This window comes from Microcoleus sp. LAD1_D5 (assembly GCF_036702115.1).
Classification (GTDB): Bacteria; Cyanobacteriota; Cyanobacteriia; order Cyanobacteriales; family Microcoleaceae; genus Microcoleus.
On record NZ_JAUBSA010000042.1, the window covers coordinates 1 to 53,121 of the forward strand.

At 45.6% G+C, this 53,121-nt stretch carries 43 protein-coding genes; 20 read left to right on the forward strand and 23 right to left on the reverse strand.

The genetic code is table 11. From position 1 onward, the window contains the following. Window positions 1–313 precede the first annotated feature (313 nt). From thrB to QUA70_RS17740, 4 genes are all read right to left on the reverse strand, one after another. Window positions 314–1,276 carry a homoserine kinase gene (thrB, locus tag QUA70_RS17725; protein ID WP_333336051.1) on the reverse strand — a complete coding sequence of 321 codons (963 nt, stop codon included), beginning with the start codon at window positions 1,274–1,276 and terminating at the stop codon, window positions 314–316. A 90-nt stretch (window positions 1,277–1,366) separates the two neighbouring features. After that, window positions 1,367–1,858, reverse strand: a complete 492-nt coding sequence (locus QUA70_RS17730) for a tetratricopeptide repeat protein (RefSeq protein ID WP_333336054.1) — start codon at window positions 1,856–1,858, stop codon at window positions 1,367–1,369. A gap of 3 nt (window positions 1,859–1,861) precedes the next feature. Then, a complete protein-coding gene (locus tag QUA70_RS17735; protein WP_333348977.1) occupies window positions 1,862–2,428 on the reverse strand; it encodes a Uma2 family endonuclease in 567 nt (188 codons plus the stop codon). 222 nt (window positions 2,429–2,650) lie between these two features. After that, window positions 2,651–3,886 carry a VWA domain-containing protein gene (locus QUA70_RS17740; protein ID WP_333348934.1) on the reverse strand — a complete coding sequence of 412 codons (1,236 nt, stop codon included), beginning with the start codon at window positions 3,884–3,886 and terminating at the stop codon, window positions 2,651–2,653. 72 nt (window positions 3,887–3,958) lie between these two features. Here QUA70_RS17740 and QUA70_RS17745 point away from each other — a divergent pair, with 72 nt between their 5' ends. From QUA70_RS17745 to QUA70_RS17755, 3 genes are all read left to right on the forward strand, one after another. Continuing rightward, entirely contained in the window at window positions 3,959–4,618 is a 660-nt protein-coding gene (locus tag QUA70_RS17745) for an ATP-dependent Clp protease proteolytic subunit (protein ID WP_006632447.1), read from the forward strand. 194 nt (window positions 4,619–4,812) lie between these two features. Continuing rightward, window positions 4,813–5,406, forward strand: coding sequence for an ATP-dependent Clp protease proteolytic subunit (locus QUA70_RS17750; protein WP_333121390.1), 594 nt, complete (start codon window positions 4,813–4,815; stop codon window positions 5,404–5,406). A 130-nt stretch (window positions 5,407–5,536) separates the two neighbouring features. After that, a complete protein-coding gene (locus QUA70_RS17755) occupies window positions 5,537–6,163 on the forward strand; it encodes a DnaJ domain-containing protein (protein WP_333348936.1) in 627 nt (208 codons plus the stop codon). On the opposite strand, the gene QUA70_RS17760 is transcribed toward QUA70_RS17755, so the two are convergent. From QUA70_RS17760 to QUA70_RS17770, 3 genes are all read right to left on the reverse strand, one after another. Beyond that, window positions 6,157–7,086: a serine/threonine-protein kinase gene (locus QUA70_RS17760; protein WP_333410525.1), complete on the reverse strand. Its 930-nt coding sequence runs from the start codon at window positions 7,084–7,086 to the stop codon at window positions 6,157–6,159. The genes QUA70_RS17755 and QUA70_RS17760 overlap by 7 nt on opposite strands. A 123-nt stretch (window positions 7,087–7,209) precedes the next feature. Further along, window positions 7,210–7,395: a hypothetical protein gene (locus QUA70_RS17765; RefSeq protein WP_333410527.1), complete on the reverse strand. Its 186-nt coding sequence runs from the start codon at window positions 7,393–7,395 to the stop codon at window positions 7,210–7,212. 154 nt (window positions 7,396–7,549) lie between these two features. After that, window positions 7,550–8,161 (reverse strand): DUF7873 family protein, encoded by a 612-nt coding sequence (locus QUA70_RS17770; protein ID WP_333348941.1) that lies wholly within the window; start codon window positions 8,159–8,161, stop codon window positions 7,550–7,552. A 309-nt stretch (window positions 8,162–8,470) separates the two neighbouring features. Between QUA70_RS17770 and QUA70_RS17775 the strand changes: the two genes are divergently transcribed. Further along, the gene (locus QUA70_RS17775) at window positions 8,471–8,722 is read left to right on the forward strand and encodes a hypothetical protein (protein ID WP_333348943.1); all 252 of its coding nucleotides are present in this window, start codon (window positions 8,471–8,473) and stop codon (window positions 8,720–8,722) included. A 3-nt stretch (window positions 8,723–8,725) separates the two neighbouring features. On the opposite strand, the gene QUA70_RS17780 is transcribed toward QUA70_RS17775, so the two are convergent. After that, window positions 8,726–9,619 carry an EI24 domain-containing protein gene (locus tag QUA70_RS17780; RefSeq protein ID WP_333348945.1) on the reverse strand — a complete coding sequence of 298 codons (894 nt, stop codon included), beginning with the start codon at window positions 9,617–9,619 and terminating at the stop codon, window positions 8,726–8,728. 89 nt (window positions 9,620–9,708) lie between these two features. Between QUA70_RS17780 and QUA70_RS17785 the strand changes: the two genes are divergently transcribed. After that, a complete protein-coding gene (locus QUA70_RS17785; RefSeq protein ID WP_333348947.1) occupies window positions 9,709–10,500 on the forward strand; it encodes a 2-phosphosulfolactate phosphatase family protein in 792 nt (263 codons plus the stop codon). A gap of 135 nt (window positions 10,501–10,635) precedes the next feature. Here the strand turns inward: QUA70_RS17785 and QUA70_RS17790 are convergent, their stop codons facing one another. Continuing rightward, a complete protein-coding gene (locus QUA70_RS17790) occupies window positions 10,636–12,021 on the reverse strand; it encodes a lipid-A-disaccharide synthase-related protein (protein ID WP_333348979.1) in 1,386 nt (461 codons plus the stop codon). A 164-nt stretch (window positions 12,022–12,185) separates the two neighbouring features. Here QUA70_RS17790 and QUA70_RS17795 point away from each other — a divergent pair, with 164 nt between their 5' ends. After that, on the forward strand, window positions 12,186–12,749 hold the full coding sequence (locus QUA70_RS17795) for a Uma2 family endonuclease (protein WP_333348949.1): 564 nt from the start codon (window positions 12,186–12,188) through the stop codon (window positions 12,747–12,749). A 154-nt stretch (window positions 12,750–12,903) separates the two neighbouring features. On the opposite strand, the gene QUA70_RS17800 is transcribed toward QUA70_RS17795, so the two are convergent. The 3 genes from QUA70_RS17800 to QUA70_RS17810 all read right to left on the reverse strand — a co-directional run bounded on the left by QUA70_RS17800 (window position 12,904) and on the right by QUA70_RS17810 (window position 22,297). Next, window positions 12,904–18,099 carry a PAS domain S-box protein gene (locus QUA70_RS17800; RefSeq protein ID WP_333348950.1) on the reverse strand — a complete coding sequence of 1,732 codons (5,196 nt, stop codon included), beginning with the start codon at window positions 18,097–18,099 and terminating at the stop codon, window positions 12,904–12,906. Window positions 18,100–18,495: 396 nt separating this feature from the next. Next, complete coding sequence (locus tag QUA70_RS17805) at window positions 18,496–19,788, reverse strand: ATP-binding protein (protein ID WP_333348952.1); 1,293 nt, start codon at window positions 19,786–19,788, stop codon at window positions 18,496–18,498. Between the two features lie 190 nt (window positions 19,789–19,978). After that, window positions 19,979–22,297, reverse strand: coding sequence for a tetratricopeptide repeat protein (locus QUA70_RS17810; RefSeq protein WP_333333481.1), 2,319 nt, complete (start codon window positions 22,295–22,297; stop codon window positions 19,979–19,981). Between the two features lie 165 nt (window positions 22,298–22,462). Here QUA70_RS17810 and QUA70_RS17815 point away from each other — a divergent pair, with 165 nt between their 5' ends. From QUA70_RS17815 to QUA70_RS17825, 3 genes are all read left to right on the forward strand, one after another. Then, window positions 22,463–25,009: a glycosyltransferase gene (locus QUA70_RS17815; RefSeq protein WP_333348953.1), complete on the forward strand. Its 2,547-nt coding sequence runs from the start codon at window positions 22,463–22,465 to the stop codon at window positions 25,007–25,009. Window positions 25,010–25,136: 127 nt separating this feature from the next. Next, the gene (locus QUA70_RS17820; RefSeq protein ID WP_333348954.1) at window positions 25,137–28,643 is read left to right on the forward strand and encodes a glycosyltransferase; all 3,507 of its coding nucleotides are present in this window, start codon (window positions 25,137–25,139) and stop codon (window positions 28,641–28,643) included. Window positions 28,644–28,679: 36 nt separating this feature from the next. Next, window positions 28,680–30,044, forward strand: coding sequence for a GH39 family glycosyl hydrolase (locus tag QUA70_RS17825; protein ID WP_333348956.1), 1,365 nt, complete (start codon window positions 28,680–28,682; stop codon window positions 30,042–30,044). Between the two features lie 95 nt (window positions 30,045–30,139). Here the strand turns inward: QUA70_RS17825 and QUA70_RS17830 are convergent, their stop codons facing one another. After that, window positions 30,140–30,439, reverse strand: a complete 300-nt coding sequence (locus QUA70_RS17830; protein WP_333333473.1) for a contact-dependent growth inhibition system immunity protein — start codon at window positions 30,437–30,439, stop codon at window positions 30,140–30,142. Then, complete coding sequence (locus tag QUA70_RS17835; RefSeq protein ID WP_333348958.1) at window positions 30,436–30,975, reverse strand: RNase A-like domain-containing protein; 540 nt, start codon at window positions 30,973–30,975, stop codon at window positions 30,436–30,438. The genes QUA70_RS17830 and QUA70_RS17835 overlap by 4 nt, the downstream gene beginning before the upstream one ends. A gap of 318 nt (window positions 30,976–31,293) precedes the next feature. Between QUA70_RS17835 and rfbF the strand changes: the two genes are divergently transcribed. The 5 genes from rfbF (at window position 31,294) to QUA70_RS17860 (ending at window position 36,118) form a co-directional block, all read left to right on the forward strand. Next, on the forward strand, window positions 31,294–32,067 hold the full coding sequence (gene rfbF / locus QUA70_RS17840; protein WP_333333469.1) for a glucose-1-phosphate cytidylyltransferase: 774 nt from the start codon (window positions 31,294–31,296) through the stop codon (window positions 32,065–32,067). 181 nt (window positions 32,068–32,248) lie between these two features. Then, on the forward strand, window positions 32,249–33,313 hold the full coding sequence (locus QUA70_RS17845) for an acyl-CoA dehydrogenase family protein (protein WP_333348960.1): 1,065 nt from the start codon (window positions 32,249–32,251) through the stop codon (window positions 33,311–33,313). A 177-nt stretch (window positions 33,314–33,490) separates the two neighbouring features. After that, the gene (locus QUA70_RS17850; protein WP_333333465.1) at window positions 33,491–34,222 is read left to right on the forward strand and encodes a cyclase family protein; all 732 of its coding nucleotides are present in this window, start codon (window positions 33,491–33,493) and stop codon (window positions 34,220–34,222) included. Window positions 34,223–34,269: 47 nt separating this feature from the next. After that, window positions 34,270–35,016, forward strand: coding sequence for a DUF1995 family protein (locus QUA70_RS17855; protein WP_333348962.1), 747 nt, complete (start codon window positions 34,270–34,272; stop codon window positions 35,014–35,016). Window positions 35,017–35,347: 331 nt separating this feature from the next. Continuing rightward, window positions 35,348–36,118 (forward strand): metallophosphoesterase family protein, encoded by a 771-nt coding sequence (locus QUA70_RS17860; RefSeq protein WP_333333462.1) that lies wholly within the window; start codon window positions 35,348–35,350, stop codon window positions 36,116–36,118. Between the two features lie 201 nt (window positions 36,119–36,319). On the opposite strand, the gene QUA70_RS17865 is transcribed toward QUA70_RS17860, so the two are convergent. After that, window positions 36,320–37,171 carry a M48 family metallopeptidase gene (locus tag QUA70_RS17865; protein ID WP_333333460.1) on the reverse strand — a complete coding sequence of 284 codons (852 nt, stop codon included), beginning with the start codon at window positions 37,169–37,171 and terminating at the stop codon, window positions 36,320–36,322. A 378-nt stretch (window positions 37,172–37,549) separates the two neighbouring features. Between QUA70_RS17865 and QUA70_RS17870 the strand changes: the two genes are divergently transcribed. Beyond that, window positions 37,550–38,074, forward strand: coding sequence for a DUF4330 domain-containing protein (locus QUA70_RS17870; RefSeq protein ID WP_333042459.1), 525 nt, complete (start codon window positions 37,550–37,552; stop codon window positions 38,072–38,074). Between the two features lie 343 nt (window positions 38,075–38,417). Here QUA70_RS17870 and QUA70_RS17875 read toward each other — a convergent pair whose 3' ends face one another. Next, window positions 38,418–39,323 (reverse strand): alpha/beta hydrolase, encoded by a 906-nt coding sequence (locus QUA70_RS17875; RefSeq protein WP_333348964.1) that lies wholly within the window; start codon window positions 39,321–39,323, stop codon window positions 38,418–38,420. Window positions 39,324–39,852: 529 nt separating this feature from the next. Between QUA70_RS17875 and QUA70_RS17880 the strand changes: the two genes are divergently transcribed. Further along, window positions 39,853–40,467, forward strand: coding sequence for a hypothetical protein (locus QUA70_RS17880; protein ID WP_333333456.1), 615 nt, complete (start codon window positions 39,853–39,855; stop codon window positions 40,465–40,467). Here the strand turns inward: QUA70_RS17880 and QUA70_RS17885 are convergent. Continuing rightward, a complete protein-coding gene (locus QUA70_RS17885) occupies window positions 40,435–41,388 on the reverse strand; it encodes a hypothetical protein (protein WP_333348965.1) in 954 nt (317 codons plus the stop codon). The two genes, QUA70_RS17880 and QUA70_RS17885, sit on opposite strands and share 33 nt — an antisense overlap. Before the next feature lie 301 nt (window positions 41,389–41,689). Between QUA70_RS17885 and QUA70_RS17890 the strand changes: the two genes are divergently transcribed. After that, a complete protein-coding gene (locus QUA70_RS17890) occupies window positions 41,690–41,905 on the forward strand; it encodes a hypothetical protein (protein WP_333333452.1) in 216 nt (71 codons plus the stop codon). 184 nt (window positions 41,906–42,089) lie between these two features. Here the strand turns inward: QUA70_RS17890 and QUA70_RS17895 are convergent, their stop codons facing one another. Beyond that, complete coding sequence (locus tag QUA70_RS17895) at window positions 42,090–42,239, reverse strand: hypothetical protein (protein WP_333348967.1); 150 nt, start codon at window positions 42,237–42,239, stop codon at window positions 42,090–42,092. 264 nt (window positions 42,240–42,503) lie between these two features. Between QUA70_RS17895 and QUA70_RS17900 the strand changes: the two genes are divergently transcribed. From QUA70_RS17900 to QUA70_RS17910, 3 genes are all read left to right on the forward strand, one after another. Then, window positions 42,504–43,406, forward strand: a complete 903-nt coding sequence (locus tag QUA70_RS17900) for an MBL fold metallo-hydrolase (protein WP_333333450.1) — start codon at window positions 42,504–42,506, stop codon at window positions 43,404–43,406. A gap of 240 nt (window positions 43,407–43,646) precedes the next feature. Then, window positions 43,647–44,858, forward strand: coding sequence for a bifunctional riboflavin kinase/FAD synthetase (locus QUA70_RS17905; protein WP_333333448.1), 1,212 nt, complete (start codon window positions 43,647–43,649; stop codon window positions 44,856–44,858). 170 nt (window positions 44,859–45,028) lie between these two features. Beyond that, window positions 45,029–45,937 carry a MoxR family ATPase gene (locus tag QUA70_RS17910; protein WP_333333446.1) on the forward strand — a complete coding sequence of 303 codons (909 nt, stop codon included), beginning with the start codon at window positions 45,029–45,031 and terminating at the stop codon, window positions 45,935–45,937. A gap of 293 nt (window positions 45,938–46,230) precedes the next feature. Here QUA70_RS17910 and QUA70_RS17915 read toward each other — a convergent pair whose 3' ends face one another. The 5 genes from QUA70_RS17915 to QUA70_RS17935 all read right to left on the reverse strand — a co-directional run bounded on the left by QUA70_RS17915 (window position 46,231) and on the right by QUA70_RS17935 (window position 52,883). Further along, window positions 46,231–47,430, reverse strand: coding sequence for a glycosyltransferase (locus QUA70_RS17915; protein ID WP_333333444.1), 1,200 nt, complete (start codon window positions 47,428–47,430; stop codon window positions 46,231–46,233). 112 nt (window positions 47,431–47,542) lie between these two features. Further along, window positions 47,543–49,834 (reverse strand): TIGR03986 family type III CRISPR-associated RAMP protein, encoded by a 2,292-nt coding sequence (locus QUA70_RS17920; RefSeq protein WP_333348969.1) that lies wholly within the window; start codon window positions 49,832–49,834, stop codon window positions 47,543–47,545. Window positions 49,835–49,852: 18 nt separating this feature from the next. Then, window positions 49,853–50,419 (reverse strand): type III-D CRISPR-associated protein Csx19, encoded by a 567-nt coding sequence (csx19, locus tag QUA70_RS17925; protein ID WP_333348972.1) that lies wholly within the window; start codon window positions 50,417–50,419, stop codon window positions 49,853–49,855. Continuing rightward, a complete protein-coding gene (locus tag QUA70_RS17930; RefSeq protein WP_333348974.1) occupies window positions 50,416–51,903 on the reverse strand; it encodes an RAMP superfamily CRISPR-associated protein in 1,488 nt (495 codons plus the stop codon). Before QUA70_RS17930 ends, csx19 begins: the two co-directional genes overlap by 4 nt. Continuing rightward, complete coding sequence (locus QUA70_RS17935; protein WP_333348976.1) at window positions 51,903–52,883, reverse strand: hypothetical protein; 981 nt, start codon at window positions 52,881–52,883, stop codon at window positions 51,903–51,905. Before QUA70_RS17935 ends, QUA70_RS17930 begins: the two co-directional genes overlap by 1 nt. Between the last annotated feature and the right edge of the window lie 238 nt (window positions 52,884–53,121).

A 53,121-nucleotide genomic window follows, 5' to 3' on the forward strand; every position in this document is an offset into this window, starting at 1 on the left:
CCACTTTTATCAACGGGGGATGAGGGCTGTAACTCAGATTAGGTCTAGCTCTTAGCTCTCTTTGTCACCCCCCCAGGTTTTAGCCTGATATTATGGTGAATCCGCCCCTACAATGACTGTATTTTTTTTTAATGTAAAATTTTGTAGAGGGCATGGCAGAAGTTATCGAAGAGACTTGAGTTGATATTCAAGAGATTTGAAGGAGAGAGAAAGAGAATAGAAATATGAATAATTCTATGGAGAGGGGCAACCACGGGAGATTGCCCCTACAAAACACGGTTATGTAGATGTTGCGTGTCTAGGAGTGGAATAACTAAAGGGAGACTTGCGCGCCTTGAGTATCGAGGCCGATCGCCCTTACCTCAGCCTTTACCCCAAATTCCATCCAAGCAGCCGCCATCGCTTTCTCAACCGCAACAGCATTCGTAGCATCTGTTAAAGCCATAAGCGTTGGCCCGGCACCGCTAATTACCATTTCATAGGCCCCTGCATTCACGGCGGCTTGTTGCACCGCTTCATATCCCCGAATCAGAGATTGCCGATAAGGTTGGTGAATTTTGTCTTGGAGGGCGCAGCGCAGCCAGTTTTCATTGCCAGTTTCCAAAGCCCGCATCAGCAAACCGAGGTGTGCGGCATTAAAAATCGCGTCAGCCCGACTGTAATCTGCTGGCAAAACTTTGCGGGCTTCGGCCGTAGAGAGTTCAAAATCGGGGATGGCTACCACCGGCACAATATTTGGATGCCAGGGAATATCGCAAATTTCCCAGGAACCCCCCCCTTGCCCCCCCTTACTGGGGGGTTGGGGGGGTGGATTGCTAGCAGCAAGGCGACACCCTCCGAGTAAAGCGGGGACAACGTTGTCGGGATGTCCTTCAAGTTCGATCGCCAATTGCATCACTTCCACCTGAGTCAAAGGCTTTCCGGCTAACTCATTTGCACCGACTAACCCACCGACAATAGCTGTGGCGGAACTCCCCAAACCTCTAGCCAGCGGCACTTGCATATCTATATGTATGGCTACAGGGGGCGGCGATTGGTTGAGGCGATCGTATAACTTGACAAAGGCTAGATAAGCGAGATTGCTGTCATCTGCCTTGACTTTGGCAGCTTCTTTGCCTGTAACGGTAATTTTTAGTTTCTCCGTTGCTGAGGGTTCGAGTCGGGAGAATTGGAAGCGGTTGTAGAGGCTTAAAGCGGCGCCGATGCAGTCAAAGCCGGGGCCTAGGTTGGCGGTTGTGGCGGGTACGGTGACGGTGACGGTGGAAGTTTCGGGCATTTTTTGAATAGTTAATTTGGAGTGTTTAACCGCAGATGAATGCGGATGAACGCCGATCGCAGGATATTATACTATGTTTTCAAAAGCCATTTATTCTTGCAGCATTTCAAGGTGCTTGATGGCATCTTGATAATCGTTGGTATTGCCATCTTTTTGATAGAGCTCCGCTGCTTTTTGATAATCGGCGATCGCCCCCGGTTTGTCTTCTAAGAACTCGCGGACTCTGGCGCGGTTGTAGTAGGCGTCGCCGTAGTTGGGGTTGATTTCAATTGCGCGATCGAAATCTGCTTTAGCTGCTGGATAGTCTTTGAGATTGCGACCGTGGATGATGCCGCGTTTATTGTAGGCTTTGGCGTAGTTGGGGTTGAGGCGAATAGCTTCGGTGTAATCGGCGATCGCCCCTTGAATGTCTCCTGCTTCTGATTTAGCTAAAGCACTATTGAATAAATCTTCAGCAGGATTTTGAACAAGATTTCTTTGAACTATTAAAGCTGAAGATTCAGCAGAAACAGCAGGGGATACATTACCCAAGATCGTCAAGATTCCTATAGTAGCGATTAAATTGTAAAATGATGATTTCATAAGTTAGGCAAAAATTTGAGCGACAGAACAACTAAAACTGGGCAACAAAGGGGAAGTTAATTCATCATTGCTCAACAGCGTAGCAATGAGCCTTAAACTTGCTTGTTCCCTGCGATAAACTTCTATTTGCTGCAACCGCCAATTCACAATCCAGTATTCCTGTACTCCTCGTACCGAATAGAGTCTGAGTTTCAAATCTCTATCCCGTCTTTCATTGTCTGCACCGAGGGAGAATACTTCAACAACTAACTCAGGTGCGGCGGTTAAATGGCCGGCTTCGTCTAGCAAGATAGCCAAGCGTTCGTTGCTAATCCAAACCACATCAGGAATGACACAATCAACATCTGTAAAAATCACCCCTGGACTAATTACTGATTCTCCTAATCCTGTTTTTTGTGACCAATTATTTAACTCTCTGCAAATGTTACCACAAACTTCTTGATGATTCCAGTGTGCTGCCCATGTCACAAATAACTCTCCATCAATAATTTCGTAACGATCGCCGTTATCGGGCAATAGTTCTAAATCTGCGGTAGTCCAGCGTACTTTATCAGATATTGTCTGGTTCATACAAGCACTCTTGATAGGTGATACAAACATTCTAAACGATCGAGCTTCTTGTCGCTCCACGGCTTGAAACAATCGGGCTACACAGAGTCTCGCTTTTTGCCTGCGAGACTCAGAATATTGAAACCCGCCTGGGCGCGGGTTTCGTTTGTGTAGGATCGATTTGCGATCGCCGAATTGTCCGATCGCCCAATTTAAAATTATTTCAAATTTCAAATCGCGCGATTACTTCAAAATAGTTTTAGAAGCAATCCGAGTTTTCTTGCGATCGGCTTCACTCAATTGTTCACCAGACTGCAAACGAGTAGCAGAGGTTTGCAGCACAGTTGCGGCACTTTTATCGCCCATTTGCAGAGCAGTTTTAGCAGCAGTTTGTAGCATCGTGGCTGCACCGGCGCGATCGCCCTGTTGCAATCTAGTTTCGGCTAGTTGAGTTTGGCGGTATTTAGCCAAAGCTAAAATGTGCTGCTGCACCATCGGGTTAAGTGCCGGCTGATAAACTTTCAGGACATTAGCGGAAAGTGCAACAGGATCGGAAAGCAAACCTTGGCCGACACTCGGATCGTCGTAGCGAATTTGCAATTGCCCGATCGCCTGTGTACCTTCGGGCAACTGTCCAATATAAATATTAGCCAAAACTACTCGCTCTATATCCTTCATTAAATCTCCCAAGCGCACCATAAAACGATCGCCCTCTTGCTGTACTGGCAATTCGATCGTATCCGGGGCAACTTGGGCGATCGGTTTGAGTTCGGCTAACCGCACTTTTGGCATCAGTGAAAATAGCAAATAAGCATTAGTCAAACCTACACCTTGGATGCGAGTAAATAGTTTGCCAAACTCGTCAACCGCATCTTCGGGACGCTGAATGTGAGCCAGAGCACCGCCGCCGGCATCAGCAATCTTTTCCAAAATATCCTGGTTCCAGTTATCGCCAAATCCCAGAGAATTTAAAGTCATGTTGTAGTCGGCCGCCAATTTAGCCAACTTCAAACAGCGGCTGTCGTCGCCGTGTTCGTTTTCGCCGTCAGTCAGCAGAAACGCCTGAGATATAGCTTCTTTTTTGCCTTTGCCCAACTCTTCAATACCTAACTTAATGCCCTCATCAATTGCTGTGCCACCGGCCGATCGCAATTGCTCAATTTGCCGTTTAATACTGCTGGGATCTCCCACAATTTGATTGGGGACGAGGACTTTGGCTTTATGATCGAAAGCCACCGCGCAAAAGCGATCCCCAGGCTTCAACCGGTCTAGCAACCGTCCGGCGGCTTGTTTGACGGTTTCCAAGGGGCGTCCGCCCATCGAGCCGCTGTGGTCGAGAATCAGGCACAGGTTTAAGGGTACGCTGGAGTCGATCGAGCTTGCCGTCGCAGACACCGAAATCGCTAGCTGGCGCTGCGTTGAGGGCGCGGCAGCGTCAAGATTAGGGTCGTTTAACACCGGGAGCAAACTAACTTTCATGCGGGATACCTAAAGATTGCGTTACTATTTCTTTAAGAATAACTCCATCAGTTCAGGCAACATTTCGGTTATATGAACACACCCATTAAAGCTGTGCAATCGCCATACTACGGGGAAGGGAACTCTCGGACGCCACCTCCCGATTTGCCATCCCTGTTGCTGAAGGAGCGGATCGTTTATCTGGGGATGCCTCTGGTGCCTGCGGTAACAGAACTGATTATCGCTGAACTGTTGTTCTTGCAGTACGAAGACCCGGATAAGCCGATCAAAATCTACATCAACTCGACCGGCACTTCTGGTTACAGTGGCGAACCAGTCGGCTTTGAAACGGAAGCCTTCGCTATCTGCGACACGATCAGATACATTAAGCCGCCCGTACACACTATTTGCCTCGGTTCGGCAATGGGGATGTCTGCGATGCTGTTAGCGGCTGGTACAAAAGGCTTTCGGGCGAGTTTGCCCCACGCTTCGATTGTGTTGCACCAACCCAAGGCGTACACGCGGGGTCAAGCAAGCGACATTCAAATTCGGGCTAAGGAAGTGCTGGCAAATAAAGCAACAATGCTTGAGATTTTTGCAAGCTGTACAGGCCAACCGATCGAAAAGATTACTAAAGATATGGATCGGTTGCTGTACCTGACGCCCCAGGAAGCTAAAGAATACGGTTTGATCGATCGAGTTCTTGAAAGTTCCGAAGAATTGCCGAAACCGCTGCCGGCTGGAGTCATCTAACTGGGAATGGGGAATAGGGAATGGGGAATGAGTAAGAATTAAGGGTTAATGGCTAGTAGTTTCTACCCTGATTAGTTATTCAATAGTCTTTTTATGACTAACAATGCCCGATGCCCAATGCCCGATGCCCAATGCCCGATGCCCGATGCTCAATTGCCCGATCACCAATTACCAACTAAACGGAGTTCCGAATTATGCCTATCGGTGTGCCAAAAGTTCCCTACAAGATGCCGGGGGGTTATGATACTCAGTGGATTAATATCTACGATCGCCTCTACCGGGAACGGATTATTTTCTTGGGCAGGGACGTTGACGATGAAATTGCCAATCAAATCATCGCTGTGATGCTCTATCTCGATTCGGAAGATTCAGGTAAGGATATCATTTTGTACATCAATTCCCCAGGCGGGATGGTGTCGGCAGGCATGGCTATTTTTGATACCATGCAGCACATTAAATCGGACGTGGTGACGATTTGTGTGGGCTTGGCTGCTTCGATGGGTTCTTTCCTGTTAGCTGCCGGTGCGAAGGGGAAACGGTTAGCTTTGCCTCACTCGCGAATCATGATTCACCAGCCTTCTGGGGGCGCCCGGGGACAAGCAACGGATATTCAGATTGAGGCGAAAGAGATTTTGCGGCTGCGCCACCAACTGAATAATATCTATGCTAAGAATACTGGCAAGCCGATCGAGAAAATCGAGAAGGACATGGATCGCGACTATTTCATGTCCGCTGAGGAAGCCAAGGAATACGGCTTGATTGACAGAGTGATCGAAGATCGTCCGTAAGTTATTTTTTCGCTTCAGTAGCGCGGGCCACCCTCGCACTACAACCTAGTTCCCAGTAAATTTTGGCAGAATCTTTACATTTAAGGATTCTGCCATATTTAATGGAATTATCAACGCTCATTCATGCTAAATGGATATTGCAGATTATTACCGACAGTTAGGACTGAGGTCTGGCGCGAGTTTATCGCAAGTTAAGACCTCTTATCGGCAGTTAGCCAGACAGTATCACCCCGATGTGAATCCGGGAAACGAACAGGCTAAGAATAAGTTTATTGCTATTACTGAGGCTTATAAGTTCCTGGTGAATGTTGCCCCCCACTATGTTGCGGAGTCGAAAGTTGCCAATTCAACTGTGCCGCCTACTTCTACACCGCCGGATCAGGGGGTGAAAGCTCAACCGCAGGAAGTTAAGGTGACTCGAAAAGAGGCCGCGGTTCAATCTAATGCGGATCTGTCGGCGGTAGAACAAAAGTTAAAGCAAGATGCTTATGTTGAACTGCAGCAGTTGCTGAAATATCACAGGTTCCCGCGGGCGATCGCCTTGATTGAGGGTTTGGCACAGCGGGTTCCCGAAGATTTGGAGGTGCGTCAGTGGCAGGCGATCGCCTATCAGCGCTGGGGACGGCATTTGATCGGAGAAAAGCAGGTTGATAAGGCGAGAATTTATTTGAAAAAAGCTGTAAAAACTGACCCTCACAATCGGGCTTTGTGGGCGGAAGTTGAGCGGGATTTTCGCCGATTGGAAGAGATTTATTGAAGCGATGTTGCGTCCCCCTTTTGCAGGGGGTCTGCGTCGTGAATTTTTAATTTTTCTAAAATAACTTGGGTATTTTCAGGTCTGTTTTCCGGTAGCGGTTCCATTAATTCGTCGATCGAGTCTAGGAGTAACGGGTCAATATCTACAGCCTGGTTCCTCCAATTAATTTTACCAGTTTTTTCATTAAGGGGAAAGTAGATCGGCTCTATGCCTGTTAATAAATGTACAAAAGTACGCCCTAGGGCAAAAAAGTCCGATCGCACGCCTGCTTTACCTAGAATTTGTTCCGGTGCGGCGTATCCAGCAGAACCTATGGGTGCGGTCTCTATCTCTGCTTCTGTGGCGGCGCCGAAGTCAATTAATCTCAATTTTCCATTGGCTTCAACCATCAGGTTGGATGGTTTAATATCCCGATGCACTACATGATATTTGTGGATTTCCTGCAAAATATTGGTCATTTGTTGCAGCCAATCAAGAGCTAGTTTTTGAGAAACGTACTGTTTTTTAGTTAATAATTCTGCCAAGTTTTCTCCGCTAATTTTTTCCATCACCAAACAAGACAGTTTCTGGAAATTATGAGGGAGTTTAATTTGGAAATAACCGTCAGGTTCGACTTGGGGAACGGAGCCCTTTCCAGCCAGCCAAATCAAAACTCGCGCCTCTTGCTTGAACAAGCGAACTAAATCGGGATTGTGGGTGTGTTTCAAGACTTTTAAAATTTTGACAGTGCCCCATTCGTTTTCCCCGGTTCCCAAATCTTCAATTTCAAAGATGTCTGTGGGGCGTGCGGGATTGGGCGATCGCACTGGTTTAAGGATACGATAGCGATCGCCAATTAACAAATCCGTGCCACAAGCCTGACAATTTTGAGCAGCAGCAGGATTTTCGCGTTGTTCGCATTGAGGATTGATGCAGTAAATCATCGGCCTTGATACGTCCACGACAGACGGATTTAACAAATTGATTCAATTATTAGCATAAAACCCAGCAGTTCTGACCTTACTACTGGGTTTATATTTACCGCCCATTTACGCACGCTATCACATTTAAGTCAAGGATTTAAGATTAATAGCATCGCGCTCTACCGATTGAGCTACCCCCCTGCGTTTGGTAGAGGGGGCTGGATAGGAGCCAGCAACCTCGATGATGTTATTTTTTCCTGACATTCGTTTTGGCGATCGGCGGTGAATGCTGAGTTTAGAGTAATAACTTGCTATTGAATTTGTACGCAATGCTGCCTCTGCCAATTGGGCTACCCCCCTATTGTGGATAGAAGGGACAGGAGTCGAACCTGCACTATCACATTTGTACGGTTTAAGTTGAAGTTTTAGATTGAAATTGTACTCTGTTTATATCTTAAACTATAACTATCAAAAAAGCAAGCAATTAGCGGAAAATAAACTGAAAAATTCGTTCTCCCACTCTCTGTTCCTCAACTTCAGAATTGTTAGCTTCTTCGCGGGCGAACATAACAGCTTGCTGCAAGATTTCCACCCTTTGCAGCAACTCATTGATCCGACGTACCGGCAAAGCTCCAGAAAACTTGACAGTCCGCCAAGAGCCGAGCGTAATATCTTCGTAATAAACATCGACTTGAGCCGGATGGTGTTCCGTAGCTTCAGCTTTAACGTGATTGCGCGGAGTTTTAAAAGTCTTGAGAGTTTGCACCGGTTCTGTAGCCCAACAGTCTGCAGAAGCATCAAAGTTCCAAGTCTCGGAAGCATCTAAGACTGGAAGTTTTTTGATGAATGCTTGCAAATCTGCCAACTGCTTTTCAATGAATAGCAAATAGCTGACGGGAACTTGGCTGAAAAGCACGTTTCCGTCTACAGTTACGTCAGCACGAGCCCTACAATTTGTCCAATCTTTGGTTGCGGTTACGTCGAAGAGTTTCGTCAAAACTTCAGTCGTTTTGCGGATAATCTCTCCCTCCTCAGTACAAACCTCACGATCGTTCTTGAACCAAACTTGAACATCATGTAGTATTACATAATTCAATATAAATTACAAGCTTTTTTGTAGGCGCGGTGCCAAGAGAGCGCGCCGCTACCCGTGCTCAGCAATTTATCTCGCAAAAAATCGGCAAAATCTCTAGCGTGGCTACCAAAGTGTAGCAAATATCACTCTTTGTTAGCGCTGCGACTACCTCTTAAGATAGATGCGGAAATCCCTCCCAGGGCGCGTTGTCATATCGGAAAACATTTCTTAACATATAGATAACAAAGGGAATCCGAGGAGACACCAAAAATCCTTAAGCCCTTGGGGTGCCCCCGTTAATCAGATTCTTCGCAAACAAGGGCTAAATTAATGAACAAGCAAAACTCCGAAGTTTCAGCATTTTTGCCCATGCTCCAAAAAGGCATTTGGCTGTTTGGGATTCTCTCTTGGATATTCGGGCTGACAGATAGAACTATTGCACTATTATCTGACGGATATTTGTCGGCGGTTGATATTGTCCAGCTATTTACAGCTTCATTTTTCTTCATTAGCTGGCTGTTTTTAAGCCCGTTTTTGGGTCTTAACTCCCAGAGTCAGCCGAAGGGAGAAGCATCTCCCTAGTTTTTAATTGGTAATGTTAGTTTCTCGATCGCTATGAGTTTCTTCTGGGGCAAAGCGGGCCGGCCAAATGCGATCGCAAAAAAACAAAGTTCCCGCCGTCACGCACAGCGGAATCGCCAAAAGATTCAACAGCGGAATGCTCACCAAACCCAAACAAACCAAACCAAAACTCCCGCTGGCCGGCAAACTAGCCCAAATTATCTCCAACTTCTCCTGAAAAGGTCGCCTCCGCCTCTCCAAAGGTGCATCTAAAAAGTCCAAACAGACAATAGTCGCGCCCAAAGCTACGCCACCCAAACTGCTAAGAATAGAGCCGACACCAGGGATAAAATTTAGCAGCAGCAGGGGTATACCGACGCTCAACAAAATTTGTAGTTTTCGCAGTTCAAAGGCGATCGCCCTTTGAATATCCCCAAAACTACTCGCCAAATTCATTGGTGCTTCTGCGGGCAATTGGCCGTTCCGCAGAAGTTCCAATTGTTCGGAAAGTTTGCCGTACCAGGGCGAACCTAAAATCACGCCAAACTGCACTAACAAAAATCCAATTATCAGCAAAAGTCCTGACACTAGGAGTACGCGCAGCAGCCAGCCGAAAGCAACTGTTAACACGCCGAGAAAGCTCAGCCAAGCGGGAAAACTCGCAATTAGAGCATTAAATCGGACGGACAAATCGGCAACTAAAACGTCTATCCCTGCCAAACTGGGAAATAGCAAGCTTAAATAAAGACCAATACCAATTATAAAATTTAGCACCACAGGAACTAATACATAAGTCCACAGCTTGGGAGTTTGCAAAATCAGCGTGAAAGCTCGCAAAGGATAGGTGAAACCTGCCAGGAGTCCAATTGGTGCGGTAATGGCGGCGTGGGCGGGGTTTGAATTTAGCTGTTTTGACATATTTTCTGCTTTTGAGGACTCGACTCTATTTTCTATTATCCACTTTCCATTATTATTGCTGATGAGGATTTATCGCAGGTAGCCCAAAAGTGAAGCTTTTTATTTACCATACCCCGGAACTTACGCCAGCCGACAAAATGCCGGCTTGCGCGATCGCAGTTGATGTGCTGCGGGCGACTACGACAATGGCAACGGCCCTGAATAATGGGGCGGAAGCTGTCCAAGTTTTCAGCGACTTAGATAAGCTAATGGCCGAGAGCGAAAACTGGCCTGAAGACAAGCGGATTCGCGCTGGAGAGCGCGGCGGCGGCAAAGTTGACGGATTTGACATGGGGAATTCTCCGCTGGACTGCACGCCAGAAAAGGTGACTGGGAAGCGCATTTTTATCAGCACAACTAACGGTACTCGGGCTCTGGAACGAGTGCAAGCTGCTGCAACTGTGTTAACGGCGGCTTTGATTAACCGCAAATCTGTGGTGCAGTTTTTGTTAAATAAACAGCCGGAAACTATTTGGATTGTGGGTTCTGGTTGGGAAGGGAGTTATTCGTTGGAAGATACGGTTTGTGCTGGTGCGATCGCCCAAAGTCTGCTAGCAGAAAGCGGTATTCCTGCGAGCGATTTTGCTGGTAACGATGAAGTATTTGGGGCTATTGCTCTTTATCTCCAGTGGCAAGATCGGTTACATGAATTGTTGGAACGTGCCAGTCACGGCCAGCGCCTCCTCGGTTTAGGGGTTATTGAAGATTTAAAATATTGCGCCCAAACGGATACTTTAGATGTGCTGCCGGTGCAGCGAGAACCGGGAGTTTTGGTTAAGTCTGATTTTAAAATTCCTCAAGCTAATTTCTGGGATCAATCTTCGGAAAAAACGGCGAATTAAATTTTTCTGCGAGTGCAGTATTAGTAAGGTGCGCCTAGGCGCACCTTACGGAAATTAGTAGGTAGTTAGTGAACAATATTTTTTTTAGTAAGTAGAATTAAACATACTCGGTAGGGACTAAACATTGTTTTGTCCCTAGTCTATTGCAGGCAATTGAGAATTGCTGGATTCACCGCCGAAGCGCTGAATTAAACACTCGGCAATTCTGGCTGCCGCACCGGGTTCTCCCATGCGCCGCAAGCCATTTTCAGCAATTAGCTGCAACCTGTCGGGGTCGCGGAGCAAAGACTGCACGGCAGCGGCAACTTCGGCGGGATGTTTGACTAAAATTAATGACGGGCCTAACAGGCGACTTTGAGCTTCTGCAAAAGCGGGAGTAAATTGGGGGCCGTTTCCGGGAATGGCGATCGCGGGTTTTCCTAAACCTACAAATTGTTCTGTAGCTGTTCCTGCCATTGCTATGGCTAAATCCGCTTCGTACAAACAATCGTTAAAACTTTGCTGAGTCAAAATCATCGTGGCGTTTCTCTGCACAAATGTCAGCGGTAATAGCAAATTAGGAGATTCTTTCTGAATTTCTTGAGCGCTAGAAACAGGAGGTCGCAAAATACTTCCTTCTCGCCGCTGCGTTCTAGTTTCGCCTTCTTGTCGCCAGCCGAAAAATTCTAAACTAGGTCGCAAAGCTTCTAAATTTAACTCAGGAGAAATGGCTCCAAAAAATAACAATTTGCGATCGGCAAACAGCGACAAAATTCCGGCTACAGCCTCTACTATTAGCAGCCAATTAGCATAAGCTTCCGGCGCTCTAGAACCGGGGAGTAAGGTGATGACGAGCGATCGCGACCTTTCCCGAAACTCTGCGTCAGGGCCGTAAAAACCGGCTGGGTTTTCCGGTTGGAGTCCGTCCATCATCGGGTTTCCGAGATTGTAAGCGGGAATTCCCAGCTTTTGTAAAGTCTCGGCGGTTAGCGCGTCCCTGGCAAAAACGGCGCGACAGCGCGATCGAGTCATCAACCAGCGCTCCCAAGGCAAATAAACCGATCGCGGGCAACCCCACCAACCAAAGACCCTGGATTTGCGAGCCAGAGGCCCGTCCTCGTCCCGCAAATAATATTCGGACTTTGCCGTACCCACAAAGGCGTAGGTCGCGCCGCTGAGCCAAGCAAACAGCAGCGGTACAATATCCCCGCAGGCTAAAATAACGCCCTCTTGATTCCCCGACTGTTGTTGCGATCGCACCCAAGCGCGGATGGCTTTAAACTGAGCTATGGTCAACTGAATCAGACCGCCTTTGACATCGCGCAAAAATTCCCTTCCGTCCATGTAAATAAAGCCACCCGAAGGCATCCGCTGCACCGGGCCTATGATGCGGGCGTTTTCTAGTTGAGCGAAAGCTTGCCCTTCGCCCACTAGCGGAAACACGGCTACTTCTGGCGGGTGCGGGTGCTGTTGTAGTTCCTGCAAGATGCGAAGGGCGATCGCGTCTTCTCCGTGGCCGTTACTGAGGCAAAGTATTTTCAATCCCAAATCTCTCAAAAACTGTCTCTGAATATATAGAAGCAAGATTAGCCGCAGGATGCAAGGTGGTATAGCCGGATGTTGAAGTAAGTGGAGCCACGATCGCACGAGGCCGGGACTTTTTGGTAAAATAGCAGATGAAACTCCTATTTTAGAGGTTAAATCGGATGGTACAAATCCTGCCAAAATCTTTGACACTCCAAGAGTTTCTTAAGTTGCCAGAAACCAAACCAGCCAGCGAGTACATTGACGGTGCAATCATTCAAAAACCGATGCCTCAAGGAGAACATAGTGTCATTCAAGGCGAGTTGACAAGTGCTGCTAATGCTACTCTCAAACCTCAAAAGGTAGCGCGAGCATTTCCAGAACTACGGTGCATTTTTGGCGGTCGAGCGATCGTTCCAGACGTGACTGTATTCACTTGGGAGCGCATTCCCCGTAAAGAAAATGGTGGTGTGGCAAATGTGTTTGCGATCGCCCCGGATTGGACAATTGAAATCCTCTCCCCCGACCAAAACCAAACTAAAGTTACTAAAAATATTTTACATTTTCTCAAACACGGAACTCAAATGGGTTGGTTAATCGATCCAGAGGAGCAGTCGGTTTTGGTATATCGGCCGACTCAATCAACGGAGGTGTTTGACGAACCGGAACAGTTATTGCCCATGCCATTTTTTGTCAGGGAATTGCAACTGAAATTAGGAGATTTATTTGGTTGGCTCTTAGAGTGAAACAACAGAATATTAGAATAGAAGAGCATAGCCTTTCTCAGAAAAATGAGGTACCCGACTTGTATAGGGCATAGGGCCTAGGGCCTAGGGCCTAGGGCCTAGGGCTTAGGGCATGGGAACCAATAACTAATGACTACTGACTGCTGACTAATGACTACTGACCATCGATATATTGCTTTAAAGTATTCCGAATTTGTTTGAGCTGAAATCCCTTAGCAAGTTGGCGCAGCTTCGAGACAAACGGCACTAAATTAGGCTCTAAACTCTCCAGCTTAGCACTCTCCTCAAAAATTTCTTCAATGTCGCCCATAGCTGCGAGTTTCAAAAGTTTTGCTACCGACTCAGAAGCCGCAGGTAACAGAGAAGAATAAGCAGGAAAATCACATTCTGGTGACAAACTGGGAGTTTTGCGCTTTTTGTTTTCCGAAGATTCCCCGTAAATCCATTCTAGTCCCAAGTGCACGCGTAACTGTTCCAAAAAGTGATTTGCTTCGATCGGCTTGGGAAGAAAAGCATCGCACCCTGCGAGGATGCTATCTTGCTGCGTAGCCTTGAAAACGCTAGCTGACATAGCGATTAAGACGACATCTTTTAATTCCGGCAACTGCCGCAGTTTTCTTGCAGTTTCTAAGCCATCCATTACAGGCATCCGCAAGTCGATTAAAACCACATCCGGTTGAAATTCAACTGTTTTGCAGAGGCATTCTTGACCGTTTTGGACTGCTGCCACTTCAAATCCCAAACGCCCCAGCAGCCTGCACAACAAATCGCGATTCTGTTGATTGTTATCCACGATCAGCACTTTCCGCTTGTTGCCGACAAAACCTACAAGCCAGCGTTTTTCCTGCAAAGGAGACACCTCCAAGTACCGTTTAGCTGCTGGCACTTCTAAATCCACCCAAAAAGTGCTGCCTTTTCCCAAAGTGCTGTGGACGCGAATTTCGGTACCCATTAGTTTCGCTAATTTCTGGCTAATCGAGAGTCCGAGACCTGTACCTTCAACAAATGTATTGCCTCCTACTTGGTGGAATGGCAAAAATATTTCTTCTAACTTGCTTCCTTCTATTCCAGTGCCGGTATCCTCGACTTGAAAGCGGATTTTTAAAGCGTGTTTGGCTGCGATCGCATTGTGAGCGAAGCGCATATAATTTTCTTTCAGTTCCGAACTCAAAGTCGAGAGCTCATAATTTTCTCCTTGCCCTCGACTCCAGGCCCCTGTGCCGACATAGCCGACTTTGAAAGTCACACCCCCGCTGTTAGTAAATTTAACGGCATTGCTGAGTAAATTTATGAGAATTTGGCGCAATCTTTTTGGATCGACACGAACGCAGCTAGGCAGGGGAGATACTTGTTCGTAATTGAAGAAAATTTCTTTTTGAGAGGCCCGCATCTGAAAGAGATCGGCAATGTTTTTCGTGAAATTTAGAAAATTTAACTCTTCCGGGTAGAGTTCCATTTTTCTAGCTTCGATTTTGGAAAGGTCTAAAACATCGTCGATTAACATCAGTAGGTGTTGACCGCACTGTTGAATATTGCTGAGACTTTCTTGGTGATCTGAGCTTAAGTCTTTGTCGGTTTTAAGGATTTGAGTGTAACCTAAAACGCCGTTTAAAGGCGTGCGTAGTTCGTGGCTCATGTTGGCGAGAAATTCGCTTTTGGCGCGGTTGGCGCTTTCTGCGGCTTCTTTGGCTTGTTGGAGGGCGGATTCTGCAAGTTTGCGCTCGACAATTTCCGTTTGTGCTTGTTGAAATAGCGTCGATTGCTGGATTGCGATCGCCAATTGCACGCACAATTGCCGGAGGGATTCTATTTCTGAGGAATCCCAGGGACGGGGGCCGCTGCAATCCTGGGCGATCAGCAGTCCCCAGAGTTGATTTTCGGCGGTCTGTTCGGTCTGGGAAATGCTTTCTCGTGCTTTTAAAATCGGCACTATTAAGTTAGCTTTTACTTCAAATCCTTCGAGAAATTTCATGTGGCATTCCGTCAAATTTTCCCGGTAAATATCTTCCATAGATCTAATAAAGCCTTGCTGATAAATATCAACAAATTTTTCTCTAAAACAGCCATCAATGTTGTTAAAATTTCGCAGCGAAATTCTATCTTTTGCCACGGATTCCACAACGACAAAGCCGCTCCAGTCGGGATTAAAACGGTAAATAACTGTGCGGTCTGTTTGCAAAAAATGCCGTACTTCTTCGACAGCAGTTGTCAGGACTTCTTCTAAATTTAGGGAGGAGCGAATGCGATCGAGCATGGCAACTACTAGCCGTTCTCGCCTTAATTGCTGCTGCAGGGCCATCTCCGCTTGTTTGCGTTCGGTGATGTCGGTAATTACTCCCACTAACCCGATTAAATGACCAGTTTCATCTTTAATGCCGTCGGCGCGAAATAAAGTTGTTACCAGTTCGTTGCTTCTAGTGTTAATTTTGAGTTCGCCTTGCCAAGATTTGCCTTTACGGATCGTTTTAAACATTTCTCGCAGCACTTTAGTTTGGGGGTAAATTGCTGTTAATCCGCCTGCTGTGTTTAGTTCTTCTGCGGTGTAGCCGTACTGTTGAACAAAGGCTTGATTGTGGTATATCGATCGCCCTGTCAAGTCAGCAATGCCGATCGCATCACTGGTGCTTTCAACCGCTTGAGTAACTCGCAGCAAATCTAATTCTGCTTGTTTGCGATCGCTAATATCAGTAAGAGTGCCGATATAGCCTTTAATTTCCTGCTTGTCTCCGATTTCGGCAATTGCCTGACCTATTACCCAAATTACCCGACCGTCTGGACGCTGAAAGCGGTATTCTGATTTAAAAGGAATTTTCTCAATAATTGCTTGATGCCATTCATTTTTTACCCGCTCCGCATCATCGGGATGTAGGGCATTCATCCAGCCATTTTGGGCGGCTAATTCTGCGTTTAATCCCGTGATTTCGCTCCACCGCTGATTCACATAAAGGCACTTTCCCAACGTGTCGGTGTGGAATATACAAACTGGCGATGCTTCTGCTAAAGTTTGGTAGCGACGCTGGCTCGCTCGCAGTGCTGATTCTACCTGTTTTCTATTAGTGATATCGCGGACTATAGAAATGATTTCGCCACCGACAAGCCTTGTCAGCGACAATTCTTGAGGGAACTTAGTACCGTCGCGGTGCTGACCGCTCACTTCTATATTGCAGTACCCTTTTTGCAGGAGCATCGGCATTATTTGTAGTTCCAAAAAAACACTTTCTGCTTTGCTGTAGAGCATTTCCCATTTCTTCCCATACAGTTGGCTAGTGCTAGCCAATCCGTACATTTTGAGGTAAGCGTCGTTTGAATAAATACATTCTTTATTTTTATTGAAAATGGCTATACCGTCATAAGCAGCGGCCATTGCTACTGCTTGTCGCTGAAGTTTGGACTCTGCTTGTTTACGAGATGTAATATCGTGACCGACTGAGTAGATTAAACCTTCTTCGCTAAATGGCGATGCCGTCCACAGCAGGTATTTGTAAGAACCGTCTTTGCAGATATAGCGGTTTTCAAAGGAGATACTGGAGGTACCGGCTATTAGTTTTGCCCCTTCGGCTGCGGTGGATTTTCGATCGTCTGGATGAACAAATTCGATCATCGGCTTGGCAAAAAGTTCAGCACTACTGTAGCCCAGGGCATTAGACCAAGCCGGGTTTAATCGTCTAAAATAGCCGTCAAAACCGACAATACAAAGCAAGTCTAAGGAAATCGTAAAAAAGCGATCGCGCTCTGTTTGTGCCTGCTTTAATTCAGTGATATCCATCACTAAACCGTCCCAGAGAATATCGCCTTCGCTCCCAGGTTTGGTCTCATTATTGAGCCTTTCTGGCCTCGCAGCTCCTTGCAGCCACTTAACTTTTCCAGATGGCAAAGTCTGTCGCCACTGCTGCTGCCAAGGTTCCAGCGTAGTGGCTGAAATTGCGATGGATGCTTTTAAATCTAAGAGGTCGTCTGAATGAATTCCGCTGAAAATCAGGTCCGCATTTTGCTCGATTGCTTCTGCCTCTAATTCGTAGAGTTGCCTGCTGCCTGAAGAGATGTAGGGGAAAGACATTTTTCCAGTTGCTGACATTCGTAATTGATAAATTGTTCCCGGCAGGTTAGCTACCAATTTTTGAAAGCGAGCTTCGCTTTGTTCCAGGGCTTTTTGTTGCTGTCTGTATTCTGTAAAATCTCTAATTGTACCCACTATTACTTTACTGCCGTCTGCTATTTTGAAGACGCTTTTTTTTGTAGAAATTATGTGTTCTTTGCCGGCAGAGTCTGTAAAATTTTCTTCGGTTTCCAAGCAGACACCCGTTGTCAATACTTCTTCATCTTTTGTCCAAAAAACAGCAGCTTCTGATTGGGGAAAAAAGTCATAATCTGATTTGCCGATCAGTTCTTGCCGCGATTTGCCGACCAACTGACAAAAAGCATCATTTAATATCATCCAGCGGTGTTGCTCGTCTTTGACAAAAATTGGGTCTGGCGTAGCATTTATGGTGTGGTTTAAAAATTCTTCTGACGCTTTCAGTTTGGCTTCGTAGCGGTAGCGATCGCTCACGTCCAACACTACTTCGATGATCCGGTCGATAGACCCGTCCCGGCGGCGGATGCAGCGCAGGGAAACTCGCGTGTAAACTATTTCGCCGTCTTTTCTGAGCCACCTTTTGTCTAAGATGTAACCGTCGATCCTACCTGCTAACATCTGAGAAATTTTTTCAAAATTGGCATCCACATCCTCTGGATGAGTCAACTCTAGCCAATTCTTTTGCACGAGTTCGTAGCGCTCATAGCCAAGCAAATTGCACAGCGCATCGTTAACTTCTATCCAATTGCAATTTTGAGGAATTTCGCTGTCAATAATTGGAGCGATGATGGCAATGCCAATCAAGGAATTTTCCACCACCGAGCGATATTTTTCTTCACTTTTTCGCAAAGCATCTTGACTGTTCTGGCGTTCTATGGCGTAACGGAGCGATCGAATTAACAGTTCGCTGTCGATTTTTCTCTTTACCAAATAATCCTGTACGCCGACCGAAATCAACCGCAGGGCAAGTTCTTCGTCGTTTTGGGCGGTCAGAACTACGATCGGCACATTTACCCCGTACTCTTGTACCCGAGCCACCGTCTCGATTCCCAGACTATCTGGCAGTGAAAGGTCTAATAAAATTATGTCAAAAGTTTCTTGATTCAATCGCTGCTGCGCTTCGCTAAGGCGCTCTACTTTCGTCAGCACTATACGCTGCGCGCCGCCAATTTCTGACAGCAAATCTTCAATAAGCTCAGCTTCCTGAGGGTTGTCTTCTACTAACAGAACTTTAAAGCAGATAGGAGGCAAAGCTAAGTTAAAAACTGCTTTCATAATATTTATCAATCAAAAAAATGTTAAACTAACTTAACTTTCACCTTTGATTTCCGGGACCGTTATTCACCACCTACACATACATTGGGGGTCAGATTGCGGTGTGAGCGAGCGCTACAAAAATTGTCTTTAAGACTTATAATTATATCACGCACTAACTAGAGTGTCAACGCGAAACAATTTTGATTCTAACCTGCAAATTATACCCTTTTAAAAAAAGAATGCAACTGTAGGCTCGTGTTCCCAACCCCAATAGTCACAGTTCTTCCCAATTATTCAATTCTGTAATCTCAAATCTAAAATAGTATTAACTTCTACCTTCTGTCTTTAAATATAAGATTTAATATAGCTTTCGCTGCCTTCTAGCTTCTACCTTCTGTCGAAAGGATGCCTCAATTAAGCCAGAGTAAAGTAAAAAGTTGAACCCTGCTCCGGTTCTGATTCCACCCAGATACATCCGCCGTGAAGTTCCACAATCTTTTGACAAATTGCTAAACCAATACCTGTCCCCGAATATTCTCTTTGAGTATGCAAGCGCTGAAAAATTTGAAAGATACGTTTTTGATGCTGGGGAGCAATCCCAATTCCATTATCTGAGACAGAAATGAACCAGTTTTTCTCCTGTTTGCAAGCGGTAATATGAACCACAGGCGGTGCATCGTGGCGATATTTAATCGCATTGCTGACTAAATTTTGAAATAGCTGTACGAGTTGAGAAATATCCCCCATTACCGCTGGTAATTCGCTGTAGGTGACAATGGCCTGAGTCTCGCCGATCGCCCCTTGCAGGTTCGCGAGTGCTTGCTCGACTGCGTGATTGCAATCTGTCAGTGTAAAAGGTTTCCGACTCCGGCCAACTCGTGAATATTCGAGTAAATCGTCAATTAAATTTTGCATTCTCGTGCAGCCCTGAACGATATTGCCGATAAACTTACTACCTTGGCTGTCGAGTTGGTCTTTGTAGCGTTTTTCTAAAAGTTGAGCGTAACTGGCAATGGTTGCTAAAGGCGCTTGCAAGTCATGAGAAGCCACATAAGCAAATTGTTCTAGTTCTGCATTTGAACGTGCTAATTCTTGGTTAGATTTTAATAAAGCCGATTCGGCGCGCTGGCGGTGCGATATCTCTTGTTGGAGTACCAAATTTTGCTCTTGCAGAGCTTTTTCCACCGCGCGACGGGTGCGGATTTCTTGTTGCAGGATGTGGTTTTTTTCCTGAAGTGTTTTTTCTACAGCTAAGCGGCTGGTGATTTCTTCTTGCAGCAGCACATTTTGTTCTTTTAGCTGCTTTTGTAAATTCCGAAGGCTGAGGTGACTTTCGATGCGGGCGAGCACTTCTTCAAACTGAAATGGCTTGCTGATATAGTCAACACCTCCCACAGCAAATGCGTTTACTTTGTCGAAAACTTCATCTTTGGCGCTGATAAAAATTACTGGTATTTCGCGAGTTTTAGGTTCTAATTTCAAGTGCTGACAAACTTCGTAGCCGTTCATTTCCGGCATCATTATATCGAGCAAAATCAAATCTGGTGGATTAGAATTGCAGGCTCTCAGAGCCATTTTTCCGTTAATCACGCAGCGGGGGGTGTACCCCCTCTGAGTCAACATCGTAGACAACAGACGCAGGTTTTCTGGTGTATCGTCTACTACTAAAATGTTTCCTAACGGCGTTCCAGGTTGGTGATTGTTCATTGATTATTACCCAGTTCCTGTTTTATTCACAAAAGATGTTTGCAGCTATCTATTCTATTTTATTTAGGATTTACGAAAAACACGCGGTTTTGAGTAGGAATATGAGAAAAAAAACGAGAAATCTGCTCATAAACCGGGTGTTTAGCAGTTTGTGCACAAGCAAGTCCTGTTATTGTTCGTTTACAAACCCTCAAATCCCCAGCAGCAGAGTCAGAACATTATTGTCCCAAGCCAATCCTTTGTCTAAAACTTTAAATCCCGCGACTTTGCACATAGCTTCTAAAGCAGTAGCTGTAGGCAGCCACCAGCACGCAGCAAAATTGTTCATGTCAAAAACTGCTTTTTCAGTTATCCCTATAAGTGGGTTATTGTTGATGTATAGCTGCCAATAAGCTGTTAAAATAGCTCGTTCTGCGTCATCCAAAGCGGGAATAAACATTACTCCCGAAGCTGGAATTTGATAGCGTCCCAACTCATTTTCTATCACTTCTTGGGTAATAGCGGAAGTGAAAACTAAATGCTCGCGAGTTATCTGACGCAAAGCCACTAAAATCTGCAACGGATGGGGGTGATGGTACAAAACTCCTGCACAGTGAACTACATCGTAAGGCTCGCCAATATCTGCAAGCTGAATCTGAGTGATATCTTGATTGATACAGTGATAATTAGCAATATTTAAACTTGTCATGCGATCGCGAAAATCTTGCCACCAGTGCATGGATGCCGGCATGGCATCAATCATTGTCAGAGAAACTGCACCGTATTTGCTAGCTACAGATACTTTTTCGCTGACAGTTCCCCACCAGCCACCGACATCTGCAAAAGTCTTGCCTTTGGCAACTCGGGCAATGTAGCGATCGCGAATATCCTTAGCTTCTAACTCTAATAATATACTCGATTCCTCTGTTTGACGCTGTTTTTCTAAAATCTCCTCTAATTTTTGGGATGTTTCGGGATCTTTTGGTCTAATCTCTAATACCATCAAGTACAACATGATCGCTTCGTTAAGCCGATCGCTCTCAGCAAACTTTTGGGCGATTTCGCAGTAAAATTCAGGAGCGTGCAGCGGCTGCATTTCGTGGTGATAGTAGCTAGTTGCTACATCTGAATCTACCGGAGTTCTTTTAATGAGAGCCTTACCTAACTTCATGTAAATTTCCGGTAGAGACGGCTCGATTTTAAGCGCACCAAGGTAGGCGGAAACAGCCTCATTCCATTCGTGACTTTCAATCAAAGCATCGCCTAAATTGTAATAAGACCAAGAAATACGGGGATTAAGTTCAATAGCACGTTGATAAGCTGTAGCGGCAGCTTTCCACTGTTGAGTTTTTAACAGCACTTCTCCTAAATTGTGGTAAGTCCAAGAGAATTCTGGATTGAGTGCGATAGCCCGCCGATAAGCGAATGTTGCTGGAGAAAATTTCTGAAGCTTAACTAAAGTCAAAGCTAAGTTATAATGAGACCAAAATAAATCTGAATGGAGTGCGATCGCCCGTTCGTATGCAGCCTCAGCTTCCGACCATTTTTCTAGTTTAACAAGAGCATCCCCTAACTGGTGAAAAGCTGAGGAAAAATTCGGATCTAATTCAGTAGCGCGCTGGTAAGCTGCGGCGGATTCTGACCATTGTTCTAATCGATCGCAAGCTGCACCAATGCTGTAGTAAGCTCCAGAAAAATTCGGATTTATTTCAACACTTGTGCGATAACATCTCGCGGCTTCTTGCCATTTTTCTAACTTGAGCATAACGCTGCCTAAGTTGTAGTATGACCAAAAAGAATTGGGATTTAACTCAATACTTTCCCGGTAGGCTGCCTCCGCTTCGCGCCAGAGTTCCTTGGCTTGCAAAACATTGCCTAATTGGTAATGAAACTCCGAAATATCCGGCTGGAGTTGAATAGCTTTGCGGTAGTGAACAATAGCTTCGTCCCACTGTTTCAGCTCGCTAGCAGCTTCGGCTATCTTACAATAAGCTTCGCAAAAGCTCGGGTTTAAAAAAATGGTGCGGTGGTAACAAACTAGCGCTTTTTTGAGCTTATTTTGGGCAAGCAATGTATTACCCAAATCAAGATATTCTTCCGCTCTTTCTATTGGTTCCACGATGAGTGCTTGATACCAACAGTCTGTCGCTTCCTCAGCTTGACCAACTTGGGTAAATATCCGGCTCAAATTACGGTAAAATCCTGCAAAGTCCGGTTGGATAGAGATAGCTTTTTGATAACAGCCGATCGCCTCTTGCCACTGTTCCAATGTAGCGCAAAGAGTGCCGAGGTTAGCAAAAGCTTCGGCAAAATCGGGTTGCAGGGCGATCGCAACTTTATACCAATACCTTGCGTCTTCTAGTTTACCCTGAGCTTGCAGCGCTTTCCCCAATGTCTTGCAAGTCTCTGCAGAATTGGGTTCAGATGCCAAAACTTGTTGGCAAAGTGCGATCGCCCGATCGAAGTTCCCTGTAGCCAAATAAATTTCTGCTTGCTGCTGGAAATTTACTTGCACTGTTTCTGAATTCATTTTTTATTTTCCTTTTGAGTAATCATTCCCTGTAAGATTATATGCTACAAATTGCCAAATTTCAAGTTTCTGTAAGTAGAGCTAGCGAGCTGAGAATAGTGCTGAATGTTCGCGACATTAATATAAACTAGACAAGAATAGGTTAACAGCGAGCTAAATAATATAATGTCAACAGTCAATCGAACACCGCTAATCAGCGTAATTATACCAGCATATAATGGCGATCGCTACATCGTACAAGCGGTGGAGAGCGCGCTGTGCCAAACTTTTACTGATTTAGAGATTATTGTTGTAGATGACGGTTCGACAGATAGCACGCAGCAAGTATTGCAGTCTTATTTTGACAGAATTCGCTACATATATCAGGAAAATCAAGGAGTAGGAGTTGCCCGAAATCTCGCTTGTCAGCTAGCGCAAGGCGAGTTTTTGGCATTTCTAGATGCCGATGACTATTTCCTACCATCCAAGCTAGAAAAACAACTAGCTTGTTTTGACGCTGACCCCACCTTAGATATGGTGCAAACAGGTTGGCTGATCGTCGATGAAACCGGGCGAGAGATTTCTGCTGTCAAGCCTTGGCAGCAAGCGTCTAAATTAGATTTAGAAAGCTTTATTCTCTATAAATGCGTGCGACCTAGTGCGATGATGCTGCGCCGAAAGTGGTGGAAAAAATTGGGCGGTTTCGATTCTCAGTTTCCACTAGCAGAAGACTTAGACTTTGCCTTGCGTTTAGCTTTAAAGGGGTGCAAAGCAGTTTGGTTAGAAGAGACACTTACCTGTTATCGCCAGCACAATTCTAATCTCATGTCAAGCGGTTTTAGGCTAATGAGGAATATAGAAATTGTGATGAAACAATTCTTCGATAGACCCGATTTGCCTCAGTCAATCCGGCAGTTAAAAAATCCAGAACGCTATCAATGCTTAAAGTGGCTGGCCTGGCGGATGTATCGCGACGGTCATCTAGCAGAGATGGCACAGTGTTTAGAAGAGTCATTACAATGTACGCCTTTTTCGCCCACAAAAACAGTCTTGAATTGGCTGGAAAGTTTTCAGATGGCTTCTGAAGAATATGGTGAAAATTTTGACGCTTATTCGCTGAGTAAGTTAGCGGAATGGCAAGAGATAATTTTGATGGTGATGACTAATCCACCCCAATCTCAACAGAGTTCTATTCCCACACCTTCAAAAGCGCAAGCCCACATTCTACTCTACAACACGGACGATCCGGGCGTGGGAGGATTAGCGCAGTACAATCATGCCATTCTTTGTCAGTTAGCCCTATTAGGCTATCGAGTCACTTGCGTGCAAACCAAACATTCTAGCCCCTTGCTTAAGCGAGAACGAGAGTTAGGCATAGAGCATTTGTGGCTAGATTTTAGCGGCCATAAAGATTTACAGCGGGTGTTAAGAAATACTCAGGATGCACGAGAGCTTTTTGCTAGTAATCAACCGGATATGATTATTTTTAGCGATGGTTGGCCCTTTTCCAATTTTGCTGCTAAACAGGTAGTTATTGAAATGGGAATACCATACATGATGGTGATTGGGTTAGTTATGCCAGAACACGCAACTTTTGCCTGCGGGGATGTAGTTCCTTATGTAGAAGGAGCGCTCTACCACTGCCTGCAAGCTAGAGCCTTGATTGTTGGCGCTTACGAACATTTGAATTTATTGTACCAACATTTCAAGTTGCCAAAGGAGCGAGGACAAGTGATTTACTTGGGGCGTTCTTCCAAATATTTTGCACATCCTAATGCTGCGGCTCGTCAACGCCTGCGACAAGAAATAGAAATTCCTGAAGATGCGATTGTCTGTTTCACATCTGCTCGATTGGCCTCGATTAAAGGGCATCGATATCAGATCGAAGCAATCAAGCAGTTGCAGCATTCTCCTGTGTGGTCTAAACTGTATTTTGTGTGGGCAGGAACTGGTGAGGGAAGCGCTGACAATGTAGAAATAGAATTGAGGGAAACTATTAAAGAGTTAGGGGTGAGCGATCGCGTGAAGGCGATCGGACAGCGCTGGGATATCCTAGATTGGCTGGATGCTAGCGACATATTCATTTTGACTTCTCTGGCAGATGCAGCGCCTTCTCTGGCAGTCATGGAAGCGATGGCTAAGGGATTGCCGGTAGTTGCAACGGCTGTGGGCGGCATTCCTGAAGGGCTTGGCGATACTGGGAAATTGTTGCCCGATCCGAATACCGATCCAGAGGGAACCGCGAGGGAATTGGCGAAAACTGTAGAAGCTTGGGCGATGAATCCAGAATTACGGCATCACATCGGTCAAGCTTGCAAGCAGCGGGCGGAGCAAGTGTTTAAAGAGGAACGGATGTTGGCAGAGTCGATTGAGGCGATCGAAAAAGCTTTAGTTTGCGATGATCGCCAAACAGATCCATTTGTTACTCAAAACAAGGTGCAGAGGTCAATGGCGAAAATAGAAAGCCTGGTCAACTACAGCTCTTTAGTATGGAATGCTTGGCAGGCTTACTGTCAAGAAGATCTAAGCGGAATGCAGAAGTCGCTTCAAGAATCTTTGAAGTACACACCTTTTTTGACTACAGAAACGCTATTAAACTGGGTAGAATATTTTGGCACTTTTTCGTCAGCTAAAGGGCATAATTTAGATACATATTCTCTAATTAATTCAGTAGAATGGCAACAATTAGTCGAGGAAGTACAGGGGATTGAATCTGTATTTTCTGCACGCTAAAATACCAGATTTTTATTTTAAATTCGGATGGCTGTCAGCAGTAGAATTGCATCGGCCTTCTGCCTGACCTCCGTTACCTCCGTTTCAGAATCCGTTCCCGAACCCTTCCTTATCACCGATAAAATTCATGTCAATAGCAAATCCGACACCGCGAGTAAGTGTAATTATTCCAGCATATAATGGCGATCGCTACATCGTGCAAGCGGTAGAAAGCGTCATCAGCCAAACCTATAAAAACTGGGAAATTATCGTCGTAGACGACGGCTCAACCGACGACACCCGCCAAGCATTGCAGCCTTATTTTGACAAAATTCGCTATGTTTATCAGGAAAACCAAGGAGTAGCTGCCGCTAGAAACCGAGGAATTCAGGAATCCCAATGTGAATTAATTGCTTTTTTAGATCAAGATGACTTTTTCTTGTCCGATAAGTTAGCTGGACAAGTTGCGTTATTTAACGCTCAGCCATCACTAGGAATTGTTAATAGTGGCTGGCGAATGGTTAAAGAGCAAGGCGAAAGTATTTTCGATGTCACACCCTGGGAATACTTGCCTCAGCTAGACTTAAAAACCTGGATTGTTTATATGCCCCTACTTCCCAGCGCGATGATGTTTTCGCGGCAGTGGCTGGAACGAGTCGGTGGCTTTGATTCTCAGTATGATTCAGTAGATGATGCCGACTTAATCTTGCGTTTAGCACTATCTGGTTGCGAAGCTGCTTGGTTGCCTCAAGTGACAGTATGCTACCGCCAGCACGGGCAAAATGTCTCCATCCAGAGAGCGCTAAAACAGGCCAACCTTTGTATTAAATTAAAGCAAAATTTCTTCAGTAGAGCCGACTTGCCAGAGGACATCCGCCAATTAGAAAAGCAGGCTTTTTATGAAGCTCTGACATGGATGGCGTGGCAACTTTACTACAGCGGCTATCCGGCAGAAATGACGGAGTATTTGCAAAAATCTTTAGATTATACCCCCTCCTCGCTGACAGCAACTATAATAGATTGGGTAAAGCGCCTTATGGGAATTTCTAACACCTACGGCTGCCCAATTGATGGCATGTCTCTCAGAAAAATACCCGAATGGAAACAGTTAATGGCTAGTATCATTCCTCCCAAAAAAGTGCGCGTCAGTGTCATCATCCCGGTTTACAACAGCGATAGCTACATTGTCAAATCCGTAGAGAGTGTTCTGGGCCAGACTTATCAAAACTGGGAAATTATCGTCGTAGACGACGGTTCTACTGACAACACTCGCCAAGTTTTATCACCTTACCTCGATTTAATTCAATACATCTATCAAGATAACCAAGGAGCAGCAATTGCTCGAAATAGTGCTTGCAAGTTAGCAAAAGGGGAATTTTTAGCTTTTCTAGATGCTGACGACTTCTTCTTACCAGAAAAACTAGAAAAACAAGTAGCTTGCTTTGACGCTGACCCCACCTTGGATTTGGTGCAAACAGGTTGGGTTATTGTTGACAAAAATGACGAAGGCATATATGGAGTAAAGCCTTGGGAAGAAGCACCAAAATTAGATTTAGAAGCCTTTGTTTTGTACAAATCAGTGCGTCCCAGCGCCATGATGCTGCGGCGAGAGTGGTGGGAACGCTTGGGCGGTTTCGATCATCGCTTGCCGCCAACCGAAGATTTAGATTTTGTGCTACGTTTAGCTTTAAAAGGCTGCAAGTCAGTTTGGTTAAAAGAGATATTAACCTGCTATCGTCAGCACGACAGCAATATCATGTCTAACGGCTCCAAATTAATGAAAAATACGGAAATTTTGATGGAGCAATTTTTCGCCCGGCCAGATTTGCCTCAGCACATCCGCGACTTGAAACGTGTGGAACGCTACAAGTGTTTAGTATGGATAGCATGGCGGATGTACCGCGACGGATATTTGCCAGAAATGGTCGAAAGTCTAGAAAAATCTCTGTATTACACTCGTTTGACAGGCACTGAAACTGTTTTTAATTGGCTGGAAACTTTTAAGGGGGTTTCGGAACAGTACGGCTACAACTTTGATGCCTATGCCTTAACCAATTTACAGGAATGGCAAGACATAGTGGCGATCGCAGCGAACAATCCTTATCAGTTTCAATCGGCTCCCAGTTCGACTTCTCGGCAGCCAACAAAGCACGTACTCCTGTACACAGAAGACTCAGGAGTCGGCGGATTGGCTCAGTTTAACCACTCGCTGATGTGTAAATTAGCTGCCGATGGCTACCGAGTTACCAGCGTTCAAAGTCAAGCTTCTAATCCTTTAATTACCGAACAAAAACAGCTAGGTATCGAACATATTTGGCTAGAGTTCGACACAATGAAAGAATTTTTGCGAATAGCTTACAATTTGGATGATGCTCAAAAGATTTACGCCCAGGCTCGACCGGATTTAATTATATTTAGTGACGGCTGGCCGATGGCTAACTTTGCCGCCAAACAAGTTGCGATCGAGCAAAATATACCGTACATAATCAGTCTGGGTTATATCAATCGCAATTATGAAACCTTCGATCGCGGGGATCAAATTCCCTATTTCGATGCAGTTGCCTACCAGTACATGGTAGCGAAAGCCGCCGTAGCAGTTTCCCACGAGAATTTAAACTTGTTCCAAAGTCTATTTAAAGCACGTCTAGAACGGGGGAAAGTAATCTATTACGGCAGGCCAAATAGTTATTTTGAGCCACCGAATCTTTCCACTCGCCAACGCCTGCGTCAAGAACAAGGAATCCCCGAAAATGCTGTCGTTTGTTTTACGGCGGCGAGATTGACTCCAATTAAAGGATATCAGTATCAATTGCAGGCGATCGCCCAATTGAAAAATCGTCCAATTTGGCCCCAAATTTACTTTGTTTGGGCAGGGCCGGGGTCTACTACTCACGACAATATGGAACCTGAATTAAGAGCAACTGTGAGCAAATTGGGAGTAGAAGAACAGGTTAAATTCTTAGGACAGCGCTGGGATATTGCCGATTGGCTCGACGCCAGCGATATCTTTATTTTATCTTCCCAAGCTGAGGGAATGCCGCTAGCAATTATGGAAGCAATGGCAAAAGGATTGCCCGTAATTGCCACAGCAGTCAGCGGGATTCCTGAAGAATTGGGAGATACGGGAAAATTGCTCCCCGATCCTACAATCGACCCAGAAGGAACAGTAAAAGAGTTGGTACAAACGGTGGAAATATGGGCAGAAAATCCCGAATCGCGCAGACTTGCAGGACAAGCGTGCAAAGCGCGAGCCCAAGAACTATTCAAAGAAGAACGGATGCTTCGGGAGTATGGAGAAATAATTGAACAGGCATTTGTAAGTGACGATGAGAGCGACAGTTTATCTATTAGTCCGAAACTCCAAAAGCAGGTACAGCAAGTGGATAGCTTGGTGAAATACTATTATTTAGTGTGGAAAGCTTGGGATGCTTACAATCGGGGAGATATGTCCGAGATGGCGAGTAATTTGCAATCTGCTTGGGCCTGCACGCCTTATTTTACCACAGAAACTATCTTTGATTGGGTGAAAAATTTTGGTATTTTTGCAGCAGAAAAAGGAGTTCCGTTCGATACCAACGAGCTGATCAACTCCCGCTCGTGGCAACAAGTGCTAGAATCAATACAGGGTTTTGAAGTGTTTTCATCTGTCCGTTAAAACAGAGCTCTTGCAGCATTCTTAGGAACGGGCAAAATGCCCATTCCACCAAACATCAACCAAACAAAAGATATGCAATTTACATTCAAGTTCCCACGTATTAATAAACTGCTGCCAATTTGTTTAGCTATTGTCACTGTTCTGTTAATAGCCTATTTGGGACAGCCAAGAGCGATCGCCCAAATGCGATCGAACGTTACAGTAGATTTTGGACAGCCAGCCACGGGTACAATTTCCATGAGCGGCATCCTGCACGGAATCGACACTGCAAAACCGCCGGATAGCTCGATCAAACCCTTGCAGCCCAAGCTTTGGCGGGCGGGGAGACTCGATATTTACGATCGAGTAATCGCCACCGGAGCCGAGTTTCAGTTAGTAGTTAGCGACTTGTGGGGCTACGGTAGCAATCCCAATGGCTGGCCCTATCAAAACTACCCCGCATGGGAAGCCTTCATCCGACAGTTAGCCCAGCAAAATAAAGGCAAAAAAATTATTTGGGATGTATGGAATGAGCCCGATTTAAAAAATCCGTTTTGGAATGGAAGCAGAGAACAATTCTTTGAAACCTACAAAAGGGCTTACAAAATTTTGCGAGAAGAATTGGGGCCGTCAGCAATGATTGGCGGGCCGAGCATTACCAAGTACAACAAAGGATATCTCGCCGCTTTTTTGGATTACTGCAAAGCGAACAAAGTTGAAGTAAACTTCCTCTCATGGCACGAACTCAACGATACCATGATCTTATTTGTTGACGACCATGTAATTGATGCTAAACGTAATTTTCAGCAAAGTCCCTCTTACAAGGAACTGAAATTGCAAAAAATTTACGTCAACGAAATTGTCGGGAACTTAGCGCAGTACCAGCCGGGGGAAATCTTAGGTTATTTGTATAACTTAGAGTATGCAAAAGCTGACGGTGCTTGCAGAGCTTGTTGGGAGAGTAAAGGGCCAAATAAAGTTAGCAATTGCTTCAACAATACGCTGAGTGGGATGGTCACGCCTAATACTTTTGAGCCAAGAGCAGCTTGGTGGACTTACAAAGCTTATGCTGAGGGAGTTAATTCGCGGGTGCGGAGTTGGTCAAATAACAATCGCCTTGTCGCTTTAGCCAGCAAATCAAATTCTGAAGGTAAAGCACAGATACTTTTAGGTTATTTCGATCCCAATTTTTCCTCAGCAACAACGGTAACATTAAACCTCGGAAATTTGGAGCAGCTAGGTATTCAAAGAGGTCAGAAAATAACTCTAAAATTAGAAAAAATTCCCAACAATCAAGAAGGAGTAGTGCAAAAGCTTGTCACCGTTAAAGAAGAAAGTTTGTCGGTGGGTAGCGGCAGCTTGGCTTATGTTATCCCTAATTTCAACGTTCACGAAGGCTACTTAGTGACGGTTAGCAAGTGAGCTAGCCATCCTATTGAATGGTGAACAACTTGTAGGGACACGACCGTGCCGTGTCCTTACAAATATATAGCCGTTTTCTTACAAATATATAGATTTTAGCTGGGATTATTCAAAGATTTTTGCACCGATTCCAACCACTCTCGGACTGTTTGATTTTCGGATTGTGGGTCGTAGTAACACCCTAATTCATCAAGGATGAATGCTTCTAAATCGGCTGGGGCGATCGGCATTTCTAGCAGTTGGCTGATCTCTTGCGATGCAGCTTCAACACTTGCGGGCGGTTCGCTGCTGCGGTAGTTGTTCACTACATCGCTGGGAGTGTCAGCTTCTAACGGCCAGTCTTGGTGAAAGTAGGAACTGAAAAATTGGGTTAAATGAGGAAATTGATTGATCATTGGGGATAGGCTGTGAGAATAAAGTATCCGGGAGGTAATTTGGCGCTGCGCTGGAGAACGATTTTCACGCCAGATGCTGAAGTTGCTTTCGATGCGCGGCGACGCAGAGTAATGCCAATTATTCTGTTGGCGTTGTAGTCGATCGTATAACGATTGCCTCGACTTTTCACCCAGGAGTCGATCGCACTTTGATTTCTGTTCATTGCTTCTGCAATAGCGGCTTCGGCGACGGAACGGTCAGTAAAGGAAGATGCTGCAGAAATTCTCGTTTCGCTGGCGAGTCGCTGGGCTAGTTGTGCTTCTGTTTTACCAACGTGTCTCTCTAAAGTGTGTCCTCCTGCTGATTCGTGAAAATCTAATCCACCGCCCGGTATGTTCGGAACAAAAGCTAGGGTGGTTGGTGGTATAGTTGAGCCTTCCGGTGCAACAACCGTGGCATAAACACCACATATTGGCGATTGGAATAATATAATTATTGAGGCGATCGCACACAGGATACCTAAAAACTTTTTTAGGTGATCGAGTTTATTTTTCATTGCTGTTGACTCTATTTCTTATATTTAGTATAGGTATTTGCTGTTCTTTTGTCTATTTCTTAATCTACTCTTAGTAAGTTAGAAATTGCGCTGTATTCAAATATACTGTCCGCAGTACCCACCCTACTGTTAGTTAGAAATTGCGCGCAGCATTCAAATACACGGTGCGGTCGCGCGCACCCTACAATTATTTATAATAGTTCGTGATTTCTGTGGTTTACAAAGCTTCACTCAGTATGAGAAAAAGTTAATAATTCTTTGAAGAAATCACTGATGATTGATGATAAATTAATTGATCATCTTTAAAAAATGAAAAAAATGCAAGTAGTTATCCTAGCAGGTGGTCTCGGTACTCGTCTCAGAGAAGAAACAGAGTTTCGTCCCAAACCCTTAGTTGAGGTGGGGGGACATCCGATTATTTGGCACATCATGAAGATCTATGCCCACTTCGGTTTCCAAAACTTTATTGTGTGCTTGGGCTATCGCGGCAACATGATCAAAGAATATTTCCTAAATTATGAAGCCATGAACAATGACTTTACTATCTGTCTGGGACGCCAAAATACCATCACTTATCACGAGGAACATCTCGAACAAGATTTTAATGTTACCCTGGCTGAAACTGGCGCGGCAAGCATGACAGGAGGGCGGGTAAAACGGATCGAAAAATATATCGATCGCGAGAATTTCATGGTGACATACGGCGATGGAGTAGCTGATGTCAATATTGACGCCTTGCTCGAATTTCACAAGTCTCACGGGAAGCTGGCAACTGTCACTACATTTCGCCCGATTTCTCGCTTTGGAATTTTGGATGTAGACAGCGATAGCCGCGTAGTTCAATTTTCGGAAAAACCTCAAGTTGACGGCTGGATCAGTGTTGGATATATGATATTCAACCGCCGGGTATTTGAGTATTTGGGGGGAGATGATTGTATTTTAGAACAAGAGCCGATGCAGCGTTTGGCCGCAGACGGACAGTTGATGGCTTACCGTCATGAGGGCTTCTTCTTTGCGATGGATACTTTTCGAGAGTACAAGTATTTAAACGAACTTTGGGATGAAGGAAAGGCTCCTTGGAAAGTGTGGTAATGAGTTAGTTGTTGCATTCTCAACAAGCCTTTTTTGAACGGGCAAAATGCCCGTTCCACAATAAAGTTACTCTTTGTGGAACAGGCATCTTGCCTGTTATTGAGAAGGGTACACAATGTGAGAAAATAAGTAGCGACACAGCGCTGCCGTCCCTACCTCTGCTATAAAATAATTATAAAGAATGAATTTTCAAGATATTCTTAGCAGCACAGAAACTTACCTACAAAAGTGCGTTGCACCCCACGCAGAAATTATCGACAGCGACTCGGAAGCGCTGAAAACAGCAGTTGCTGGATTAGAAAATCGATCGCTCTTAGCGTTGCGAGTTCCCCAAAAATGGGGCGGCGCTGAAATTGCACCGGAGATTTTTTACCAATATCAGGAATTGACGGCTCGATATTCCGGCGCTTTGTCTTTCCTACAAACTCAGCACCACAGCGCAACTGCTATGCTTGCCAACAGCGACAATGAAATGCTAAAAAGCAGATACTTGCCCGCGATCGCCCAAAAAGAGTTACGCTTGGGTATTGGGTTTTCGCATTTGAGGCGATCGGGCGATCCGGCCGTCACCGCAACTCCCACAAAAGCGGGGTATTTATTGTCAGGCAAAGTTCCTTGGGTAACAGGTTTTCGCTTGTTTCAAAAGTTTATTGTAGCGGCGGTACTTCCTGACGAACGCGCTGTTTTCGGTTTAGTGCCTTGTGCCAATATTGAACGAGAATCGGGTAAAATAGCTTTTAGCGAAATCATGCAGTTAATCGCGATGAACTCGACTAATACTGTGACAGCCACTCTCGATAAGTGGTTGCTGCATGAATCGGAAATAATTTCAGTTAAACCTGTCGGCTGGATTTCGGAAAACGACAGCAAAAATATACTGAATTTTGTTCCGGCTACTTTTGGCTGTATTCGAGCCGGATTGGATGTAATTGCAGCAGCGGCGGCTGCTAAGAATTCACTTTTTATAGCAGCAGCTTGCCAAAAACTAGAGCAAAAGCTCGATCGGCTAAAACAGAATTTCCCACAATCTCAACATAGCTCGAAAGCAGAACAATTAGCGCTGCGAGCTCAAGCCATTGATTTAGCGGTGCGTTGCGGGCACGCTGCGGTTGCAGTTTCTAGCGGTGCTGCTAACGGTGCGCTACACCCAGCCGGGAGAATTTATCGAGAAGCTTTGGTGTATACTGTTTCCGGGCAAACAAAAGATGTGATGGAAGCAACCCTCGATCGACTACTCGAATTTTAGATTTTAGATTTTAGATTTTAGATTGAGAGCGCAGATGGTCAAAAAATCAACCATGTTTAATAAAAAATAAATCTAGTTTACCTAATGATATCAAATCGCTTCGGCTCCGAATCATCCCTCTCTTCTCTAACTCTGCGCCCTCTGCGGTTAAATACTTCAAAAACAATCGCCAACGATATGACAAACCAATTAAACTTAAATAATCTCAAAACGATCGCCTACAGCCAAATTGTTGACTTAACCCATTCAATCCACCCAAATATTCCCATCTGGCCCGGAGATCCAGCCACAGAAATTGCAACAGTAGCTCAAATAGAAACAGACGGGTATTTCCTGCGAAAATTCTCAATGGGAGAACACAGCGGCACTCACATCAACGCACCCAACAGCTTTTATGCAGCAGGCGCCAGCATTGATAGTTATGGCCCGCAGTCGCTAGTTTCCCCTGCAATTGCGATCGACATCCGAGAGCAAAGTCTTGCCAATCCCGACTACACTTTAACCATTGATGATATATTGACTTGGGAAGGACAGCACAAACTTATAGAACCGGGAAATCTAGTTTTATTGTATACTGGCTGGCAAGAAAAATGGGATGACGAGGAAGCATTTTTTAACCGAGATGATCGCGGAATTTGCCACTTTCCCGGATTTGGCAAAGCAGCAACTCAATTTTTGCTAGAAGAACGCTCTATCGCCGGAATTGGAACCGACACCCACGGAGTAGATACCGGGCGAGATGAAAGTTTTGCGGTTAACAAATTGGTATTAGAAAAGCAGCGAATAGTCCTGGAAAATCTAGCAAATCTCGACTTGTTACCTGCGATTAACATCACTTTAGTGATCGGAATATTGCATCTTTTGGGAGGTTCCGGCTCGCCTGTGTCAGTGTTAGCTTTTGTTGCTTGATGCGGTAAAATTAGATTGAAAAAAGTCAAGTAAAAACCATCAGATTAATGACACAACTGCCCAAAGATCTCAACCAGGCGATCGCCCAATCCCGCATTGCAACCGCCGCCGCCCTCTCGGACGGCCAAACTCTACTGCAAGTCGAATTAGTATTTCCAGAAATCGCCCTGCAAGCACAGTCTATCACCGAACAATTTCTCCCAGAATTTGAGGAAATCTACCCCGGAGTAAAAGTCTTTTTTCCAGACACCGGTGCGGCCGCCCTCGCGCGCCGTGACTGGGGAGAAACACCGTTTAAAGTCACTGATTTGGGCAGCAGTCGCACGGCTGTTGAAGAGAAAATAGCACCGGAAGACGAACTGTTCCTGCTAGTGAACCCGGCGGCTGTAGAAGTGGCCCAAGTCGAAAAACTTTACATAGCTGCGGCCGGTCGCCCAGTAATTTTACTCAATCCGCGCCTCGAAGATGTTGCCACCATAGGTATAGGCTATGCGGGCCGCCAATTGCGCGATCGATTCCTCAGCAAAATCGAATCCTGCTACTACGTCAGACCCCTAGACTCTGCGGCTTTATTCCGCTGCTACCCCCAATCCTGGCAAGTCTGGCTGGAAACAAACAACGAATACCAACTAATTTCTGAAACCGCCCAAAAACCAGTCGGAGACGATTTAGAGCGGATTTTAGCCGCTTCTCTCCCAAGCCCAGATCCTGACTCCACCGCACCTGCAAAACCCGTAAAAAAGAAAGGTTTTTTGGCAGAGCTCCAGACATTCCTCAAAGCTTTGACTCAGTGACAATAGTTAAGGCTCGATCGTATTTTAGGGTGCGTCAGCTAGGATGATTTTCGACTTAATCCATCCGCTAATCCCTGACGCACCCGGCTCACCGTGAAATAACTCAAAACTTTGCCTCAGTAACAGCAGTTGCAGAAGCACAATTAACAGCTTGCCTGTGTTTGTATCAGTAGCTACGCAAACAGATATTGGCGAGCTTTACACGACATTTATACAAAGCAGTATAATGGGTGACACCCCTCCACCGTAAAAGAGGGGAGGCAAATAGCAGCAAAATCAAATGCTATAAGCTAGAGATGGGGGTTTTGAGTCAGGGAAGCGGATAAACACAATGGAGCACCGGCGCATTGTTATCGGGGACGTACACGGGCATTACGACGGGTTAATGACCCTGCTAGAGGCACTTGCCCCCGGCTTGGACGATCGCGTCTATTTTTTGGGAGACTTAATCGATCGTGGTCCCAAAAGCGCTCAGGTATTAGATTTTGTCCAGCAAAGCCCCTACCAAACTCTGCTGGGCAACCACGAACAACTCATGCTGGAGGCTTTGTCGGCGGTGCCGATGGATATGCGAGCGTGGCAATGTTGGCTTTACAGCGGCGGCGATGCGACAGTAGCGAGCTACAGAGATACAGGGATGATGCCGTACAAACACTTAGAGTGGCTGCAATCGCTCCCCACGTACCGGGACTTAGGGGACATCTGGCTGGTTCACGCCGGCGTACACCCCCATATGCCAATTGACAAGCAGTCGAGGGAACAACTCTGTTGGATTCGCAAGGAATTTCACACCATATCTAAACCCTATTTTCCCAATAAATTAATTATCACCGGTCACACGATCACCTTTACCTTTCATGGGGTCAGGCCCGGCGAATTAGTCAGGGGCGAAGGGTGGTTGGATATTGACACGGGTGCTTATCATCCCAAAAGCGGCTGGCTGACAGGACTTGACCTCAGCTACCGCAGAGTTTATCAAGTAAATGTATTTAACAATCAAGTCCGAATTTTGCCGTTTGACGAAGTTGTCAGGCAATTGAAGCCGCAGCCGATTGCACCCTCGGAATTTGCGATCGACCCTGTTGTTCCACAGCAGTGTTAAATCAATTTGTAGTTGTAGGGTGCGTCAGTTTAAGTTTGAGCGATTAAATCCAAATTGACCCGATCGCTGACGCACCCTACGAACTAGATTGATTTTTTAAGGAACCGCGAAGACGCGTTAGCGAAGTGGCGCGTTAGCGCTAGATCGCGAAGTAAGAAAAGAGAAGATAGCACAAGAGAGCGCCTGACGGATTTAAAATTGCTATGATCCCAAAAGCCTGCGGATTTCTAGCCTGTAATCCTCATTATCCAAACCTTCACCACTAGCAAGATCCGGATCTATAGCCTGCGAGATAGCAGCAATGCGATCGCCAGTAGCCGGGTGAGTGCTCAAAATGCTCGGAGGAGAAGGCTTGTTGAGCAACTTTTTCATAAAATCAACCATCCCAGATTGAGCGTAGCCCGCTCGCCCCATAGTTTGCAATCCCAACTGATCCGCTTCATACTCAGCTTGGCGGCTGTGAGGGCGACGCAAAGCCAGTTCCACCCCAATCTGAACCGCCTGAGATCGATCGAGACCAGTCGCCGAAGCTACACCTGAAGCTATGGCCATTTGACGCATTTGTTGAATCGCGTGGCGAGCATTAATGTGAGCGATTTCGTGGGCGATCACACTTGCCAATTCTGCCTCATTGTCCGCCGCTGCCATCAAACCTTTATTCACATAAACAAAACCGCCCATAGTTGCAAAAGCATTAATCGCGTCGTCGTCAATCACTTGAAAAGTATAAGGAATATTAGGGCGAGTGCTTTCTTGAGCGAGTCGTTGACCGATACGGTTGATATATTCTGTAGTGTCCCGATCGCGGTCAATCTTAAACTGGCTGTTCGTTAACTGCTGATTAATTTGTCGGCCAATAGTCACCTCTTGCCGATCGGACATATTCGACAATTGAATAACTTGAATGCCTCGAAAAATCAGTTCAGGCAAAGAAAATGCTTGAGTCGGTTCCGGGGAAACCACCCAGATACCCGCAGCCACAATCAGGGACAGAAACAGATAAATCCCCCGGCCACAAGTACGCCGGCAAGTCAACCAAAAACTTTTTAACATGAGTGATAGGTGCCAGAAGTTAGATAAAATTGTAGGAAAAACTCGAAAAGTCACTAAATAGGCAGACGTAATTTGAGGCTGCTTAGTTGCTATTCTAGCTTTTTGTCAATTTTTAACCGCCCCACCAGCTTCTGGGCGATCGGCAACTGGGCAACCAACCGCCCTCAACTGCCTTCTGCCTTATGCTTTAAGTGCCCAAGTCATGCGGATTTTGGGCGATCGTTGTGGTAATATCTTTTAGCTTCAGGACTTACACATCAATAAAGTATGTCATTGCCAGCGGTAGCTCAGCAATAGCAGCATCTGTTTTTCATCGATGTCTGCGTAAGTCCTGAGCTTGTAAACATACTCCTGTCGCTATCAGTATAATAGGCGATTATGAAAATTTTGGATTCTCAAGGCCGACTGTTCGGCAAACTCAGCATTCTAGACGTAGCTGCCGCTCTGATCGTACTGCTAGTTGCAGTCGGAATCTTCTTCTTTCCCGGCACTTCTGGCGGTTCCGTCGCCCAAGTCGGCACCAGTGTCAAACCTGTAGAGATTGATGCAATTGCGATCGGTCTCAAAGGAACAAACGTTCAAGATTTGTTCAAACCAGGTGATAAAATCAATGTGGTGATCCGCAATCAACCCTCCGGTCAGATTACCATCAAATCTGTCAAAACTCTCACCAGAACCCTAGCAGTTCCTCAGCCCAACGGCACTCTGAAAGCTCTCCCCGATCCCAGAGAAGAAGAAGCCTTCAGCAAAAATATGATGTTTACCTTAGAGGGAAAAGGTCAACTTACTGAAAATGGGCCGGTTTTAGGTAATACGAAAGTCAAAATTGGCACTACGTTAGAGCTTGAAGGCAACAAGTACATTTTCAACGCCAGCGTTATCGACGTGCGAGTCAAAGAATAATTAGTAGTCAGTTGTCAGTTGACAGTTGACAGTTGTCAGTGGTCATTGGTGTCAAATTCAGACTAAAATTCATGATAAATCTCGCTTCTAGCAGAGTCTAGATACCCCCTAGCCCCTTAAGAAAGGGGGGGACAAGAGTATTGTCAAAGTCAACCCCTACTCCCCTTATTAAGGGGGATTTAGGGGGATCTAGACTTGGATATAAACGAGAGATACAGAGGTCTTTAGGATTAAGTTGACATCTATGGGTAGTGGGGAATTAATCTTCCTTCTTCCCTCGAACCTGGAACCTCTATCCGTGACATCCGTTGGCATCCGTTAAAAAATTCGTTGCCGAACTTCTTCACCCTTCCGAAAGCAATTTTAAGTATTGCCGAATTAAGCCAATCGTGACAGCGGGAATTTCTAACTGCGGAGTCAAACCTACGTTTTCCAGAGGTTGAAAAACTTTGATTGCTTCGGGGTTGAGGTTGGCCAACCGCTGGCCGATATCGGGTCCGGTAAACTGCGATTTTTCTCCCCAAATAATCGCTGTCGGTGTTGTTAGCTGAGTGATGTACAGCGACAAATCAAAGCACAAATCTCCCCGCACAAAAGACAGGGCGGCATATTCTGCATTTGGTTCCAAAGCAGATGCGAGGTAAGCATCAACAATTTCTTGGTAAACGCGGCGGGAATCGGCAAATTGGCGCTGTTCTAGGAAGCTACGGATGCCGCCGTCTGTGGCGATTCCGGTACTGTATAGCAAGCGATCTAAAATCGGCGTACCCACTAGCTTAGCGAAGAAACTGGTGCCGTAATCTTGTCCGAAGTCCGACAAACCGCTGGGTATGGTCAAAATCAGGGATTTGAAGAGATCCGGCCGCGCGATCGCAGCTCGAATCGCGATCGCCCCTGTTAGCGAAGAAGCAATCACCTCTGTCGGACTGACGCAAGTTTTTTCGAGAAATTCGATCAACGTTGTGATATAATCTTCGACCTGATAATTTCTTGCCGGATGTTCCGATCGCCCCCAACCGATTAAATCAGGTGCTAAAATTCGATATTCTGCCGCAAAAGCCGGATAAACTTTCGACCATTCGTAGGCACTCGACCCGCCGCCAAAACCGTGAAAAAATACTAAGTTTGGTTTACTTTCCGAAGTTGAGGTCGGCAACCCCATCCAAGGCATTTTTTCAGCAGTGTAGTAGACCATTCTGCCGAGAGAAGTAACTATTGATCGCTGACCGAAGCCGAGGGGTACAAGCATAAACTAACCTCAATCGCTGTTATATTTTAGATTCTTTTCCGTCGCCCCGTCTTTGTTTAAAAAAATTGCAAAGCTGGTGGCGTTTTTGTAAAGATTGAGTAATGATTTAAATCTATTTTAGTACAGGTTAAGCGTGAAACTACAGACAGCAAGTAAGTTTTGCGATTTGGGCAATTCGGCTGTGTAGTTATTCTTACCCTTGCAAACTACCGCCGATCGGAGATAATAGCAAAATGATGGGTAAGACCCCTCACCAAAATAGAGTCTGTTCGCCAACCCCGAAAGCAGGCGCTCGGAAAGCAGGATTATTAGAACTCGCTTTCAGGCAGGCGGCAGGTTGGCCGACGCTCGCCAATCACGAATCATTAATCACGATATTTTGCGGAGCAGTGGCTTTTGAGGTCGAAAGTCTTTGTTGGAGGGCGGGCGATGGGGTTTCGATTCCTAATTGCAGGTTTGGCAATCACGAGCACCGCCGTTATCAATTCCCAAACACAAGAAACAACTAATCTCAGGGAGGTCTACTAAAATGCAACTGCTCAGGAAACGGGATCGCGAGGGTTTTATGGTTGATGCGAAAAGTCTTCAATCTGACGGGTTTGCAGAATTTGATACAGCCTGTCGAAGCATGGATTTAAACGGCAAAAAGTCTTTTGTTGCCATTCCAGAACGCTCAGGCGCAGCGTCTGAGGTGCGATCGCGCGCCACGGTACCGGCGATCGTCCGCGTAGCTTTAGAAGACTTGAAATGCTTTGAAGTAGTAGAACACCAGTTTGCACATTGGGGGGTGACTTTTAGCAATGCCGTCGCCATCCAACCTTCAAACCCAGCATTTTTCACGGGTTCTGGGGCAACAGTGTTAATGGGGGCCCCCAAAAGCGGACTGATAGAAGTAACTTTTAAGTATCCAGTTCGCTGGGTGTCAGGACTTGTCACCAGTTCGCGACGAACTGTTTTATCTGCTTGTGACATTGACGGCAACCCAATTGTTCAGGATGAAATGCCGGCGCCCAATCTGGTCGGGTCTAATTCTCCCATCGCCCCTAAGGCTCCCCTGCGCGTAAAAGCTCCGAATATTCATAAAATTACTTTTTACGCTTTTGACGGTCAGCTAATAGTCGATGACTTGATGTTGGGATTTTAAAGCCATACCATAAGTAGCATCCCAAGTCTGCAAACCTTCGAGAAGGGCATTGCGGACTAAAGCTTCTGGTTCCCGACTCAGCATCAGGCGAAAGCACTCGGCAGCGCGGGAACGGGCGATCCTCTTCGAGGGCTCCGCTAACGAACTTTTGACAGAGCTCACAGGGCCAAACCCACCCCGATTCACCAAATCGGTCATTTGCCGCACAGCAATCAAACGCTTCACGGGGTCAGCATCAGTCAAATCCGCCAGAATGCGCTCGATCGCCACTTCATCTTTTGCGGCCCTCCGACTCAACCCTTGCCGCAGCAACAGCCCTGCAATCGCGATCATGCCCAAATTCTGCAAAATCACGCTCAAAGCCATCCAGTGGCTTTCGGAGTCCGCCCAAATCGCCAAACTCATGTAAGCGCCCAAGGTAGCAATGCCACCCGTACCCACCGCTAAAACAAATCGGCGGTTCGGGCCCTGCCAAAATTGCTCGCCTTTCGATCGCAGCAATTGCCAGTCCCACGACTGCCCTCGGTAAACCAGCATCATCGCTGCTATCCCCAGGCCTGTGGAAAACAGTAACTCACTGTTCCACAACCCCCAAACTCCTGCCAGGGTGACAACTGCCAGCCAACCTTTTGCTCTAGTCAAACGCTCTAGCAGCCACTTGAGAAGAGCAGTAGAATACACAGGCGATCGGGCCCCCTCGCTCTTGCCATCTACCCTCCGGCGTCTTGTTTTGCCAGTTCGGCTTGTGGCTGCTGGGGTTCCCGGCGGGCGATCGTCCGAACTAAATTCCCTCAAAGCTTGGCCCTGAGTCATTTCTAAGGACAATTCGCTCAAGGGGAGCGATTCGAGTTGCAAAGTGCGATCGGGTACTTTCACAGGCGATCGATTCAGCTTGGTGGTAGTTTTTCTAACTTGATTCATACTGACTTTTTTGAAAAATAACTTAAAGTTATCCAGGCGTTTTTAGCACTGATTTAGATTCTCGGTAAACAAGAGTCGTAGACTCTATGATACCGGAAATTTAAACCCCTGGCGAGTACCGCAACGGCGCCGAATTCCGAGAAATCATTACCAAAAATATGGCTATTGAAGATTTTTGAGAAAAGCACCACAGGTTAACAACAAATATTTTTGCATCACTCTTGAGACAGAAGGTCGATCGAAGTTAAGCTGATGGCAAAAAATCGAAATTTTTTAATTTCAGAAAATAGGGGAATTTTAAGTGATTCAATTCATCCGCCAAGAAATGCACGACGAAAATTTAGCCTTTTGCCGGCTGGCTGGGAATGTCGCTGCTACCCCGGTGTCAGATGAGGCTGGGTTCAGCTTGACCGCTAGCTGGACGAACCGCAGCCTCTTGGCTGGCCCAGAATCCAGACAGTCTTGGCGGATGATTAATAGCAGGAGCATTCCTAAACTGCTAAGATTTTTGAATTAATGGGAGTTGAGTTAATTAAACCGGGTTCTGCTAAAAAGGAGTCCCGGATGCTCATGGGCAGGGGTTCGATGGCGGGAGCATCTCAAGTCGGGTAAATTAACCGTCATTCTTGTAGAGGCGCGTTCACGCCCGATCGGCAATATCAGCCAGATATCGGCGTCAAACTGCCCCGCCACCTAGCATATTATGGTTGATCGACCGGACTAGATAGCAGGAAAGCCATCATCCGCGTTTCAACCCGTAAAGCAGCAAGGCAAACAACCGATCGCGCGATCGTGTTCGGCAAGTGCGGAGGCTGGAAAAACAGCGGCTTTTGACCAAACTCAGACAGCACTGCTGCCCCAAAGTGTGTCTGCGGAGGTTAGGCTAGTGAAGAGAAGAAAAGAATAGTTACGATCGAGACTTGATGAGTCTACCTTGTAATTTATTGCTCAGTTGTCAAGCCCAAAAGTTTTGCATTCTCGCGATGAGCGAGACTCTTGGTACTTCCAACAAGTGGGGAACTCGACCGTCAAAGAACTTGGGTTTGATGGTAAAGCCCTTAGTAATTGTAAACACCTTACCCATAACTCGCCGGAACAATCTTGCAAGAAAACCCATGTCTAGTATGCAAAACCAATTCACGGTTCACTTCTGGGGCGTTAGAGGTAGCATAGCGTCTCCCGGGGCAGAAACAGTACGTTACGGGGGCAACACGCCCTGTGTAGAAATGCGAGTGGGTGACAGTCGCCTAATTTTCGATGGCGGTACTGGATTGCGGGTTTTGGGACAAACTCTCCTGTCCCAGATGCCCGTAAAAGCTCATATGTTTTTTACTCACTCTCACTGGGATCACATTCAAGGATTCCCATTTTTTGTCCCAGCTTTTATTCCTGGGAACTGCTTTCACATCTATGGGGCTATTGCTCCTAATAAGGCTACTATCCAGCAGCGCCTCCACGACCAGATGTTGCACCCCAATTTTCCGGTGCCCCTGCAAGTTATGGGGGCAGACCTGAAATTTAACGATATAGAAGTGGGCCAACCGCTGGAACTCGGAGAGATTAAGGTGGAAACTGCTTTGTTGAACCATCCGGGGGAAGCTATAGGCTACCGCGTCAACTGGCGGGGGTATTCGGCTGCTTACGTGACTGATACCGAACATTTTCCTGATCGTTTAGACGAAAATGTGCTGCATTTGGCTCAGGATGCTGAGGTGCTGATCTACGACGCTACTTATACCGATGAGGAGTATTATGCCGAGAAGAGTAGCAAGGTCGGCTGGGGACATTCGACTTGGCAGGAAGCGGTGAAGGTGGCAAAGGCTGCTAATGTCAAAAAGTTGGTGATTTTTCACCACGACCCCCTGCACAATGACGAGTTTTTAGACAAGGTGGGAGAACAAGTGGCTCAAAGGTTCCCGAATAGTTTGATGGCGCGGGAAGGTTTGTCGTTACAGTTGCTGCCTCCTGATAACGATTTGTCTGAAGCGTCGGTGCAAGCGCCTCAAGTTCATGTCTGATGGATTCGAGATTGCCAGATGGTTCTGAAATCTTGATCAGTGAAATCTGACATTTAAGCGAGGGCTCACCTCACTCAAAGACGGATACCGTGCCACGTACTTCAGTCGGGGAAAACCAAAAAGTTTAGACCAAAGTTCAAGCTTCCAGATTTATCTGTGGAGTCAATTCTAAAATCTAACATCTAAAATCTAACATCGACTGGCGATCGCAATCTGGCTAAGTATGTCAAAATCTTAAGCGTGTGGGTAACTTCTTCTTGTACCGCTGCTCTGACTCCAACTTCTGTTGCCTTGGGAAACTTTGATGGTTTGCACCTAGGGCATCGACAAGTCGTGCAGCCAATTTTAAATCGATCGCCTGGGCAAAATTCTGCGACGGTTTTTGCGTCGGGGCAAAACTTGCGCTCAAACGCTGACACAGATGAAAATTTGGAAAGCGAACCTCGGGCGACCTGCTACAACGACTCAGCAGCACCGCCGGATAGAGCCGACAGCCATAATTTCGAGGGTTTGATAGGCCCTAGGGCCGACGGCAACAGCCTCTCTGGGATCGATTCTGATGGGGTCGATAAATTTTACGGCACTGTGGTGACATTCGATCCGCACCCGCAAGAATTTTTTACGGGTCAACCGAAAAAACTGCTGACACCTCTGGCAGAAAAGGTAGAATTGCTTGCAGCAATGGGCGTCGAGCAACTTGTGCTGCTGCCGTTTGATCGAGAATTGGCGGCTTTGACTGCTTCTGAGTTTGTCGAGGAAATTCTGGTGCGGCAACTAAAAGCGAGTCGAATTAGTGTGGGAGTTGATTTTCGGTTTGGACGGGGACGCGCTGGAACGGCGGTGGATTTGCAGTCGATCGCCTCGGGTTACGGTATTGATGTTGCTCTTGTACCCCTGCACAATTGCGGTGAGGGCGATCGGATCAGCAGTTCTGCCATCCGCGAAGGTCTGGCATCCGGCGACCTCACAAGAGCGAATCAGTTGCTGGGGCGACCTTACAGTTTAGTCGGGACTGTGGTTGGGGGACAGCGGCTGGGCAGGACGATCGGATTTCCTACTGCCAATATCGAACTGCCGCCGGAAAAATTTTTGCCCTGTTTTGGCGTGTATGCGGTGCGAGTCTCGGTAAAGCATGGATGGGAAAAGATGAAAGATGGAAGTTCTTCCTATCAGCAGGAAAATCCCAAATCTCTAATTCCCGGCGCAGCATCAAATTTATCTTTTGTCAATGGGGTGATGAATGTTGGCTGTCGCCCGACGGTAGACGGTCAACAACCCACTGTGGAAGTTCACCTGTTAGATTGGTCTGGGGATTTGTACGGTCAAACCTTGAGCGCGAGTTTGGTAGAGTTTTTGCGGCCCGAACAAAAATTCGCTTCTCTGGATGCTCTCAAAACTCAAATTCAGGCAGATTGCGATATTGCTAGAAGCCTCTTAACTGCTAAAGTCTAATAATTATGTGATCTAGAACCGGCGATCGGTTTTAAAAATGGTGCAAGATGAGTCAGACTAAATTCTAGTTGTACAAATCCGAAGTCCACAAGGCAAAGACTCAAGATTTGGGCAATTTGATGTTTGATCAACAATTAGCAACTAGCAATTAACAATTAGAAATCAGGGATATGAGACAACATATTGAACGGCTCAAACAAAATTTAGGCAAGACTATTGTTGGCAAAGCCGATGCTATTCGCTTGGTATTGGTAGCGGTGCTTTCGGGCGGACACGCGCTGCTTGAAGATGTGCCGGGTGTGGGAAAAACGCTGCTGGCGAAGTCTTTGGCGCGATCGATCGATGGCAAGTTTCAGCGGATTCAGTGCACTCCCGATTTGTTACCGACGGATGTCACCGGTACTAATATTTGGAATCCGCGCAGCGGAGAGTTTGAGTTTTTGCCAGGGCCAGTTTTTGCTAATGTTTTGCTTGCTGATGAAATCAATCGGGCGACGCCGCGAACTCAGTCAGCTTTGCTGGAAGTGATGGAAGAAAAGCAAGTGACAGTAGATGGAGTTTCTCGAAATGTGCCGACGCCGTTTTTTGTGATTGCGACTCAGAACCCGATCGAATATCAAGGAACTTTTCCGCTACCGGAAGCGCAAATGGATCGGTTTACTTTGTCTTTGACATTAGGCTATCCCGCTGCGTTGGAAGAGTTGCAAATGTTGGAACGGCTTTCTGATAGTTTTGCAGTGGAAGATTTGCAGCCTTGTATTTCTTTGGAAGAAGTGCAGGAATTGCGCCGTTTGTGCGCTGGTGTGAAGGTAGAAGCGTCTTTGAAACAGTATATTGTAGATTTGGTGCGATCGACGCGGGAGGATGAGGAGATTACTCTGGGGGTGAGTCCCCGGGGTGCGGTGGCTTTGCACCGGGCGTCCCAGGCTTTGGCATTTATGGAGGGCCGGGATTTTGCTACTGATGATGATGTTAAGTATGTGGCGCCGCACGTACTGTCTCACCGTTTGATTCCGGCGGGCGGAAGGAGGGCTAAGGCAATTGTCGATCGATTATTGCGATCGGTTCCTATTCCTTAAAAAGTTTGTAAGTAGGTTACTTTAATTAAAGGAACAGGCAAGATGCCTGTTCCACAAATAATTACAGCTTAATTAAAGGAACAATTAATTTTCTTGTGGGGTGGGCATCCTGCCCGCCCTTGAAAGACTTATTAATAATGCAATACGGTTCAGTTAGCGCTTTCAGACGAATTTCATTTCACGCATTTATGAGAGTTCCAGACTTGTGAAAGGAAATCAGATTATTCTTATCTGAACCGTATTGATTAATAATGGTGCAATATGTCAGTTAATCCATAGGTTTTGCACCATTCTCAAGCGCTCTCAAACAGCCCCACTAATTTTTTTGCCTCTAAATCAACATTGTGTTGTTGAGCAACCCGCTCTGCTCCTGTTTTCCCCATTTGTTCTAGCTTTTCTAAAGGTGCTTCCAATACCGCGCGCATCGCCACGGCTAATGCTTCTGCGGAACCGGGAGGAACTAACCAACCGCAAACACCGGGTTCTACGAGCTCCGGGATGCCAGCAACATAAGTGCTAATTACGGGCCGATTAAGAGCGAGGGCTTCCATAATTACGACGGGCAAACCTTCAGCAAAACTCGGCAATACCATTGCCCGTGAAGCTAAAATCTCTTGCTGAACTCGATCGCCACTGGCCCAGCCGGTAATTTCTATATGGTTTTGCAGGCCGAGTTGCAGAATCTGCTTTTCAATATCCGATCGCAGCGGCCCGTCTCCTACCAGTACCAACTTAAACTCTAATCCTTGAACTGCTAGCAATTTAGCAGCTTCTAGCAATAACAAATGACCTTTTTGTTCGCTGAGCCGCCCAACACAAGCTAAGCGGGGCGCTGCGGGTACAGGGACGTAAGGTGCAGCTAAAAATGCAGCATCTACGCCGCAGTGTATGACGTGAATTTTTGACCAAAAAGTGCGATCGCACCACCGAAAAAGCTGACTTTTACCGAAGGAACTAACCGCTGCTACAAAGGTCGATCGTTTAATTTTTTCGTCTAAGGAAAGAAGTGTGGCTTTATCAAATTCTTCAGGGCCGTGAACCGTGAAACTGTAAGTCGGGCCGCCAAGCACGCGGCACAGCATTGCAACTGTTGTCGAATTTGTCCCGAAATGAGCGTGAACGTGTGCTGTACCGGATTCTGCAAACCAATTTAAAAGAATGCAAGCTTCTGCTAAATAAGCTAGATGCAGCAAAATCCCCCGTTCCGAGTGCCAGCCAACTTTGAACATTAACCGCACAGCTTCGAGGAATCGAAGGGGCCTAGTTGCGGCAACGCGGAGCAAACCCCACGCTAGGCCTTGTGCCCCAACTCCGAGGATGACTTTGGTCAGTTCTTGTTCTTGTTTGTCTGCGCCGTCTACGAGTTCGGACTCGCACGATCGGATGGAGTAACGCCCGACTTTGAGGCCGCAGGTTTCGACTGCTAGGAGTTCTCTGCGGACGAAGCTGTGGCTGACTTTGGGGTATTGGTTGACTAGATAGGCGATGTTCATTAATCGGGGAGAATTTTTTAGGGGAAAGCTGAGATTAGTTTAGCCTTATGGGGAAGTGAAGGGCGATCGCTTTTGGTGGGATGGGTGCGGTAGGGGCGATCGGCGGGGATCGTTACTCGCGATCGTGCTGTTCCAGACGCTCATATTTTTTGATAACGTCATTTCTTACCTCTGTAATTCTGAGTTTTACAACATCACCAAGAGCGAACGGAACCGACTTTTTATAAATTTCTTCTGTCTTCCCAAGCTTGGAGCCATTTACCTCATAGGCTATCGTAGTTTTAGTTTTTTTACTGTCTATAACTTTGGTCACCATTTCTAAAACTTTAGCTTCTACAATTTGACCTTTACAGAATGTATTGGCTTGCTCAGATTGAGGAAGTTTGACAGGAGGTGAAGTAGTGATACGGGCTGCTTCCTGGTTTGGGGGAGGTGTTGAAGCTCGTCGCACAGGGCGCGAGCCTCCGGGCTTCTCTATTACCTCCAATGGTGTAGGTAGTACGCGCCGAGTTTTATACTCGTTCGGATCGCCGTCCAATGGTTGTTGTTGGCGTTCAATTTCCATGTAACGTGTTTTATTTGCTGAAGGACTATCTTGCCAACTCAGCATCGCCAAGAGCATTTGAATCCGTTCAATATCTCTGAAATTACCAGTTTGCCTAATATTTACCTGCACGTAATTTTCAAAATCTCTTTGATAATCAGGGTTCTCTTCAAAGTCTTCGCCAAGTGCCCACTTAAGACCGTCGAATAAGCCGCTGTATCGTATGTTACGCTTGCTGAGATACAATTTAGACTCAATCTTCACCGCTCCCATTCCCAAGGGTTTACCCATGCCTAATGACAGGCGATATTTTTCATTTTTAGCAATATCAAGCACCCATAATAACGCCCCAAGTTCTACATCAGTCAAATTTTCAAAATAAATAGTAAATTGAAAATCAACTCCTGGCTTTATTGGCTGAATTTGTGTTTTTTGCGTATCAGAGACATCATCAGGATTGTCATGTTGAATTGCCGGAGATGAGCCTTGATGCCAGTAAAGTTTATGTCCCCGGAGCGCAGTATCTTCTTCGGGCTTACTAGCATAGTGTTTCAAAGCATTTTTAGCATGACTGCTTTGAACTAAGTAGTGTTGAAAAGTAGTTGGTTTAGGACTGGCGAGAATTTTGGGTGTGATTGTGTTTTTACTTAACCATATATCAGAGGTAGCGTTGTCACAAATCCCATCACTGATGAATACTCTCCCAGAACGAGTTTTTGCTGGTTTTTCTCCAGGTTGCTTATCTTTGATAAATCCAAAGATAGCATCAGCTAAGTCTATTTTATCCGACTTGCCTAAACCGTCAGGAATAAAATCTACTGCTGAAGCAGCTTTTCCATCATTTTTAGGAGAATATGGAATGCGAAAATTAGGACTTTGACCAAATAAAGTCACAATTTTCCCATTTTGTGGCTGACAGTAAAAGATAGGTCTGCTATCTTGTAAAACACCTAAATTACTATCAAACGGATTCAACTTTTGAAAGTCAGTTAGCGCATCGCAGTAATGCTGAATAGCAATCGGGTCAATTTCTAATCTCTTCAGACTTGGACTCTGCTGAAATACTATACAATGATTGCGGCGGGTCGTTTTCTTAGATGAGTCATCACTTTGTTTCATATTACCGCTGGTGACTAACATCCCGTTATTCATTGGATGAGTATGAGGCGGGCTAACATCCTCTGCAAAAAAACGGTTAGTCTTATTTTTATTGATATCCCTAAAGCGAACTGGGATGTACTGAGGTAAATATCCAAGCTCATCCATGCTGATTAGTCTAGGAAAATCAGCAGTTGATAAATCTTCCTCTTTAACCAAAGCAAATGTAACACCTTTGAGAGATTTTGCAGGACAAACAAACCAGCGATCGCCTTCTTTTTTGAGATAACCCGCTTTGACATTTTGAGGATTTATATGTTGCTTGTATGCTTGAGCTAAAGAATCATCATTTTCAGTAGTGGCAACTGCCCGAAAGAAAAAATGTTGCCGATCCGATACTCGCTCTATCTTGCTAAAGCTAATAATTTCAACAAGCGTTCTTAGCATTCCGCGCAAGCTACTACCAGGAATTACAGGCTTTTGGACTTTCGCAGTAGGATTGGTATAGAAAAAGTCGGGCAAATCTTTAGCTTCCGTTTCCTGTTTAAATTCTTCTGTCGTTAATCCGCAGCGAATGTATAGAGGTGATGAAGTAGTTAAAGTACAGTATATTTTGCCCGTGTGACGTTTTGGTTCGTAACAGTTACTGTTGGGCAGATAATCTTCAGTCACTTCTACAACTCGATCTGGTAGTTCGATAAAATTGTATGGGGCGATCGCCTGCCGATTTTCTGGGATTTGTCTCAAATGTTTCGGAGCCATACTAAATCCTCAATATTCCTAGTTTTTGTGAGTCTTTAAATCAACAAGACGGCTGAGATATATCCGAGCTACACCTGTATCATCGTGAGTAATATAATGATGTACTACAAGACGCACTGGACGGTTTTTTCCATCAAAAGTAATACTTGTTAAGGGCACAGCGTGTCTGAGTCCTTGAGAACCATCAGAAAGTAAGGTAAAGCCTTCTCTCTCTTTTCCCTGCGTTCCATAAAGAATTTGGCTTTCTATAATTTTATCCTGTTCTGACTGAGCGATGAAACGCCCTTTCCACTTCCCTCCACTCTGCCAAAGAAAGACTTCACCATTTTCACCAAATACACGACATTGTTGCAATGTCAATAACCCCAGCTTGGGAAAATCAACATTAAAATCCGGTTTGTGAAATACCTTTTCAGCCGTTATCAACATTCCATTATCAAAACTGCCCCAAATTACCCCATCCTCAGCATGAGCTAACAAATAAGGTAGCTGATAAGACTTGGCTTGCTCCTCTAGCCAAATATGCAAAGCATCGTCATCCGCAAATTCTTTAACTTCTCCCGAACAATCGATCGCATTCTTCATACCTCTACCTCCTTTTCTAAATGTGCCCACAATTCTTTAACAAATCCTTCGAGTTTATCTCTAACTGACTTTTCCGACTGAGTTGGGTTGATTGAATCGATAATTTTTAACTCATCATTTGCTTCATAAATTGTCCATTGTTGCGGATTGTCTGGATGATGCCAGATTAAGTCTGCCTTAATTCCTTTTAAACGTCCTCTGCCAATACTGCTTTCACCTCCTACAGGTAAATCGCTTGTCCACAAATCTTTCAACAATAGTAACAGCAATCCTATTTCATACTTTTCGGGCTTGCGTAACTCTAGCTCAACAGTGACAAGGGTTTTATCGCCACCAAATATAGGTTGTTCCTCAAATAGTGCGCCGTGATATGCACCTCCGGTAAAGCGATCGATCGCAATTCTAGTTTGTACTAATTCAGTGGCATTTTTAATGACTTTCTCGCGAACAACTAATCGGCTTGATTGTGCTTCCTTCCCCTCAACAAAACCAAATAACTCCTTCACAAGTGTGGAACTACCGCCCAGCGTGTTAACAATTCGCTCGGCTCGATGGCGCAATACTCCTGCTAAACTCGTACCGGATAATACTGGTTCTGGATTAGGTGAATCTGGTTGATGAGATTTCAAGTGTACGACATCGGGAGCTCGTCCCGTAGAATCTTGACCGGAACGGATGAGGAGAGAACCGACTAATTGGAATTGAGCGTGGATGACGAAGCGATCGCGCCGATCGCTCTCATTCTCTAATGATACTCCCAGCGCTGTCGCAATTGACGGATAAGTTGTGCGATCGGGCAATAAATCTGTGCGCCAATGTTCAAAATTTAACCAGGCAGTGCGATCGCCCGGATCTTCGAGGTTAAAGTTCCAAACTTGCCACTCTTTGACATGACAGCGACCAAAACCGCGCCGCTTTTTCATGCCAATGCCGATTTCAGCCTTTTCTAAGCCTTGTAAGGCTAATGCTAAACAATTAATTAATGCTTGCTGTTCTACAGACTTTTTATCCTTCTCTACCAGTAATTCAAAGGAAAGTGGAAATTTGGTTCCTGCCGCTAACAGTTCCAAATCGTATTTATGACCTGGTTTTGCCGTGCCAGTTATGGCTTCAATTTCTACACCATCTCTTAATTCCACAGTGGGAATAGTGCTGCTGATAGCATCATTGATAATTAATGGACTTTGTTCGCCATCAGGATCGCGACGAGTACCACCAAATAAGCGAGTAGCCCGATCGCCATTTTGTTCCTCTACACCATATCCGTCTTGGTACTCCCGCAAGTAGTTACGCAGAGCACCTGCAATGGATGAACCAATTAACAGCCCGCAGTCACTCACAGTATCTCTCAGCAATGCGATATCCGTTGGACTATCAGCGTCACCGCTTCCCAAGCAAGTCGGCGTATCTAAGATTAACGTACCCCGTACAATGATACGTTTGGCGATCGGATGCTGATTGCGGTTTAGGCGTTCTTGACTCATTATTTTTTCTCCTTAGTTGCCTTCTTTGCCACTGCCATAATCAGCCGCAGCGTGTACTTTTGGGCTAGCTTATCTTCTTTGGCGCGATCGTCATTAAAATTGCGCTCAACATCAGCAATTTTTACTTCTGTTATGCCCTCAATCCAATCTGTCGGATTCTCTAACCACTCGTCAAGCTGTTTTCTGAACGATTTATTACCAATTTTTGTGCGTTCAAATTGATTTCTGGCATTCGATGGTAAGTTATTTAGCAGCGAAATAACTAAACTACAATCCCCGTTAGGAAGTGCTTGTCGTGCAACAGACTGTAATCGTGACAGTTGGCTGTTACTGATGCCCTCATCCAAGCTTAAACGTCCCACCCTTGTTTGAAGATATTGTTCAAGCTTTTGTTCTAACAATCTTTGTGCCATCTGTTCAGCTAAAAGATGCGAACCTTCTTTTTTTAAGCAAGGTAAGCTAGAGCTACTAGATGACTTAGGTAAACTGACTAAAAACTTTTCTTTTTTTAAGCAGTTGACAGCAACTCGTCCAAAACCGTCTTCTGTTCTCTCTCCAATTCCCCGATATTCTAGTTGTTGAATTTGTGCTTCATCAATCTCAAAACCTTCAAAAACGATCGCAGTTCCCGCCGCTAATGCTGGTACTTGAGGTAAAGGCAATCCCCATTTACGGTTAAATCCACCAATCAAAGTGCTACTAGCAAAAATATTGCTAGGTTCAGGTAATGAGATATTTAATACTTCCTCTACAGCGTGTTTAATTAATATTGGGTCGGCTACAGGCTGACCAGATTCATTTCTTAAAAGCGTGTCGCTGAAAAGTGTAATGCTTAAAATTTCCTCATTTTCACGGTCTTCTGCTGGAATTCCTACTTCATCCCAACGATCGAGAATTTTTAAGTCTATAATTTTGGTATATCCGTAGCCGGCGCTTTGAGAACCGCCTAACCAGAGGTTTGGTTCGGTGACTAATAACATCTGAAGTGCGATCGCGTCTCCATCTTCGCAGAGGATGACTGATTGAAATGTTTGTCCTGCATCTAGGGCATCGTAACGAAAGAGTTCACCTTGATTGTCCGTAGAACGTCCTTTTTGGCGATCGCGAAAATTATGAATATTAATCCGCCGCTTTTCTTTGTATCAATACTCCGGACAGTTTTTAAAGAGGGATGCGACGCCTACGGCAAGCAACGCTTACGCAATAAATCACAGAAGC

Coding starts and splice junctions, on each gene's coding strand:
- thrB (WP_333336051.1), bottom strand. CDS start 1,276: ATGCCCGAAACTTCCACCGTCACCGTCACCGTACCCGCCACAACCGCC.
- QUA70_RS17730 (WP_333336054.1), bottom strand. CDS start 1,858: ATGAAATCATCATTTTACAATTTAATCGCTACTATAGGAATCTTGACG.
- QUA70_RS17735 (WP_333348977.1), bottom strand. CDS start 2,428: ATGAACCAGACAATATCTGATAAAGTACGCTGGACTACCGCAGATTTA.
- QUA70_RS17740 (WP_333348934.1), bottom strand. CDS start 3,886: ATGAAAGTTAGTTTGCTCCCGGTGTTAAACGACCCTAATCTTGACGCT.
- QUA70_RS17745 (WP_006632447.1), top strand. CDS start 3,959: ATGAACACACCCATTAAAGCTGTGCAATCGCCATACTACGGGGAAGGG.
- QUA70_RS17750 (WP_333121390.1), top strand. CDS start 4,813: ATGCCTATCGGTGTGCCAAAAGTTCCCTACAAGATGCCGGGGGGTTAT.
- QUA70_RS17755 (WP_333348936.1), top strand. CDS start 5,537: ATGGATATTGCAGATTATTACCGACAGTTAGGACTGAGGTCTGGCGCG.
- QUA70_RS17760 (WP_333410525.1), bottom strand. CDS start 7,086: ATGATTTACTGCATCAATCCTCAATGCGAACAACGCGAAAATCCTGCT.
- QUA70_RS17775 (WP_333348943.1), top strand. CDS start 8,471: ATGAACAAGCAAAACTCCGAAGTTTCAGCATTTTTGCCCATGCTCCAA.
- QUA70_RS17780 (WP_333348945.1), bottom strand. CDS start 9,619: ATGTCAAAACAGCTAAATTCAAACCCCGCCCACGCCGCCATTACCGCA.
- QUA70_RS17795 (WP_333348949.1), top strand. CDS start 12,186: ATGGTACAAATCCTGCCAAAATCTTTGACACTCCAAGAGTTTCTTAAG.
- QUA70_RS17800 (WP_333348950.1), bottom strand. CDS start 18,099: ATGAAAGCAGTTTTTAACTTAGCTTTGCCTCCTATCTGCTTTAAAGTT.
- QUA70_RS17805 (WP_333348952.1), bottom strand. CDS start 19,788: ATGAACAATCACCAACCTGGAACGCCGTTAGGAAACATTTTAGTAGTA.
- QUA70_RS17810 (WP_333333481.1), bottom strand. CDS start 22,297: ATGAATTCAGAAACAGTGCAAGTAAATTTCCAGCAGCAAGCAGAAATT.
- QUA70_RS17815 (WP_333348953.1), top strand. CDS start 22,463: ATGTCAACAGTCAATCGAACACCGCTAATCAGCGTAATTATACCAGCA.
- QUA70_RS17820 (WP_333348954.1), top strand. CDS start 25,137: ATGTCAATAGCAAATCCGACACCGCGAGTAAGTGTAATTATTCCAGCA.
- QUA70_RS17825 (WP_333348956.1), top strand. CDS start 28,680: ATGCCCATTCCACCAAACATCAACCAAACAAAAGATATGCAATTTACA.
- QUA70_RS17830 (WP_333333473.1), bottom strand. CDS start 30,439: ATGATCAATCAATTTCCTCATTTAACCCAATTTTTCAGTTCCTACTTT.
- QUA70_RS17835 (WP_333348958.1), bottom strand. CDS start 30,975: ATGAAAAATAAACTCGATCACCTAAAAAAGTTTTTAGGTATCCTGTGT.
- rfbF (WP_333333469.1), top strand. CDS start 31,294: ATGCAAGTAGTTATCCTAGCAGGTGGTCTCGGTACTCGTCTCAGAGAA.
- QUA70_RS17845 (WP_333348960.1), top strand. CDS start 32,249: ATGAATTTTCAAGATATTCTTAGCAGCACAGAAACTTACCTACAAAAG.
- QUA70_RS17850 (WP_333333465.1), top strand. CDS start 33,491: ATGACAAACCAATTAAACTTAAATAATCTCAAAACGATCGCCTACAGC.
- QUA70_RS17855 (WP_333348962.1), top strand. CDS start 34,270: ATGACACAACTGCCCAAAGATCTCAACCAGGCGATCGCCCAATCCCGC.
- QUA70_RS17860 (WP_333333462.1), top strand. CDS start 35,348: ATGGAGCACCGGCGCATTGTTATCGGGGACGTACACGGGCATTACGAC.
- QUA70_RS17865 (WP_333333460.1), bottom strand. CDS start 37,171: ATGTTAAAAAGTTTTTGGTTGACTTGCCGGCGTACTTGTGGCCGGGGG.
- QUA70_RS17870 (WP_333042459.1), top strand. CDS start 37,550: ATGAAAATTTTGGATTCTCAAGGCCGACTGTTCGGCAAACTCAGCATT.
- QUA70_RS17875 (WP_333348964.1), bottom strand. CDS start 39,323: ATGCTTGTACCCCTCGGCTTCGGTCAGCGATCAATAGTTACTTCTCTC.
- QUA70_RS17880 (WP_333333456.1), top strand. CDS start 39,853: ATGCAACTGCTCAGGAAACGGGATCGCGAGGGTTTTATGGTTGATGCG.
- QUA70_RS17885 (WP_333348965.1), bottom strand. CDS start 41,388: ATGAATCAAGTTAGAAAAACTACCACCAAGCTGAATCGATCGCCTGTG.
- QUA70_RS17900 (WP_333333450.1), top strand. CDS start 42,504: ATGTCTAGTATGCAAAACCAATTCACGGTTCACTTCTGGGGCGTTAGA.
- QUA70_RS17910 (WP_333333446.1), top strand. CDS start 45,029: ATGAGACAACATATTGAACGGCTCAAACAAAATTTAGGCAAGACTATT.
- QUA70_RS17915 (WP_333333444.1), bottom strand. CDS start 47,430: ATGAACATCGCCTATCTAGTCAACCAATACCCCAAAGTCAGCCACAGC.
- QUA70_RS17920 (WP_333348969.1), bottom strand. CDS start 49,834: ATGGCTCCGAAACATTTGAGACAAATCCCAGAAAATCGGCAGGCGATC.
- csx19 (WP_333348972.1), bottom strand. CDS start 50,419: ATGAAGAATGCGATCGATTGTTCGGGAGAAGTTAAAGAATTTGCGGAT.
- QUA70_RS17930 (WP_333348974.1), bottom strand. CDS start 51,903: ATGAGTCAAGAACGCCTAAACCGCAATCAGCATCCGATCGCCAAACGT.
- QUA70_RS17935 (WP_333348976.1), bottom strand. CDS start 52,883: ATGTTATTAGTCACCGAACCAAACCTCTGGTTAGGCGGTTCTCAAAGC.